The organism is Lysobacter sp. CA196 (assembly GCF_052078695.1).
Taxonomy (GTDB): Bacteria; Pseudomonadota; Gammaproteobacteria; order Xanthomonadales; family Xanthomonadaceae; genus Lysobacter.
The window spans coordinates 1-56460 of record NZ_JBQJIN010000014.1 but is presented as its reverse complement, the minus strand read 5'-3'; the positions used below and the strand labels follow the sequence as shown (position 1 = coordinate 56460).

Genomic DNA, 56460 nt, shown 5'->3' with positions numbered 1-56460 from the left:
CGAACTATTCGTTCACCGAAAAGAAGCGCATCCGCAAGGATTTCGGCAAGCGCAAATCCATCCTCGAAGTGCCGTTCCTGCTCGCGATCCAGGTCGACTCCTATCGCGAATTCCTGCAGGAACACACCGACCCGGCCAAGCGCGCCGATCGCGGCCTGCACGCCGCCCTCAAGTCGGTGTTCCCGATCTCCAGCTACAGCGGCAACGCTGCTCTCGAATACGTCGGCTACAAGCTCGGCGACCCGGTGTTCGATGAGCGCGAGTGCCGCAACCGCGGCCTGTCCTACGGCGCCCCGCTGCGCGTGACCGTGCGCCTGGTGATCTACGACCGCGAGTCGTCGACCAAGGCCATCAAGTACGTGAAGGAGCAGGAGGTCTACATGGGCGAAATCCCGCTCATGACCGACAACGGCACCTTCATCGTCAACGGCACCGAGCGCGTCATCGTCTCGCAGCTGCACCGTTCGCCCGGCGTGTTCTTCGACCACGACCGCGGCAAGACCCACAGCTCGGGCAAGCTGCTGTACAGCGCCCGCATCATTCCGTATCGCGGTTCCTGGCTCGACTTCGAGTTCGACCCGAAGGACGCCCTGTTCACCCGTATCGACCGTCGCCGCAAGCTGCCGGTCACCGTGCTGCTGCGCGCGCTCGGCTACAACAACGAAGAAATGCTCGCCGAGTTCTTCGAGATCAACACCTTCCACATCATGTCCGAGGGCGTGCAGTGGGAGCTGGTCTCCGAGCGCCTGCGCGGCGAAACCCTGGACTTCGATCTGGCCGACGGCGACAAGGTCATCGTCGAAGCCGGCAAGCGCATCACTGCGCGCCACGTCAAGCAGCTCGAGCAGTCCGGCATCGCCGCGCTGGCCGTGCCCGACAGCTACCTGGTCGGCCGCATCCTCTCGCACGACGTCGTCGACACCCGTTCCGGCGAACTGCTGGCCACGGCCAACGACGAAATCAGCGACGACCAGCTCGCCGCGTTCCGCAAGGCCGGCATCGAGTCGGTCGGCACGATCTGGGTCAACGACCTCGACCGCGGCCCGTACATCTCCAACACCCTGCGCATCGACCCGTCGAAGACGCAGCTGGAAGCCCTGGTCGAAATCTACCGGATGATGCGTCCGGGCGAGCCGCCGACCAAGGACGCCGCGCAGAACCTGTTCCACAACCTGTTTTTCACCTTCGAGCGCTACGACCTGTCGGGCGTCGGCCGGATGAAGTTCAACCGCCGCATCGGCCGCAAGGAAACCCTCGGCGCCTCGGTGCTGTACGACGCCAAGTACTTCGCCGAGCGCAAGGACGACGAGTCCGTGCGCCTGCGCAACGAGCTGGGCAAGACCTCGGACATCCTCGACGTCATTCGCGTGCTGACCGAGATCCGCAACGGCCGCGGCGTGGTCGACGACATCGATCACCTGGGCAACCGTCGCGTGCGTTCGGTCGGCGAAATGGCCGAGAACACCTTCCGCGTCGGCCTGGTACGCGTCGAGCGCGCGGTCAAGGAACGCCTGTCGATGGCGGAATCCGAAGGCCTCACGCCGCAGGAACTGATCAACGCCAAGCCGGTGGCCGCCGCGATCAAGGAGTTCTTCGGCTCCTCGCAGCTGTCGCAGTTCATGGACCAGAACAACCCGCTGTCGGAAGTCACGCACAAGCGTCGCGTGTCGGCCCTCGGCCCGGGCGGCCTGACCCGCGAGCGCGCCGGCTTCGAAGTGCGCGACGTGCATCCGACCCATTACGGCCGCGTCTGCACCATCGAAACGCCTGAAGGCCCGAACATCGGCCTGATCAACTCGCTGGCCGTGTTCGCCCGCACCAACAAGTACGGCTTCCTTGAGACGCCGTACCGCAAGGTCGTGGACGGCAAGGTCACCGATGACGTCGAGTTCTTGTCGGCGATCGAAGAGAACGAGTACGTCATCGCCCAGGCCAACGCGCCGCAGGACGACAAGGGCATGATCAGCTCGCAGTTCGTCGCCTGCCGTTACCAGGGCGAAACCCTGCTCAAGCCGCCGTCCGAGATCCACTTCATGGACGTCTCGCCGATGCAGACCGTGTCGGTCGCGGCCGCGCTGGTTCCGTTCCTCGAGCACGACGACGCCAACCGCGCGTTGATGGGCGCCAACATGCAGCGCCAGGCCGTCCCGACCCTGAAGGCGCAGAAGCCGCTGGTCGGTACCGGCATCGAGCGCGCCGTGGCGCGCGACTCGGGCGTGACCGTGAATGCGCTGCGCGGCGGCACGATCGAGCAGATCGACGCGGCCCGCATCGTGGTCAAGGTCAACGAGTCGGAAATCTCCGGCGTCACCGATGCCGGCGTCGACATCTACAACCTGATCAAGTACACGCGTTCGAACCAGAACACCTGTATCAACCAGAGCCCGTTGGTCAAGGTCGGCGACGTCATCGCCCGCGGCGACGTGCTGGCCGACGGCCCCTCGACCGACATCGGCGAGCTCGCGCTCGGCCAGAACATGCTGGTCGCGTTCATGCCGTGGAACGGCTACAACTTCGAAGACTCGATCCTGCTCTCCGAGCGCGTGGTCGAAGAGGATCGCTACACCACGATCCACATCGAAGAGCTGACCTGCGTCGCCCGCGACACCAAGCTGGGGCCGGAGGAAATCTCCGCCGACATCCCGAACGTCTCCGAGCAGGCGCTGAACCGCCTCGACGAGTCGGGCGTGGTGTACATCGGCGCCGAAGTCCGCGCCGGCGACATCCTGGTCGGCAAGGTCACGCCGAAGGGCGAAAGCCAGCTGACCCCGGAAGAGAAGCTGCTGCGCGCGATCTTCGGCGAGAAGGCTTCCGACGTTAAGGACAGCTCGCTGCGCGTGCCCCCGGGCATGGACGGCACCGTCATCGACGTGCAGGTCTTCACCCGCGACGGCATCGAGAAGGACAAGCGCGCCCGCCAGATCGAAGAGTCGGAAATCCGTCGCGTCAAGAAGGACTTCGACGACCAGTTCCGCATCCTCGAAGCGGCGATCTACGACCGTCTGCGTTCGCAGCTGATCGGCAAGACCGCCAACGGCGGCGCCGGCCTGAAGAAGGGCGACACGGTCACCAGCCTGGTGCTCGACGGCCTGAAGAAGTCCGATTGGTTCACCCTGCGCATGAAGGACGAGGAAGCGATCGAAGCGATCGAACGCGCCCAGAAGCAGATCGACGTCCATCAGAAGGAATTCGATCGCCGCTTCGCCGACAAGCGCGGCAAGATCACCCAGGGCGACGACCTCGCGCCGGGCGTGCTGAAGATGGTCAAGGTGTTCCTGGCGGTCAAGCGCCGCATCCAGCCGGGCGACAAGATGGCCGGCCGTCACGGCAACAAGGGCGTCGTGTCGACCATCGTGCCGGTCGAGGACATGCCGTACGCGGCCGACGGCCAGACCGTCGACATCGTGCTGAACCCGCTGGGCGTGCCGTCGCGTATGAACATCGGCCAGATCCTCGAAGTGCATCTGGGCTGGGCCGCCAAGGGCCTGGGCCAGAAGATCCAGCGCATGCTGGAGGCGCAGCAGAAGATCGCCGAACTGCGCAAGTTCCTCGACGACATCTACAACCACGACCAGAAGCTGCACGGCCAGCGCGTCGACCTGAAGCAATTCACCGACGAAGAGCTGCTGACCCTGGCGCACAACCTGGTCGACGGCGTGCCGATGGCGACCCCGGTGTTCGACGGCGCGGCCGAGTTCGAGATCAAGCGCATGCTCGAGCTGGCCGAACTGCCGAGCAGCGGTCAGACGATCCTGCACGACGGCCGCACCGGCGAAGCGTTCGAGCGTCCGGTCACGATCGGCTACATGCACATGCTGAAGCTGAACCACCTCGTCGACGACAAGATGCACGCGCGTTCGACCGGTCCGTACTCGCTCGTCACCCAGCAGCCGCTGGGCGGCAAGGCGCAGTTCGGCGGCCAGCGTTTCGGCGAAATGGAAGTCTGGGCGCTGGAAGCCTACGGCGCGGCCTACACCCTGCAGGAAATGCTGACGGTGAAGTCCGACGACGTGCAGGGCCGCAACCAGATGTACAAGAACATCGTCGACGGCGAGTACGAAATGGTCGCCGGCATGCCGGAGTCCTTCAACGTGCTCGTGAAGGAAATCCGCTCGCTCGCGATCAACATGGAGCTGGAAGAGAACTGAGGACGGCCGGGAATCGGGTGTGGGAGTCGGCAGCCGCGACAGCGACCCGAGTCCCTCCCGAAACCCGCTTGACGATTCCCCATTCTCTATTCCCGATTCCCGGAGAAACCCATGAAAGACTTGCTCAATCTCTTCAACCAGCAGCGTCCCGCGCTGGACTTCGACGCGATCAAGATCGCGCTGGCTTCGCCCGACCTGATCCGTTCGTGGTCGTTCGGCGAAGTGAAGAAGCCGGAAACCATCAACTACCGTACCTTCAAGCCCGAACGCGACGGCCTGTTCTGCGCCGCGATCTTCGGACCGATCAAGGACTACGAGTGCCTGTGCGGCAAGTACAAGCGCATGAAGCACCGTGGCGTGGTTTGCGAGAAGTGCGGCACCGAAGTCACCCTGGCCAAGGTGCGTCGCGAGCGCATGGGCCACATCGACCTGGCCTCGCCGGTCGCGCACATCTGGTTCCTCAAGTCGCTGCCCTCGCGCATCGGCCTGATGCTCGACATGACCCTGCGCGACATCGAGCGCATCCTGTACTTCGAAGCCTATGTCGTGACCGAGCCGGGCCTGACCCCGATGGAACGCGGCAACCTGCTGACCGAAGAGCAGTACCTGACCGCGCGTCAGGAGCATGGCGACGACTTCGAAGCCGCGATGGGCGCCGAGGCCGTGTACGACCTGCTGCGCACGATCGACCTGCAGGCCGAAATGCTGCAGCTGCGCGAAGAGATCGCCTCGACCAACAGCGAAACCAAGCTCAAGCGCCTCACCAAGCGCATCAAGCTGGTCGAAGCCTTCCTCGAATCCGGCAACCGTCCGGAGTGGATGGTCATGACCGTGCTGCCGGTGCTGCCGCCGGACCTGCGCCCGCTGGTGCCGCTGGACGGCGGCCGCTTCGCGACCTCCGACCTGAACGATCTGTACCGCCGCGTCATCAACCGCAACAACCGCCTGCGCCGCCTGCTCGAACTCAATGCGCCCGACATCATCGTGCGCAACGAAAAGCGCATGCTGCAGGAATCGGTCGACGCCCTGATGGACAACGGCCGCCGCGGCCGCGCCATCACCGGCACCAACAAGCGCCCGCTCAAGTCGCTCGCCGACATGATCAAGGGCAAGCAGGGCCGTTTCCGCCAGAACTTGCTCGGCAAGCGCGTCGACTACTCGGGCCGTTCGGTCATCGTGGTCGGCCCGACCCTGCGTCTGCACGAGTGCGGTCTGCCGAAGAAGATGGCGCTGGAGCTGTTCAAGCCCTTCATCTTCGCCAAGCTGCAGCGTCGCGGCCTGGCCACCACGATCAAGGCCGCCAAGAAGTTGGTCGAGCGTGAAGAGGCCGAGGTGTGGGACATCCTCGAAGAGGTGATCCGCGAGCACCCGGTGCTGTTGAACCGCGCACCGACCCTGCACCGTCTCGGCATCCAGGCGTTCGAGCCGGTGTTGATCGAAGGCAAGGCGATCCAGCTGCATCCGCTGGTCTGCACCGCGTTCAACGCCGACTTCGACGGCGACCAGATGGCCGTCCACGTGCCGCTCTCGCTGGAAGCCCAGCTGGAAGCGCGCGCGCTGATGATGGCGTCCAACAACATCCTGTCGCCGGCCAACGGCGAGCCGATCATCGTGCCGTCGCAGGACGTCGTGCTGGGTCTGTACTACATGACCCGCGCCCTGGAGAACAAGGCGGGCGAGGGCATGGTGTTCGCCAACGTCGCCGAAGTGAAGCGCGCCTACGACAACCGCGTCGTGCAGATCCACGCCAAGGTCAAGGTCCGCATCAGCGAGATCGTGATCAACGAGGACGGCACCCGCGAGCCCAAGACCTCGATCGTCGACACCACCGTCGGCCGCGCCCTGCTGCGCGAGATCCTGCCGGACGGTCTGCCGTACGCGCTGGCCAACACCGAGCTGACCAAGAAGAACATCAGCCGTCTGATCAACTCGTGCTACCGCATGCTCGGCCTGAAGGACACGGTCGTGTTCGCCGACCGCCTGATGTACACCGGCTTCGCTTACGCGACCCGCGCCGGCGTCTCGATCGGCATCGACGACATGATCATCCCGGGCGAGAAGAAGGGCATCCTGGCCGAAGCCGAGACCGAAGTGCTGGAAATCCAGCAGCAATACCAGTCGGGTCTGGTCACCGCCGGCGAGCGCTACAACAAGGTCGTCGACATCTGGTCGCGCACGAACGAGCGCGTGGCCAAGGCGATGATGGACGCGATCGGCACCGACACCGTCGAGAACGCCGAAGGCAAGCGCGTCCCGCAGAAGTCGATGAACTCGATTTACATCATGGCCGACTCCGGCGCCCGCGGTTCGCAGGCGCAGATCCGTCAGCTGGCCGGTATGCGCGGCCTGATGGCGCGTCCCGACGGCTCGATCATCGAGACGCCGATCACCGCGAACTTCCGCGAAGGCCTGAACGTTCTTCAGTACTTCATCTCGACCCACGGTGCGCGTAAGGGCCTGGCCGATACCGCGTTGAAGACGGCGAACTCGGGTTACCTGACCCGTCGCCTGGTCGACGTGGCGCAGGACGTGGTGATCACCGAAGACGATTGCGGCACGCTCGAAGGTCTGATGATGACCCCGATCGTCGAAGGCGGCGACGTGGTCGAACCGCTGCGCGATCGCGTGCTGGGCCGTGTCGTGGCCGAGGACGTGTTCCTGCCGGGCAACGACGAGGATCCGATCGTCACCCGCAACACCCTGCTCGACGAAGCCTGGGTGGCCAAGCTCGAAGAGGCCAGCGTCCAGTCGATCAAGGTCCGCTCGACGATCACCTGCACCAGCAGCTTCGGCGTGTGCGCCAACTGCTACGGTCGCGACCTGGGCCGCGGTCACCTGGTCAACCACGGCGAAGCGGTCGGCGTCGTCGCCGCTCAGTCGATCGGCGAGCCCGGCACCCAGCTGACCATGCGTACCTTCCACATCGGTGGTGCGGCATCGCGAGCTGCGGCGATCGACAACGTCACGGTCAAGACCACCGGTTCGATCAAGTTCAACAACCTCAAGCACGTCGCTCACGCCAACGGCCACCTGGTCGCGGTGTCGCGTTCGGGCGAACTGTCGGTCCTCGACCCGCACGGCCGCGAGCGCGAGCGCTACAAGCTGCCGTACGGTGCGACCGTCGCGGTCAAGGACGGCGCCGAGATCAAGGCCGGCCAGACCGTCGCCAACTGGGATCCGCATAACCACCCGATCGTTTCGGAAGTCGCCGGTTTCATCCGCTTCATCGACTTCGTCGACGGCGTGACCGTGATCGAGAAGACCGACGAACTGACCGGCCTGGCTTCGCGCGAGATCACCGATCCCAAGCGTCGCGGCTCGATGGGCAAGGATCTGCGCCCGATCGTGCGCATCGTCGACAAGAACGGCAAGGATCTGCAGATCCCGAACACCGACTTGCCGGCGCAGTACCTGCTGCCGCCGCGCTCGATCGTCAACCTGCAGGACGGCGCGCCGGTCGGCGTGGGCGACGTGGTCGCGAAGATTCCGCAGGAAGCGTCGAAGACCCGCGACATCACCGGTGGTCTGCCGCGCGTGGCCGACTTGTTCGAAGCGCGCAAGCCCAAGGACCCGGCGATCCTCGCCGAAGTCTCGGGCATCGTCAGCTTCGGCAAGGACACCAAGGGCAAGCAGCGCTTGATCATCAAGCAGGCCGACGGTGAAGAGCACGAAGAGCTGATCCCGAAGTACCGCCAGATCATCGTGTTCGAAGGCGAGCACGTGGAGAAGGGCGAGACCGTGGTGGACGGCGAGCCGAGCCCGCAGGACATCCTGCGTCTGCTGGGCGTCGAGCCGCTGGCCGTGTACCTGACCAAGGAAATCCAGGACGTCTACCGCCTGCAGGGCGTGAAGATCAACGACAAGCACATCGAGGTGATCGTTCGCCAGATGCTGCGCAAGGTCGAGATCACCGACCAGGGCGACAGCAAGTTCCTGCACGGCGAGCAGATCGAGCGTCAGCGCTTCGTCGAAGAGAACGCCCGCCTGCTGGCCCGCAACGAGATCCCGTCGAAGTACGACCCGGTCCTGCTCGGCATCACCAAGGCCTCGCTGGCGACCGAGTCGTTCATCTCGGCCGCGTCGTTCCAGGAGACCACCCGCGTGCTCACCGAGGCCGCCGTGCGCGGTACCCGCGACGGCCTGCGCGGTCTCAAGGAAAACGTGATCGTCGGACGCCTGATCCCGGCCGGTACCGGCCTGGCGTACCACACCCAGCGCCGCAAGAACGCCTCGGGTCTGACCGACTCGGAAATGGAAGCCCTGTCGGGTCCGGTCTCGGCCCCGGTGGTCGAAACTCCGGCTCCGGCGGCTGCCGTGGCCGAAACCGGCGAGGAGTCCAGCGCCTCCTGAGGCGCTGCGGCTCGTAATCGCACGGAAATACAGCTAAACTAGGTAATTCGGACGGCCTTCGGGCCGTCCCAGATCACGAAATGAGGCGCATGGAGCGCCTCGTGTTCGGCCCAGGGCAGGGCGGGATCAATCGGAATTGGGACGGATTGGCGCTGATTGGCGCCGATTCCGTTCGTCCGCGTCGCTCGCGTTGACGGCCACGTCAAACGCGAGCTATACTTTTTCGTCTCGGTGGGTCGGGTGTATTCGGCTTGCCGTTCGTTTCTCACGAAGCGGCCGCCCGGCCCCTCATCAATAGAGTTCTAGATGGCAACCATCAATCAGCTCGTCCGCAAGCCGCGGCAGGCGACCACCTACAAGAGCGCCTCGCCGGCGCTGGCGAATTGCCCGCAGCGTCGCGGCGTTTGCACCCGCGTTTACACCACGACCCCGAAGAAGCCGAACTCGGCTCTGCGCAAGGTCGCCAAGGTGCGCCTGACCAACGGCTACGAAATCATTTCGTACATCGGCGGCGAAGGCCACAACCTGCAGGAGCACTCGGTGGTCCTGATCCGCGGCGGTCGCGTCAAGGATCTGCCGGGCGTGCGCTACCACACCGTGCGCGGCTCGCTCGATGCCGCCGGTGTCGCCAAGCGTCGCCAGAGCCGTTCCAAGTACGGCGCCAAGCGTCCGAAGTCCTAAGCGCGTCGTTTCGACGGCCGGCGCTTCGCGTAAGCGCCCGCTTTTGGAAACACGTCTACCAAGAATCACGAGAATAGGTACGCACCATGTCGCGTAAAGGTTCCACCCCGCAGCGTTCGGTTCTGCCCGATCCCAAGCACGGCAGCGAGACGATCGCGCGCTTCATCAATATGGTCATGCAGAGCGGCAAGAAGTCCGTCGCCGAGAAGATCGTTTACGGCGCGATGGACGTCATCGGCGAAAAGAGCCCCAACGCTCTCGAGCTGGTCGAGAAGGCGTTGACCAACGTCTCTCCGTCGGTCGAAGTGAAGTCGCGTCGCGTCGGCGGCGCCACCTACCAGGTGCCGGTCGAAGTGCGTACGTCGCGCCGCATGGCGCTGGCGATGCGTTGGCTGATCGAGTCGGCGCGCAAGCGCGGCGAGAGCAGCATGCCGCGCAAGCTCGCCGCCGAACTGCTCGACGCCTCGGAAAACCGCGGCGCTGCGATCAAGAAGCGCGAAGAGACCCACCGCATGGCAGAAGCGAACCGCGCGTTCGCTCACTACCGCTGGTGATCGCGCGCCCTGGCGACAGGGCCTTCGCAACATCCGCATGAGATGTTGCCGCGGCGGCTAAAAGGCCGCCTAGCGAACCGGAGGCCGCCGATAAGGCGGCGTCCGGCCATTTGGAATTCGAAAACTTATTACGAGAGGGTCCCGTGGCTCGCACCACTCCCATCGAGCGTTACCGCAACTTCGGCATCATGGCGCACATCGACGCGGGTAAGACCACCACGTCCGAGCGCATCCTTTTCTACACCGGCGTCAGCCACAAGATCGGCGAAGTGCACGAAGGTGCCGCGACGATGGACTGGATGGAGCAGGAGCAGGAACGCGGCATCACCATCACGTCGGCAGCGACGACCGCGTTCTGGAAGGGCATGGACAAGTCCCTGCCCGAGCACCGTTTCAACATCATCGACACCCCCGGGCACGTCGACTTCACCATCGAAGTCGAGCGCTCCCTGCGCGTGCTCGACGGCGCGGTGTTCGTGCTGTGCGCCGTCGGTGGCGTGCAGCCGCAGTCGGAGACCGTGTGGCGCCAGGCCAACAAGTACTCCGTGCCGCGCATGGCCTTCGTCAACAAGATGGACCGTACCGGCGCCAACTTCGACAAGGTCGTCGAGCAGCTGAAGGCCCGCCTGGGCGCCTACGCCGTGCCGATGCAGGTGCCGATCGGCGCCGAAGAAGGCTTTGAAGGCGTGGTCGACCTGCTCAAGATGAAGGCCATCCATTGGGATGTCGCTTCGCAGGGCACCAAGTTCGAGTATCGCGAAGTGCCGGCCGATCTGCTGGCCACCGCCGAATCGGCTCGCGCATTCATGATCGAAGCCGCGGCGGAAGCCTCGGAAGAGCTCATGGACAAGTACCTCAACGAGGGCGAGCTGACCGAAGAAGAGATCGTCGCCGGTCTGCGCGCGCGCACCCTGCGCGTCGAGATCGTGCCGGTGTTCTGCGGCTCGGCGTTCAAGAACAAGGGCGTGCAGGCCATGCTCGACGGCGTGATCAACCTGTTGCCGTCGCCGTCCGACCGTCCGCCGGTCGCCGGCATCGACGAAGACGACAAGGAAGACACCCGCAAGGCGTCCGACGCCGAGCCGTTCTCGGCGCTGGCGTTCAAGATCATGACCGACCCGTTCGTGGGTTCGCTGACCTTCTTCCGCGTCTACTCGGGCGTGCTGAATTCGGGCGACCAGGTGTACAACCCGGTCAAGTCGAAGAAAGAACGCGTCGGCCGCATCCTGCAGATGCACGCCAACCAGCGCGACGAGATCAAGGAAGTCCGCGCCGGCGACATCGCCGCTGCCGTCGGCCTGAAGGACGTGACCACCGGCGACACGCTGTGCGCGCAGGATCACATCATTACCCTCGAGCGCATGATCTTCCCGGAGCCCGTCATCTCGATGGCGGTCGAACCGAAGACCAAGTCGGACCAGGAAAAGATGGGTATCGCCCTGGGCCGCCTGGCGCAGGAAGATCCCTCGTTCCGCGTGCGCACCGACGAAGAATCGGGCCAGACCATCATCGCCGGCATGGGCGAGCTGCACCTGGACATCCTCGTCGACCGCATGAAGCGCGAGTTCAACGTCGAAGCCAACGTCGGCAAGCCGCAGGTCGCTTACCGCGAGACCATCCGCAAGTCGGACGTCAAGTCGGATTACAAGCACGCCAAGCAGTCCGGCGGTAAGGGTCAGTACGGTCACGTCGTGATCGAGCTGTCGCCGATGAACGAGAAGGACCGCGCGCACGAAGACGTCGAGAACGATTTCCTGTTCGTCAACGACATCACCGGCGGCGTGATTCCGAAGGAATTCATCCCGGCGATCGAAAAGGGCCTGCGCGAAACCATCACCAGCGGCCCGCTGGCCGGCTTCCCGGTCGTGGGCGTCAAGGTCAAGCTGGTGTTCGGCTCGTACCACGACGTCGACTCCTCGGAAATGGCGTTCAAGCTCGCTTCGTCGATGGCGTTCAAGGAAGGTTTCCGCAAGGCCGATCCGGTCCTGCTGGAGCCGATGATGAAGGTCGAAGTCGTGACGCCGGAAGAGTACGTCGGCGACGTGATGGGCGACTTGAGCCGTCGTCGCGGCCTGTTGCAGGGCCAGGACGACACGCCGTCGGGCAAGACCATCAACGCGATGGTTCCGCTGGGCGAGATGTTCGGTTACGCCACGACCATCCGCTCGCTGACCCAGGGTCGCGCGACCTTCACGATGGAATTCGATCACTACGCCGAGGCGCCGAACAACATCGCCGAGACCGTGATCAAGAAGGGCGGCTGATAGCCGGGCTTCGGGGGTAGGGTTCGGGGTCCCCACGGCGGATTCCACCTGCTCCCGAACTCCGCATCGGTTCCCGGTCGAGAAACAACTTCAGTAAGGGATGGGCGGCTTCGTTCGCCGGTCCCACTCCCGAATCACGAATCATAGAACTCAAGAGAGACAATCATGGCTAAGGGTAAATTCGAGCGCACCAAGCCGCACGTGAACGTCGGCACGATCGGCCACGTTGACCACGGCAAGACGACGCTGACGGCGGCGCTGACGAAGGTGGGCGCCGAGCGTTTCGGTGGCGAGTTCAAGGCATACGACGCGATCGACGCGGCGCCGGAAGAAAAGGCGCGCGGCATCACGATCTCGACGGCACACGTGGAATACGAATCGGCGAACCGCCATTACGCGCACGTCGACTGCCCGGGCCACGCCGACTACGTGAAGAACATGATCACCGGTGCGGCGCAGATGGACGGCGCGATCCTGGTGTGCTCGGCCGCTGACGGCCCGATGCCGCAGACCCGCGAGCACATCCTGTTGTCGCGTCAGGTCGGCGTGCCGTACATCGTCGTGTTCCTGAACAAGGCCGACATGGTGGACGACGCCGAGCTGCTCGAACTGGTCGAGATGGAAGTGCGCGAGCTGCTGACCAAGTACGACTTCCCGGGCGACGACACCCCGATCATCCACGGTTCGGCGCGTCTGGCGCTGGAAGGCGACCAGAGCGAAATCGGCGTGCCGTCGATCCTGCGTCTGGTGGAAGCGCTGGACAGCTTCATCCCGCAGCCGGAGCGCGACGTCGACAAGCCGTTCCTGATGCCGGTGGAAGACGTGTTCTCGATCTCGGGCCGCGGCACCGTGGTGACCGGCCGTATCGAGCGCGGCATCGTGAAGGTCGGTGACGAAATCGAAATCGTCGGTATCCGTCCGACCCAGAAGACGACGGTCACGGGCGTGGAAATGTTCCGCAAGCTGCTCGACCAGGGTCAGGCGGGCGACAACGCCGGTCTGCTGCTGCGCGGCACCAAGCGCGACGACGTCGAGCGCGGCCAGGTGCTGTGCAAGCCGGGTTCGATCAAGCCGCACACCGACTTCGAAGCCGAAGTCTATGTGCTGTCGAAGGACGAAGGCGGCCGTCACACCCCGTTCTTCAAGGGCTACCGTCCGCAGTTCTACTTCCGCACCACCGACATCACCGGCGCTTGCGAGCTGCCGGAGGGCGTCGAGATGGTGATGCCCGGCGACAACGTGAAGATGGTGGTCACGCTGATCAACCCGGTGGCGATGGACGAAGGCCTGCGTTTCGCGATCCGCGAAGGCGGCCGTACCGTCGGCGCCGGCGTCGTGGCCAAGATCATCAAGTAAGGAACCGATTCGGGCGCGCCAAAAAGCGCGCCCGGGTCTGTCGGTTCGTTATTCCGCGAAAGCGGGGATCCATGGCCGGCAGTCGAGTTCCGCTCTAGGTCGAGGGCTGGGCCCTGAACGGGGTTCCAGCCCGTGCAATCCGCCATCAGGACAGGGTGCTTGCACTCTCCTCCCGGATGCATGTAGAATGCGCGACCACCGTGCCACCCCTGTTTACGCCGGGGCGGCACGACCAGCGAAATGAGGTGCAGGACGCGCCTCGTATTCGCCAGACAAGGACATGTCGCACGGCTGCGCTCCGTACGTTCCGGGCCCTCGGGCTTCCAAGGAACAGTAAACGGGGCCTTTTGTGCGTTCCAATCCTTTCTGGGCGGGTCGGGCAACCGGCCTGCCTTAGTTTTTACCAGGCAAGGAGGCTCCGGGGCGTGGGTGTAGTCCTGGAGTGTTTGCGTTTTCGTGGGGCTCGGCACACCCAGAGGCCGGCCCGTCGCTCTTTTAACCAAGGAATTCCGTCATGGCGGACCAAAAGATCCGGATTCGGCTGAAGGCGTACGATCATCGTTTGATCGACCGCTCGGCCAGCGAGATCGTCGAGACAGCTAAGCGGACCGGCGCGCAAGTGCGCGGCCCGATCCCGCTGCCGACCAAGATCGAGCGTTACACCATCCTGGTGTCCCCGCACGTCGACAAAGACGCGCGTGACCAGTATGAAACCCGCACGCACAAGCGCGTGCTCGACATCATCGACCCGAACGACAAGACCGTAGACGCGCTGATGAAGCTCGAGCTGGCGGCTGGCGTCGATGTGCAGATCAAGCTGACCTGAGGCCACCACCATGACCGCGAAGAAATATTCGTTGGGCATCGTCGGTCGCAAGGCCGGCATGAGCCGCTTCTTCACTGAAGACGGCAAGTCGGTTCCGGTGACCCTGATCGAGGCGACCCCGAACCGTATTACCCAGATCAAGACCACGGACACCGACGGCTACAGCGCCGTGCAGGTTACCGTCGGCGTGCGCCGCGCTGCGCTCGTCAACAAGCCCGAAGCCGGACACCTCGCCAAGGCGAAGGTCGAAGCCGGCCGCGGCTTGTGGGAGCTGCGCGTGGAAGACGACAAGATCGGCGCGTTCGAAGTCGGCGGCGAAATCAAGGCCGACATCTTCGAAGTGGGCCAGATCGTCGACGTCCAGGGCATCACCAAGGGCAAGGGCTTCCAGGGCACGATCAAGCGCTGGAACTTCAGCATGGGCGACGCGACGCACGGTAACTCGTTGTCGCACCGTTCGCCGGGTTCGATCGGCCAGCGCCAGACGCCGGGCCGCGTTTTCCCGGGTAAGAAGATGTCCGGTCACATGGGCGCCGTTCAGCAGAGCACGCAGGGCCTGGAAGTGGTCAAGGTCGACGCCGAGCGCGGCCTGATCGCGATCAAGGGCGCCGTGCCGGGCGCTCCGGGCGGCGACGTGATCGTCCGTCCGTCGAGCAAGGGAGTATGACGATGGAACTTGCCATCAACGGTAGCGACAAGAAGCTGTCGGTTTCCGACGCCATCTTCGATCGCGAATTCAGCGAAGACCTGGTCCACCAGGTCGTTGTGGCCTACCGCAACGCGGGCCGCGCCGGCACCAAGGCGCAGAAGACGCGTTCTGAAGTCAACGGCACCACCAAGAAGTCGAAGAAGCAGAAGGGCGGCGGTGCGCGTCACGGCGCGCTGACGGCTCCGATCTTCGTCGGCGGCGGCGTGACCTTCGCGGCCAAGCCGCGCAGCTTCGCCCAGAAGGTGAACCGCAAGATGTACCGCGCAGCGATGGCTGCGATCCTGTCGGAATTGAACCGCCAGGGCCGCATCACCGTCGTCGAGAAGCTGGACATCGAGACGCCGAAGACCTCGGGCATGGTCGCCATGCTGAAGTCGCTCGAAATGGGCCGTCGTCCGCTGCTCGTCACCGAGGAAGCTTCCGAGAATCTGTACCTCTCGGCTCGCAACCTGCCCTATGTGGAAGTCCGCGACGTGCAGGGACTCGATCCGGTGGCCCTCGTCGGCGCCGATTCGATCGTGTTCACCGCCGATGCGGTCAAGAAGATCGAGGAGTGGCTGGCATGAACGAGGCCAAGCTCTACAGCATCATCCGTGCGCCGCGCGTGTCCGAAAAGACCGCACGTCTGCAGGAAGTATCCAACCAATACGTCTTCGAAGTCGCGACGGACGCTACCAAGGCCGACATCAAGGTCGCCGTGGAAAAGCTGTTCGACGTTAAGGTCGAGGCGGTGAATGTGGTCAACGTGAAAGGCAAGAACAAGGCCTTCAAGTTCCGCATGGGCCGTCGCGCCGACTGGCGCAAGGCGTACGTGAAGCTGGCCGAAGGCCAGTCGATCGACGTAATGGCCAAGGCCTGAGGAAAGACCCATGGCATTGATGACTTTCAAGCCCACTTCCGCCGGCCGCCGCAACGCGGTCCGCGTCGTGACGCCGGGCCTGCACAAGGGCGCGCCGCACGCGGCGTTGGTCGAAAAGCAGAGCAAGAGCGGCGGTCGTAACCACCACGGCCGCATCACCACCCGTCACATCGGTGGTGGTCACAAGCAGCACTACCGCATCATCGACTTCAAGCGCGACAAGGAAGGCATTCCGGCGCGCGTGGAGCGGATCGAATACGATCCCAACCGCACCGCGCACATCGCGCTGCTGTGCTACGTCGATGGCGAGCGCCGTTACATCATCGCCCCGAAGGGCCTGAAGGACGGCGATCAGGTGATCGCTGGCCGCGATGCTCCGATCCGCGTCGGCAACACGCTGCCGCTGACCAACATCCCGGTCGGTTCGACGGTGCATTGCATCGAAATGAAGCCGGGCAAGGGCGCTCAGATCGCTCGCGCCGCAGGCGCCGGCGTGCAGCTGGTCGCTCGCGAGCAGGGCTACGCCACGCTGCGTCTTCGCTCCGGCGAAATGCGCAAGGTGCCGGTCGAGTGCCGCGCAACCATCGGCGAAGTCGGCAACGACGAGCACAGCCTCGAAAAGCTGGGCAAGGCCGGTGCCAAGCGCTGGCGCGGCATCAAGCCGACCGTCCGCGGCGCCGCCATGAACCCCGTCGACCATCCGCACGGTGGTGGTGAGGCGAAGGCTGGCCAGGGCAACCCGCATCCGGTCACCCCCTGGGGTGTTCCGACCAAGGGTTACAAGACGCGCAAGAACAAGCGCACTTCGCAATTCATCGTGCGCGATCGCAGGGGTTAATCGGCCATGGCACGTTCACTCAAAAAGGGTCCGTTCGTCGACCACCATCTCATCAAGAAGGTGGAGACCGCGGGCAACAACAAGAAGCCGATCAAGACCTGGTCGCGCCGCTCGATGGTGCTGCCGGAAATGGTGGGCTTCACCATCGCCGTGCATAACGGCAAAAACCACATCCCGGTGCTGGTCAACGAGAACATGGTTGGCCACAAGCTTGGCGAATTCGCTTTGACCCGTACGTTCAAGGGTCACGGCGGCGACAAGAAGTCGGGTAAGTAAGGAGATGACCATGGAAGCGAAAGCCATCCTGCGCACCGCGCGCATCTCCCCGCAGAAGGCCCGCCTGGTCGCCGACCAGGTGCGCGGTCTGTCCGCCGAGCGCGCCGTCAACCTGCTGAAGTTCTCGGACAAGAAGGCAGCTGCACTGATCCGCAAGGTCGTGGAGTCCGCCATCGCGAACGCCGAGAACAACCAGGGCGCCGACGTTGACGAACTCAAGGTCACGACCATCATGGTGGACGAGGGTCCCGCACTGAAGCGCTTCATGGCTCGTGCGAAAGGCCGCGGCACCCGCATCCTCAAGCGCACCAGCCACATCACTGTGGTTGTGGGCGCGGGCAAGTAAGGCGGAGTCAGACAATGGGTCATAAAGTACATCCGACCGGAATCCGCCTGGGCATTGCCAAGGACTGGAATTCGAAGTGGTTTGCCGGCAAGAAGCAGTATGCCGAGTACCTCGCCGCCGACCTCAAGGTCCGCGAGATGCTCCGCAAGAAGCTCGCTCAGGCTGGTATTTCCAAGATCTTCATCGAGCGTCCGGCGAACAATGCCCGCGTGACGATCCACACCGCCCGTCCGGGCGTGGTGATCGGCAAGCGCGGCGAGGACATCGAGAAGCTGCGTAAGGAAGTCAGCGCATTGATGGGCGTCCCGGCGCACATCAACGTGACCGAGGTCCGCAAGCCGGAACTCGACGCGCAGCTGGTCGCCGAATCGATCGCACAGCAGCTCGAGCGTCGCATCATGTTCCGCCGCGCGATGAAGCGTGCCGTCGGCAACGCGATGCGCCTGGGTGCCCTCGGCATCAAGGTCAACGTCGCCGGCCGTCTCAACGGCGCCGAAATCGCGCGTTCGGAGTGGTACCGCGAAGGTCGCGTGCCGCTGCATACGCTGCGTGCCGACATCGACTACGGCTTCGCAGAAGCCAAGACGACCTACGGCATCATCGGCATCAAGACCTGGATCTATAAGGGCGAAGTGTTCGACTTCTCCCAGGTGGGCCAGGAGAAGCAGGACGATTCCCCGCGCAGCGATCGTGGTGACCGCGGCGACCGCGGTGATCGTAACGACCGTCCGGGCCGTCCGGCCCGCGAACAGAGGTAATCCGTCATGTTGCAACCCAAGAGAACCAAGTACCGCAAGGTACACAAGGGCCGCAATGATGGCCTGAGCTGGAGCGGCAACGCCGTCAGCTTCGGCGAGTACGGCCTCAAGGCCACCGCTCACGGCCAGCTCACTGCGCGTCAGATCGAAGCGGCCCGCCGCTCGATCAGCCGTTACGTCAAGCGTGGCGGCAAGATGTGGATCCGCGTGTTCCCGGACAAGCCGATCACCAAAAAGCCGATCGAAGTCCGAATGGGCTCCGGTAAGGGCAACGTCGAGTACTGGGTCGCTCAGATCCAGCCCGGTCGCATGATTTACGAGATCGAAGGCGTGGGCGAGGACGTGGCGCGCGAAGCGTTCCGTCTGGCCGCCGCCAAGCTCTCGGTGACCACCACTTTCGTTACCCGGACGGTGCGCTAATGGAACTCAAGCAACTGCGCGAGAAGTCGGCCGACCAACTGAAGGCCCACCTGGTGGACCTGCATAAGGAGAGCTTCGCTCTGCGCATGCAGAAGGCCACCGGCCAGCTCGCCAAGACTCATGAAGCCCGCCGTGTGAAGCGCGAAATTGCTCGCGTCAACATGCTGCTGGGTGAGAAGAAGTAAGGACCCGCCATGACCGACAACAATACAGACAAGGCGCTGCGCACGGTTGAAGGCCGGGTCGTCAGCAACAAGATGGACAAGACCGTCACCGTGCTCGTCGAACGCCAGGTCAAGCACGCGCTGTACGGCAAGTACATCCGTCGCTCGTCCAAGCTCCACGCTCACGACGCCGAGAACGCCTGCAAAGAAGGCGATATCGTCCGCGTGAAGGAGATTGCTCCGATGTCCAAGACCAAGAACTGGAGCGTGGTTGAAATCGTCAGCCGCGCGGCCGAATAAGAGGAGGCTGAACCATGATCCAGATGCAAAGCTACCTCGGCGTGGCCGACAACTCCGGTGCTAAGGAAGTGATGTGCATCAAGGTGCTCGGCGGCTCCAAGCGCCGTTACGCGCACATTGGCGACATCATCAAGGTCACCGTGAAGGACGCGATCCCGCGCGGCAAGGTCAAGAAGGGCGACGTTTACGACGCCGTCGTGGTCCGCACCCGCAAGGGCGTGCGTCGCCCGGACGGCTCGCTGATCCGCTTCGATGGCAACGCTGCGGTGTTGCTCAACAATAAGCATGAGCCGATCGGCACCCGTATCTTCGGGCCCGTGACTCGCGAGCTTCGCTCCGAGAAGTTCATGAAGATCGTCTCGCTCGCGCCTGAAGTGCTCTGAGCGGAGGAACTAGACATGAACCGTATCAAGAAGGGCGATCAAGTCATCGTCACCGCCGGCAAGGACAAGGGCAAGAAGGGTGATGTGGTGCGCGTGCTCGGCGACAAAGTCGTCGTCGCGAACATCAACATCATCAAGCGCCACACCAAGCCGAATCCGCAGGCCAACCAGCCGGGCGGCGTGATCGAGCGCGAAGCGCCGATTCACATTTCCAACGTCATGCTGTTCAACCCGGCCACCGGCAAGGGCGAACGCATCGGTTTCAAGATGCTGGAGGATGGACGCAAACTGCGTGTGTTCCGCTCCAGTGGTGAGGCGGTTGACGCCTGAGGAATGCTGAAATGACCACCCGGCTCGAAGAGTTTTACAAGAAAGAAGTGGTTCCGGCGCTGACCGAAAAGTTCGGCTACAAGAACCCGATGGAAGTGCCGCGCCTCGTCAAGATCACGCTGAACATGGGCGTGGGCGAAGCCGCCACCAACAAGAAGATCCTGGAAAATGCCGTCGCCGACATGACCAAGATCGCCGGCCAGAAGCCGATCGTGACCAAGTCCCGCGTGTCGGTGGCTTCGTTCAAGATCCGCGACGGCTGGCCGATCGGCGCCAAGGTCACCCTGCGCCGCGCGAAGATGTACGAGTTCCTCGATCGCCTGGTCAACATCTCGTTGCCGCGCGTGCGCGACTTCCGTGGCGTGTCCGGCCGTTCGTTCGACGGCCGCGGCAACTACAACATGGGCGTCAAGGAACAGATCATCTTCCCGGAAATCGATTTCGACCAGGTCGACGCGCTGCGCGGCATGGACATCGCGATCACCACGACCGCGAAGACCGATGCCGAGGCCAAGGCCCTGCTCGAAGCCTTCCGCTTCCCGTTCCGCAACTGATACTTAAGGATTGAACAATGGCTAAGACTTCCATGGTCAACCGCGAGGTCAAGCGGGCCAAGCTGGCGAAGAAGTTCGCCGGCAAGCGCGAAGCACTGAAGAAGATCATCTCCAGCGACGCGTCCTCCTACGAGGACAAGGCCGAGGCGGTGATCAAGCTGTCCAAGCTGCCCCGCGACTCCTCGCCGAGCCGTCAGCGCAACCGTTGCGCCCTGACCGGCCGCTCGCGCGGCGTCTACAGCAAGTTCGGCCTCGGCCGCAACAAGCTGCGCGAAGCCACCATGCGCGGCGACGTGCCTGGTCTTCGCAAGGCAAGCTGGTAAGATAGTCGGCTTTCCCGGATCCACCGCCGCGGCCTTCGGGTCGCGGCGGCGCTTCTGGGGGCTGCTGCAACAAAGCGTTACTACTACTGAAATTCGCAATTCCGCGGATATCGGTGCTACTCATAAGGTGAATCTCAATGAGCATGACTGATCCCATCGCCGACATGCTGGTCCGCATCAAGAATGCGGCCGCTGTGCGCAAGCCGACGGTGAAGATGCCGTCGTCCAAGGTCAAGGTGGCCATCGCGGCCGTGTTGAAGGACGAGGGTTACATCCTGGATTCCCGCGTGACGGAAGTCGCTCCGGGCAAGTCCGAACTCGAAATTTCGCTGAAGTACTACGAAGGCAAGCCGGTGATCGAGCGCCTCCAGCGCTACTCCCGCTCGGGCCTGCGTCAGTACCGCGGCAAGGAAGCGCTGCCCAAGGTCCTCGGCGGCCTGGGTATCGCCATCATCTCCACCTCGAAAGGCATCATGACCGATGCGCAGGCGCGCCAGCAGGGCGTCGGCGGTGAAGTCCTGTGCTTCGTGGCCTAAGGGAGTAAACGACCATGTCCCGAGTTGCCAAGAAGCCGATCGCCCTGCCGAAGGGTGTTGAGCTGAACGTCCAGTCCGATTCGATCGTCGCCAAGGGCCCGAAGGGCTCGCTGTCGATCGCCAAGCCGGCCGCCATCAATCTGAAGGTCGAGAACGGCGAAGCGCTGTTCGCGACCGAAGACGCGGCGCTGATCCCGCTGACCGGCACCCTGCGCGCCATCCTCGCCAACATGGTGAAGGGCGTGTCGGAAGGCTTCGAGCGCAAGCTCGAGCTGGTCGGCGTCGGCTACCGCGCCTCGATGGCCGGTGCCGATCTGAACCTGTCGCTGGGTTTCTCGCATCCGGTCCTGTTCAAGGCCCCGGAAGGCATCACCATCGCCACGCCGACCCAGACCGAGATCCTGGTCTCGGGCGCGGACAAGCAGCGCGTCGGTGAAGTCGCCGCCAAGATTCGCGGTTTCCGTCCGCCGGAGCCCTATAAGGGCAAGGGTGTGAAGTACGCCGGCGAAGTCATCATCCGTAAGGAAGCCAAGAAGGCCTAACGGGTAGGGCGCCGGTTCCGTACCGGCCCCAAAACACCAAGCTTTCAGCTTTCGGAGATCAGAACATGAACAAGAACATCGCTCGTCTGCGTCGCGCCAAGTCGACCCGTTCGCACATCCGCAACCTCGGCGTCGCCCGCCTGACCGTGCTCCGCACCGGCCAGCACCTGTACGCGCAGGTCTTCACCGCCGACGGCTCCAAGGTCCTGGCCACGGCTTCGACCGTCCAGGCCGACGTCAAGGAAGGCCTGAAGAACGGCAAGAACGCCGAAGCCGCCGTCAAGGTCGGCAAGCTGATCGCCGAGCGCGCCAAGGCTGCCGGTATCGAGAAGGTCGCCTTCGACCGCTCGGGCTACCGCTACCACGGCCGCATCAAGGCGCTGGCCGATGCCGCGCGTGAAGGCGGTCTGCAGTTCTAAGCATCCAGGCCCTTCACGGGCTTGAAAGCGTGGAGATTCGTCTCCACGCCTGATGCAGCGAATCGTTTCACCCGCCGACGCGGGCTGCGTCGGGCGCGATGACGGATTCCCGCCATCGCTGCAACACCCGAGTCACATCACAATCATAAGCGGCGACGCCGCAAATCCCTTCAATAAACGAGACATCGAAATGGCAGACGATAGAGCACCGCGGGGCCGCGACCGTGATCGCAACCGCGAAGAAATCGACGACGGCATGATCGAGAAGCTGATCGCGGTCAACCGCGTCAGCAAGACGGTCAAGGGCGGTCGCCAGTTCACCTTCACCGCTTTGACGGTGGTGGGCGACGGCAACGGCAAGGTCGGCTTCGGCTACGGCAAGGCGCGCGAAGTGCCGGTCGCGATCCAGAAGTCGATGGAATACGCCCGCAAGGCGATGAACAACGTGGACCTCAACGGCGGCACTTTGTGGCACGCCGTGAAGTCGGGCCACGGCGCGGCGCATGTGTTCATGCAGCCGGCGTCGGAAGGTACCGGCGTGATCGCCGGTGGCGCGATGCGCGCCGTGCTGGAAGCGGTCGGCGTCAAGAACGTGTTGGCCAAGGCCACCGGTTCGCGTAACCCGATCAACCTGGTTCGCGCCACGCTGAAGGGTCTGACCGGCATGCACTCGCCGGCCAAGATCGCTGCCAAGCGCGGCAAGAAGGTGGAGGATCTGAACCATGGCTAAGGCAGAGAACAAGGCCGTCGAAGGCGGCACCGTCACCGTGCGCCTGGTCAAGGGCCTGCGCGGTTGCCAGGGCCGTCACCGCCTGTCGGTGAAGGCGCTTGGCCTGAACAAGCTGAACGACGTGCGCGTGCTGAAAGACAGCCCGCAGGTTCGTGGTCTGATCAACACGGTCCACTACCTGGTTCAGGTCGAGGGCTAAGGAGAACATCATGCGTCTCAATACACTCAAGCCGGCTGACGGCGCCCGCGAAGACCGCAAGCGCGTCGGTCGCGGTATCGGTTCCGGCCTCGGCAAGACCGCCGGCCGCGGCCACAAGGGTTCGTTCGCCCGTTCGGGCAAGGGCAAGATCAAGGCCGGTTTCGAAGGCGGCCAGATGCCCATGCAGCGTCGTCTGCCGAAGATCGGCTTCCGCTCCAAGCTGAAGAACGACACGGCCGAAGTGCTGCTGTACCAGCTGGACAAGCTGGACGCCGGCGACGTCGATTTTGCCGCCCTCAAGGCCGCCAAGCTCGTTCCGAGCTCGGCCAAGCAGGCCAAGATCGTCAAGAAGGGCGAGCTCACCAAGAAGTTCGTACTCAAGGGCGTGCTGGCCACGGCCGGCGCCAAGGCCGCCGTCGAAGCGGCCGGCGGCAAGGTCGAGGAGTAAACGACGCATGGCGCGGAGCGGCAACGCGATGGCTGGCCTCGGTGGCGGGCTCGGTAAGTTCACCGAGCTTCGTCAGCGTTTGCTGTTCGTGATCGGCGCTTTGATCGTCTACCGCATCGGTAGCTACATCCCGGTGCCCGGCGTCAACCCGCAGGCGATGGTCGAGTTCATGTCGACCAAGCAGGGCACGATCGTGGACATGTTCAACATGTTCTCGGGCGGCGCCCTGCATCGCTTCAGTCTGTTCGCACTGAACGTGATGCCGTACATCTCGGCCTCGATCATCGTGCAGCTGCTGGTGCAGATCGTGCCCAGCCTGAAAGCCATCCAGAAGGAAGGCGAATCGGGCCGGCGCAAGATCAACCAGTGGTCGCGCATGGGCGCGATTCCGCTGGCGGTGTTCCAGGCCTGGGGCATCGCCGCCGGCCTGCAGTCGAGCATGGCGCCGAACGGCGTGCCGGTGGTGTACGCACCGGGCATGGGCTTCATCCTGACCGCCGTGATCGCGTTGACCGCGGGCACGATGTTCCTGATGTGGCTCGGCGAGCAGATCACCGAACGCGGTATCGGCAACGGCGTCTCGCTGATCATCTTCGCCGGCATCGTCGCGGGCCTGCCCGCCGCGGTCCTGCAGATGTTCGAGCAGATCCGCAACGGCGACATGAGCGCCATTGCGGCGATCGCGATCATCGCCCTGGTCGTCGGCTTCACCTATCTGGTGGTGTTCGTCGAGCGCGGCCAGCGTCGCATCACGGTCAATTACGCCCGTCGCCAAGGCGGCCGTAACGCCTACATGAACCAGGCCTCGTTCCTGCCGCTGAAGCTCAACATGTCGGGCGTGATCCCCGCGATCTTCGCCTCGAGCATCGTGATGTTCCCGGCGACGGCAGCGACCTGGTTCGCCCAGAACAACAGCGGCAGCGGTTTCTCCGGCTTCCTGCAACGCCTCAGCCAGTGGTTGAACCCGGGTGAACCGGTTCACATGATCCTGTATGCTGGCCTGATCATCGGCTTCGCGTTCTTCTACACGGCGCTGGTGTTCAATTCGCAGGAAACCGCCGACAACCTCAAGAAGTCGGGTGCGCTGATCCCGGGCATCCGTCCCGGCAAGGCCACCGCGGACTATGTTGACGGCGTGCTGACTCGTCTTACGGCGGCTGGCGCAATTTACCTGGTGATCGTCTGTCTCCTTCCGGAGGTCATGCGGACCCAACTGGGAACCTCGTTCTACTTCGGCGGCACCTCGTTGCTGATCGTCGTGGTCGTGGTGATGGATTTCATCGCTCAAATCCAGGCTCATCTGATGTCGCATCAGTACGAAAGCCTGTTGAAGAAAGCGAACTTGAAGGGCGGCTCGCGCGGCGGTCTCGCGCGCGGGTGAGACGGGACCGTTCCGCGCGCCAGAGTAGCGCGCGGGGCTGGGAGGGCAGGTCACCGCCTTGTTCAGCCAGTTCAGATTCGTCGCCGGAGCATGGGCACACTCCCCATGCCGTGGTTCCGTGGCACCTATGGTGCCGCGGGGCTTCCTATTAACCCGAGACCTAGATATAATTTCCAGTTCACTCCGCCGGGATTAATCCGTCCTGGCCGCCAAATCAGTTGGAGATCGCCTTATGGCGCGTATTGCGGGCGTTAATTTGCCTGCCCAGAAGCATGTCTGGGTTGGCCTGCAAAGCATTTTCGGCATCGGCCGTACCCGTTCGAAGCAAGTCTGCGAGTCCGCAGGCGTCACTTCGACGACCAAAATCCGTGACCTGTCCGAGCCGGAAGTCGAGCGCTTGCGCGCCGAAGTCGGCAAGTTCGTGGTCGAAGGCGACCTGCGTCGCGAGGTCGGTATTGCGATCAAGCGTTTGATGGACCTGGGCTGCTACCGCGGCCTGCGTCACCGCCGCGGCTTGCCGCTGCGTGGTCAGCGCACGCGTACCAATGCACGTACCCGCAAGGGTCCGCGCAAGGCCATCAAGAAGTAAGGGACCCATACCATGGCCAAGCCGGCAGCTGCCAAAACCAAGAAGAAGATCAAGCGAGTCGTCACCGACGGCATCGCCCACGTCCACGCTTCTTTCAACAACACCATCATCACGATCACCGACCGCCAGGGCAACGCGCTCTCGTGGGCGACCTCGGGCGGCGCGGGTTTCCGCGGTTCCCGCAAGTCGACCCCGTTCGCCGCCCAGGTGGCAGCCGAAAAGGCTGGCCGTGCTGCGCTCGACTACGGCGTCAAGTCGTTGGAAGTGCGCATCAAGGGCCCGGGTCCGGGTCGCGAGTCCGCCGTTCGTTCGCTGAACAACGTCGGATACAAGATCATCAACATCATCGACGTGACGCCCATCCCGCACAACGGGTGCCGTCCGCCGAAAAAGCGTCGCGTCTGAGGAGCTGAAGAAAAATGGCTCGTTATATTGGCCCCACCTGTAAGCTCGCTCGTCGCGAAGGCGCCGACCTTGGTCTGAAGTCGTCCGCTCGCGCGCTCGACTCGAAGTGCAAGCTCGAGCAAAAGCCCGGCCAGCATGGCCCCACCGCCCGCAAGGGCAAGCTGTCCGATTACGCCACCCAGCTTCGCGAGAAGCAGAAGGTCAAGCGTATTTACGGTCTGCTGGAGCGTCAGTTCCGCAACTACTACAAGAAAGCCTCGACCAAGAAGGGCAACACCGGCGAGAACCTGCTGCAGTTGCTGGAGACCCGTCTCGACAACGTCGTCTACCGCATGGGCTTCGCCGTGACCCGTCCGGCCGCTCGCCAGCTGGTTTCGCACCGTGGCGTCACGGTCAACGGCAAGTCGGTCAACCTCCCGTCGTACCAGGTCAAGGCCGGCGACGCGATCGCGTTGTCCGAGCGCGCCCAGAAGCAGCTTCGCGTGCAGGAATCCCTGACCGTGTCGTCGCAGATGGACCTGTCGCCGTCGTGGGTCGAGGTCGACAACAAGAAGTTCAGCGGCGTGTTCAAGGCGGTTCCGGATCGTGCGGACCTGCCGGCCGACATCAACGAAGCGCTGATCGTCGAGTTGTACAGCAAGTAATAGTGCAGGGCGCTGCCGGTCCCTCAGGGCCGGCAGTACCCGCAACCCAGGTCGATGCGCCAGGCGCATCGGCCGCTCCCTCGAACAGAGGGGGCTCCAAGAGCTAAAGCCTTCCGTCGCCCCCCGACGAAGGTCATTGGAGACACCGAAACATGACGGTTACCGCCAACCAGGTACTGCGCCCGCGCGGTCCGCAGATCGAACGCCTCACCGGCAATCGCGCGAAAGTCGTGATCGAGCCGTTGGAGCGCGGTTACGGCCACACGCTGGGCAACGCGCTGCGTCGCGTGCTGCTGTCGTCGATCCCGGGTTTCGCCATCACCGAGGTCGAAATCGACGGCGTGTTGCATGAGTACACCACGGTCGAAGGTCTGGAAGAAGACGTGCTGGAGGTTCTGCTGAACCTCAAGGACGTCGCGATCCGCATGCACACCGGCGACGCTTCGACGCTGTCGCTGGCCAAGCAGGGTCCCGGCATCGTCACCGCCGGCGACATCAAGACCGACCACAACGTTGAAATCCTCAACACCGACCATGTGATCTGCCACCTGACCAAGGACACGGCACTCAACATGCGTCTGAAGATCGAGCGCGGCTTCGGCTACCAGCCGGCGGCTTCGCGCCGTCGTCCGGACGAAGAAACCCGTGCGATCGGCCGCCTGATGCTCGACGCCAGCTTCTCGCCGGTCCGTCGCGTCGCCTACGCGGTGGAAGCCGCGCGCGTCGAACAGCGCACCGACCTCGACAAGCTCGTGCTCGACATCGAAACCAACGGCACGATCGACGCCGAGGAAGCCGTGCGCACCGCCGCCGACATCCTCACCGATCAGCTGTCGGTGTTCGGCGACTTCACCCACCGCGACCGCGGTGCGCAGAAGCCGGCCACCAGCGGCATCGATCCGATCCTGCTGCGTCCGATCGACGACCTCGAGCTGACCGTTCGTTCGGCCAACTGCCTCAAGGCCGAGAGCATCTACTACGTCGGCGATCTGATCCAGAAGACCGAAGTCGAGCTGCTCAAGACCCCGAACCTCGGCAAGAAGTCGCTCACCGAGATCAAGGAAGTGCTGGCTCAGCGCGGCCTGTCCCTCGGCATGAAGCTGGAAAACTGGCCGCCGGCCGGCATCGCCTCGCACGGGATGATGGGGTAAGGCCCAGCCGAGCTCGCGCGGCACTGCCGCGCGGCTGGGCCGAACGCCCTGCGCGCTGCGCAGGGCCGGGGAACGAAAAGGGATCCACGCCGAGGCTAGCCGGAGCGTGGATTCTTGATTTGAATCCAGAGCCACCCGCAACACCGCAACACACGCCGACGGACCCAGAAGTCCGCGGCTCGCCGGTCAGGGAAGGCCGGTTCGGACCAACCGCAGTCCAATGCTCCAACGCCTGGATGGCGACAGCGATCTCCAACAGTTTCGACATTCATCAGGAATCCCAACCATGCGCCACCAGAAATCCGGCCGTAAGTTCAGCCGCACCAGTGCTCACCGCGACGCCATGTTCACCAACATGGCCGCTTCGCTGATCAAGCACGGTCTCATCCGCACCACCCTGCCGAAGGCGAAGGAGCTGCGTCGCGTTGCCGAGCCGCTCATCACCCTCGCCAAGAAGGACGGCGTCGCCAACCGCCGCCTGGCCTTCTCGCGCCTGCGCGACAAGGAAGCCGTCGGCACCCTGTTCGTCGAACTCGGCCCGCGTTACGCCTCGCGTCCGGGCGGTTACCTGCGCATCCTCAAGTGCGGTTTCCGCGCTGGCGACAATGCGCCGATGGCCTACGTCGAACTGGTCGATCGTCCGCAAGCCGCGGCCGAGTGATCGCCGGCGCCGGGCGACCGGCGCTGCGATACGACATGCAAGCCAACAGGCAGGCGACCGGCGACGGTCGTTCGCCCAGCTAGCGAGACCCCGGCCCCGGCCGGGGTTTTTGCTTTTCGGCGACGGTTACTTCGGCAACGGTTGCGGCGGTAATGATTATCGGAGGCGCAAGTACGGAACACGGATTTCGGGGTTTATCGGCGGGGCGACGCAACTTTCCCGGCCCGGCGCAGTCGATGTTGCTGCGACGAAACGCCACGTTGCGCAGCGACATGCCTATCCGACATTGGCACGACCCGACCCAGACCCGTATGGTGTAAACATGAACCCCTTCAAAGCCTCTTTCCGGACCCAGTACCTGCTCGGCTTCCTGGCCTGCACGGGCCTGCTTGCGTACGCGTTCTACCTGCAGTTGTATCAACACCTCGAACCTTGCCCGCTGTGCATCTTCCAGCGCGTGGCCTTCTTCGCGCTCGGCCTGGTGTTCCTGGCCGGCGCCCTGCACGGCCCGAAGAAGGCCGGCGGACGTGGCGCTTACGGCGTGCTGGCCCTGCTGGCCTCGCTCGGCGGCATCGCCGTGGCCGGCAACCACGTGCGCCTGCAGCACCTGCCGCCGAGCGAAGTCCCGGCTTGCGGCCCGGGCCTGGACTACATGCTCGATGCCATGCCGATCGCCGGGGTGATCCGCAAGGTCATGACCGGTTCCGGCGAATGCGCCGCGGTCGACTGGACCTTCCTTGGCCTGGCCATGCCGGCCTGGAGCCTGGTCTGCTTCGTCGTGCTGGCGGTCTGGGCGGCCTATGCCGCGTTCCGCCGTCGTTGATTCAATAGAGCCCCGATTCAATAAAATCCGATTCAATAAAGTCCGATTCGATACAGCCATCCCCGCGTCACTCGATCCCCACCGCAGTCCCCAACTGGAAACCAAGGAAATGAGCGCCTCCGATCGCAACCTGCGTGCCGTCAACCTTCCCGCCGACTGGACGCCCACGTCCTGGCGCGAGCGCACCGCACTGCAGTTGCCGAATTATCCGGACGCGGCCGAGTTGGAATCCGCGTTGCAGGAACTGCGTCATCTGCCGCCGCTGGTGACTTCGTGGGAGATCCTCTCGCTCAAGCAGCAGCTCGCCGAGGCGCAGGAAGGCAAGCGCTTCCTGCTCCAGGGCGGCGACTGCGCCGAGAGCTTCGACCAGTGCTCCTCGGACGTGATCTCCAACCGCCTCAAGGTGCTGCTGCAGATGAGCCTGGTGCTCGTCCACGGCATGCGCAAGCCGGTCGTGCGCGTCGGCCGTTTCGCCGGCCAGTACGCCAAGCCGCGGTCGGCCGACACCGAGACCATCGACGGTGTGACCCTGCCGAGCTACCGCGGCGACATGGTCAACGCGCCGGCCTTCAACGAGGTCGCGCGCAAGCCCGACCCGCGCCGCATGATCAAGGCGCATGCGCGCTCGGCGATGACGATGAATTTCGTCCGCGCCCTGATCGACGGCGGTTTCGCCGACCTGCACCACCCCGAGTACTGGAACCTGAGCTGGGTCGGCCACTCGCCGCTGGCCGACGAGTACCGGCGCATGGTCAACGCCATCGGCGATGCGGTGCGCTTCATGGAGACCTTGTCGGGTACCGAGGTGCACAACCTCAATCGCGTCGACTTCTACACCTCGCACGAAGCCCTGCTGCTGCCGTACGAAGAGTCGCTGACCCGGCAGGTGCCGCGTCACTGGGGCTTCTTCAACCTCAGCACGCATTACCCGTGGATCGGCATGCGCACCGCGGCGGTCGACGGCGCGCACGCCGAGTACTTCCGCGGCATTCGCAACCCGATCGCGCTCAAGGTCGGTCCCTCGGTGACGGCGGACCAACTGCTGCGCACGATCGACCTGCTGAACCCCGAGGACGAGCCGGGTCGCCTGACCTTCATCCACCGCATGGGCGCCAGCCAGATCGCCGAAAAGCTGCCGCCGCTGCTGGATGCGATGCGTCGCGACGGTCGCCGCGTGCTGTGGGTCTGCGACCCGATGCACGGCAACACCGAAAGCACCAGCAACGGCTACAAGACCCGTCGCTTCCGCAACATCCGCGCCGAGATCGAGACCTCGTTCGAGCTGCACGCAGCGGCCGGTACGCGCATGGGCGGCGTGCACCTGGAGCTGACCGGCGAAGACGTGACCGAATGCCTGGGCGGCGCGCGCGAACTGACCGAGAGCGATCTCGATCGCGCCTACCGTTCCACGGTCGACCCGCGTCTGAACTACGAGCAGGCGCTGGAAGTGGCGATGCTGATCGTGCGCAAGCAGGCGCAGATCGCCGCGCCGGCCTGAGGTTTCGGTCGAGGCACTCGCAAGACGAAAGCCCGCCGCAAGGCGGGCTTTTTGCTGGGTGGTTGTATGTGGTGCGTCGGTTGTTGGAGAGATGCCGGCGAGGGGGAATGGACGGTCACGGTCTGTGACGAACGAAATCCAGTTGAGCGCTGCTCCTGCTTCCGAGTACGAAGACCGGATGATTGCCGTTGCCGTTGCCGTTGCCGTGAAAGCTTGGCGCAGTTTCGAACTTGCGATGCGATCGTAGACCCGGAGGGCGGCGCACAGGACGTGCGCCGTTTTTCGATAAGACAGGGACGTCTTATCGAAAAATCCCGGCGCAGGCTGCGTGCTCGCAGGGGAGCTTCGTCAAGGAAGGCCTTTTCTTTGGTTAGCTTTCTTTTGGGCCAGCAAAAGAAAGTAACCCGGCCGCGTCAGCGGACGGAAGCTCTGCTCTTGCTTGAAGCTTTTGCATAAGAAGGATCAAATGCTAAAAGCTTCCGCCACTAAAGCGGCGGGTTACTTTCTTTTGTCATAAGCAACAAAAGAAAGGTAACCAAAGAAAAATGCTTTGTTTTGAATCACAGGCCCGCACGAGCGGTGCATACGCAGGGATTTTTCATACGGGACATCCCTGTCCCGATGAAAAACGGCGCGCATCCTTGCGCGCCGCCCTCCGGGTCTTCCGTCGCCTTCGCGAGTGCCGAGCGACGCACAGCAAGAGCAAGAGCAACGAAGCCATCAGGGTAGGAGCGGCGTCCGTCTGGATTTCCTTCGATCACAAGCCGCAACGGCGAATTCGTCGATATGACGCAACCTCATACGGTCGCCTCGCCGAAGCTACGCCAGGGCCTCGTGCGATGGCGCATCGCTGACCGCGAAGCCGACCGATGCATCTGCGACGCTCACGCTTCGCTGCCGGCCGAATCGTTGCGACGATGCAATGCGCACAATCGCTCCACCTCCTCTGCGACGACTGCGATGAACCGACGCGATCTGATGACCTGGCCGCTGTCTGCGATGGCGTTGTCGATGTTGCCGTTGCCGGCGATGGCGAATGGCTATGCGGGCGGACGCGAACGGCATTCGGTCACATGTACGCTGGATGGACAGACGTTGCGCCTGTCGCTCGTGCGGCAGCCGGCCGCGGGGGCGGTGGTGTTGTACGTGCACGGCGCGACTTTTCCGTGCGATCTGTCGGTCGGCTGGCGCATGCACGGTGTGTCGTGGCTGGACCATCTGCAGGCACAGGGTTTCGATGCCTGGGGTTGGATTTCGCCGGCTATGGCTATTCCGAACGGCCGGCGCTGTTCCGGGCCGATCCGGGCTCGGCGCCGCCGTGGGGCGACTATCGCATGGGCGCGGCGCAGATCGCCGCGGCAATCGCCGCGATTCGGCGCGAACGCCCGCGGGTGCCGATCCATTTGCTGGCGCATTCCTGGGGCACGCTGCCGGCGCGGCAGGTGGCCATCGAGCATCCCGATACGGTCGCCAAGTTGGTGTTGTTCGGGCCGGTTTCGACTCGCGAGGGCTCGCGTAACGATGAGCCTGCGCCGGCCTGGACCGTGATCGGCGCGGCCGATCAACGGCCGCGTCAGCGCTCGGGCTTGCCGGCCGACATCGCGACGCCGGTCGGTGCCGAGGAACTGGAACGCTGGTGCCGGGCGTATCTCGCCAGCGACGATGCGTCGGCCACGCGCAGCCCGCCGTCGGTGCAGGTTCCGAATGGGCCGATGGCCGATATCGACCGGCTCTGGGCCGGACAAGCCTTGGTCGACAACACGCGCGTGCGCCAGCCGACTTTGATCGTGCGCGGCGAGTGGGACCACGTCACCACCGATGCCGATGCCGCGCGACTGTACGCCGAACTCAGCGGGGCGGCGGAGCGGCGCGAGGTCAAGATTTCGGGCGGAAACCATTGGCTGCATCTGCAACCGCGGCGCTCCGCGCTGTGGTCGACGACCACCGCTTTTCTGCGCGACTGATCGCTGGCGCATCGCGATGGGCGCAGGTCGCGCCGGCATGGTTCAGGGGTTCAGCGTCGCCCGATAGCGCGGCGCGGTGCGCGCCTGGGTCAGTTGCTCGAAGGCATAGCCCAGCGATAGCAGCTTGGCATCGCTCCAGCGCCGGCCCATGAAGACCATGCCGACCGGCAGGCCGGAGGCTTCGCCGAGCGGCACGGTCAGGCTCGGGTAGCCGGCCACCGCAGCCGCGCCCCAGCTCGCGCCGCCGAAGGGGTCGCCGTTGACCGCGTCGACCATGAAGGCCGGGGTCGTCGCCACCGCGATCAGGGCGTCGAGTTTGTGCCGCTTCATCACCGCATCGATGCCTTGCGCGCCGGCGAGCTGGCGGGCGCGGGCCGCGGCCTTGCGGTAGGCCGGGTCCTTGAGGCTGCCTTTCTGGTTGGCTTGTTCGAGCAGTTCCTGTTCGAAGTAGGGCATCTCGGTCACGGCGTTGGTGCGGTTGAAGGCGATCAGCTCGGTCAAGGTTTTGACCGGTGCATCGTGTTCGCGCAGGTAGCGTTCGACCCCGTCCTTGAATTCGTACAGCAGCACTTCGAACTCGGCTGCGTCCCACTGTCCCGAGGTCGGCATGCGCACCTCGACGATGCTGGCGCCGGCATCGCGCATGCCTTTGAACGTGCGTTCGAGCACCGCGTCTATCGCTGGAGGCGTCTTGACCCCGGACTCGCGGATGAAACCGAAACGGGCGCCGCGCAGCGACTCGACATCGAGCGCGGCGACGTAGTCGTCGATGCGTTTGCCGGCGGCGGCCTGCGCGGCCGCGTCGCTGCCGGCCTCGGCTGCGGCGAGCACGCTCAGCAGTCGCGCGGCGTCGGTGACGTTGCGCGCCATCGGGCCGGCGCTGTCCTGGCTGTGCGAAATCGGAATGATGCCGGCGCGGCTGATCAGGCCGACGCTGGGCTTGAAACCGACCAGGCCGTTCATCGCCGCCGGGCACAGGATGCTGCCGTCGGTTTCGGTGCCGACGCCGATGGTGGCCAGGCTGGCGGCGATGGCGGCGCCGGTGCCGCTGCTGGAGCCGCAGGCGCTGCGGTCCAGCGCATAAGGATTGCGGGTCAGGCCGCCGCGGCCGCTCCAGCCGGAGATCGAGCGGGTCGAGCGGAAATTGGCCCACTCGCTGAGATTGGTCTTGCCGAGGATCACCGCGCCGGCCTGGCGCAACGCGACGACCAGCGGCGCGTCCCGTGACGGGCGGTGCGTGGCCAGCGCCAGCGAGCCGGCCGAATTGACCATCGGGGTGGCGTCGATGTTGTCCTTGATCAACACCGCGATGCCGTGCAGCGGGCCGCGCAGCTTGCCGGCCTTGCGTTCTTCGTCGAGCGTGCGCGCCTCGGCCAGGGCGTTCGGGTTGAGTTCGATCACCGCGTTGAGCCTCGGCCCGTTGTCGTCGAGGGCGGCGATGCGGTCGAGGTAGGCCTGGGTCAGACGGGCGCTGCTGAAATCGCCGGCGGCCATGCGCGCGGCCAGGGTCGCGCTGTCGGCTTCGGCGAGGTGCAGGGGGTCGGAAGGCAGGTAGCCGCGTGGGGCGTCGGCCGGCAGGGCCGGACGGGTCGGGCGCGGCGTCCCGTCGCCCGCGCAGCCGGCGATGGCCAGGACGAACGCGACGGCACTCAGGCGCAACGCGGGCGTGGCGGACATGGCGGATTCCTGCAGGGACTCGGGCGAGTATGCCCGCGCGAACCTGGGTGGGCGAGGCACACTCTTGTGTTCGTGAGGCGCAGGCCGCGGTCGGTCGGGGCGGTCGTCCTGCGGATCGTGTGCGAGTGTCGTGCGCTGGCGCGGCTCAGGGCGCGCGGCGGCCCGCGGGCCGGATCTTGCGGTAGACGAACTCCGGCGCCGGCGCTTGCGATTCGCGTTCGGCCAGTTCGCGCACACCGGCATGGTCCGGCGAGCGATCGCAGACCGGGTCCAGGGTGTCGGCGCGACCGCTCAGGGCCAGCGCCTGGCAACGGCAGCCGCCCCAATCGATCTCGCGACGGTCGCAGCCGCGGCAGGGTTCGGGCATCCAATCGGTGCCGCGATAACGCTGGAAGGCTTCCGAGTCGCGCCAGATCTCGCCCAGGCCGCGCTCGCGCACCGAATCGAAATGCAGCTCGGCGATGGTTTCGGCGGCATGGCAGGGCAGGACCTTGCCTTCCGGAGTGATGTTGACGAAACGCTGCGCCCAGCCGCCCATGCAGGCCTTGGGACGGCGCGCGTAGTAATCGGGGGTGACGTAATCGATGGTCAGGATGCCGCGCAGGCGTTGGCGCGCGTCCTCGACCACGGCGGTGACCGCGTCGAGCTGTGCGCGCGTCGGCATCAACGCGGCGCGGTTCTGCAGGCCCCAGCCGTAGTACTGGGTGTGCGCGACTTCCAGCCGGCCGGCGCCCAGCTCGAGCGCGAGTTCGATCATCGCCGCGACCCGTTCGGCGTTATGGCGATGGACCACCGCGTTGAGCGTCAGCGGCAGGCCGAGTTCGCCGCACCAGCGCGCCAGGGCGAGCTTGCGCCGATGGCTGCCGGCATACCCGGCGATGCGGTCGGCGCCGCGTTCCTCGCTGTCCTGGATGCTCAGTTGCAGATGGTCGAGGCCGGCCTGTTGCAGGGCGAGCAGACGTTCGCGGTCGACACCGATGCCGGAGGTGATCAGGTTGCAGTACAGGCCCAGCGAACGCGCATGCCGCAGCAGTTCCGGCAGGTCCTTGCGCAAGGTCGGCTCGCCGCCGGAGAAGTGCACCTGCAGCACGCCGAGTTCGGAGGCTTCGCTCAGCACGCGCAGCCAGTCGGCGGTCGCCAGCTCATCGCGCAGGCCGACCAGTTGCAGCGGATTGGAGCAATACGGGCAGGACAGCGGGCAACGATGGGTGAGTTCGAGCAGCACCGCGAGCGGCGGTGCCGGCGCGCGCTCGGCGTGCGGCGACACGGACGTGGCGGCGACGGCGCTCATGAGGCCGGCGCTGCGACCGCGAGCATGCGCTTGTCGAGCAGGCTGGCGAACAGTTCCAGCACGTCGCCGCGGACCTGTTCGGCATCGGCGTCGTATTCGGCCGCGAGCGCGGCGACGATCGCGGCGACATCGGCGGCGCCGTCGACGCGCGCGAGCACGGCATGGGCGATCTCGTCGAGTTCGACCACGCGTTCGGGCGCCAGCAGTACCCATTGTTCGCGGGCGCGGTCGTGCTGCAGGCGCACGCCGACCGGGAAGCGCGGCACCGTACGGGCGTCGATCGCCGTGCTCATGCGTCGGGCTCCGGGGCGGGCTGCGGGTCGGGGCGGAACGCGCCCGGCGGGATCAGGTCGATGCGGCCCTCGCCGGGCGCGCTGCCGACATAGGCCAGGTAGAGCGCGTCGAGCATCGACCACAGCACCTCGCATTTGAAGCGCAGCGCCGCGCAGACCGCGTCCTGCTGCTCGCGGCTGCGGGCATGGCGCTGGACGTAGTCGAGGGCGAACAGGGCGTCCTGCGGCGCCTGGTGCAGGCGCGAATCGAAATAGGCCAGCGCCGGCTTCGAGACGAAGTCGTAGTGGGCCAGCATGCCGGCGACGCGCTGGCCGATGATGTTCGGCGCGAACAATTCGGTCAGCGACGAGGCGATGGCTTCGAGCAGGCTGCGTTCGCGCACGAAATGGATATAGGCCTGGACCGCGAAACGCGTCGCCGGTAGCAAGCCGCGACCGGACTCGACCAGCTCGCGATCGAGGCCGAGCGCATCGGTGAGATGCAGCCAGCGCGCGATGCCGCCGTCGCCGGGGCGTTCGCCGTCGTGATCGACGATGCGCTGGCGCCAGATCCGGCGCAGATCGGGGTCTTCGATGCGGGCGAGCAGGGCGGCGTCCTTGAGCGGGATGCAGCGCTGATACTCGAAGCGATTGAGCGCCCAGGCCTGGACTTGGCCGCGATTCAGACGGCCGCTGTGCAGCAGCACATGGAAGGGATGCTTGTCGTGGTAACGCTCGGCGCCGATCGCGCGCAGACGCGCTTCGAGCTGCGCCGGGCTCAGCAGCGCATCGTCGGCGAGGCGCGGTTCGGACGAACCGGTTTCGACGGCGTGCGCGTTCACGGCCCGATCTCCATCACAGCCCGATCTCCATGCCGTCCTCGGCGACTTCCCAGCCGTGCGCGGCGACGTGCGCGCGTTCGGGCGAGGCCTCGTCGAGCACCGGGTTGGTGGTGTTGAGATGGATGAACAGCTTGCGCCGCACGTCGAGGTCGGCGAACGCGGCGAGGGTGCCGCCGGCGGTGTCGTCGTCGCCCTGGCCGAGGATGTTCATATGGCCCATGCGCGCGCCGGTCTTGCGGCCGACTTCGGCGCGGATCAGCTCGTCGTCGCGCCACAGGGTGCCGTCGAAGAACAGCAGGGCCGCGCCGCGCAGGCGTTCGCGCAAAGCCGGCGTCATCGCCGCGCAGCCGGGGATATAGAAGCAGCGTTGCGCGCCGTCGGAAATCTCCAGGCCGACGGTTTCCTCGGCCGAGCCGGCGAGGTCGCCGCCGCTGCGCGATTCCATGAACAACGGCACCTTGCCGGGCACGCTGAACGCGGTCACGCGCAGGCCGAGCGGAGCGTCGAGGCCGGCGACATCGAGCGGCGCATCGAGGGGCAGCGGCTTGCGCGTCACGTATTCGGGATCGAGCGCGTCGAAGATCGGATTGTCGCGCAGCAACTGCAACACACGTGCGCTGGCCCACAGGTCGAAGCGCTGGCGTTCGCGCATCGACAGCAGGCCGGCGATATGGTCGATCTCGCCGCTGGTCAGCAACACCGCCTCGATCGGCGAATGGCGCAGGCCGCGTTGCGGCCACAGCCGCTCAATGGCCAGCACCTGCTGGCGGAAATCGGGCGAGGCGTTGATCAGCAGCCAGCGTTCGCCATCGGCGCTGACCGCGATGCTGGCCTGGCTGCGGCGCTTATGGCCGGGCTCCTGACGCCAGGCGCGCTGGCTGCCGGGGGTGTTGCAATTCCACTGCGGGTAACCGCCTCCGGCCGCCGCACCGAGCACGACGATATGCATCATCGTGTCGCCATCGGGCCAGCGTTACGATTCGCGCGCGTTGCGACGGCGGAAGCGGGCATGATTCAGAACAGGTCGCCGGAGGAGTACGAATTGATTTCGCAGCCGACCGAGATTTCGCGGATCTGAGGCTTGGACCAGGTCTTCATGTACGTTCCTCGCGTTGGGGAGTGGGGCCTTGCCGGGACGGTGGAACCGCGGGCGATGGCTTGCGCGCGTCCGCACGGCCTTGCGTCGCGCAAGCCGGGATGCGGAAGCCGCGGCCTGCGGTTGCGGCCGGGGCCGCGACCTCAAAACGATACACCCGCTCGATGAGCGCCGCCTGTGATTTCGAGCCCGATCGCGAAGCGGGCGTAACCGTCCGACGCGCCGCCGGCGTTGCCGCCGAACCGTGACGGCGGACGTCAGTGGCGACGTTTGAACAGGTCGCGGCCGAGAACCCAAACCACGATCACGTTGATTATGAGAACTGCAATGGCCAGCCAGCCGGGATGGCGATACAAGGCGTAGAGATCGAACGGCAGATACGCCGCCGCGCCGAGACAGCCGAGCCACGAGGCCCAGGCCTTGGCCTTCCACAGGCCCCAGGCTTCGATCAGATGCAGCAGGCCGTAGGCCAGCACCACGCCGGCGGCGAGGTGCACCGCATGCGGGTCGATCGCGTGCGCGAGCCAGGCCAGCGAGCCGTGCTCGGGGTCGAGATGGAAGCGCTTGATGAGTTCTTCGATCCAGCGCTGCAACGGGGCCGGGCCGAGCAGTTCCAGGCCGCTGGCGGCCGACAGCGCGAGCACGCCCTTGGTCGCCTCGACCGCGGCGATCAGGTGCAGGCCCGGATGGGCCTTGGGGTCGCTGTCGTAATCGCTGTCGTAATCGGGGTCGGTCGGCGTCATTGCGCTGCGCCGGGTGCGGACCGCAGGCGAGACTTCGCGTGTCGGTTCGAAACGAACCGGCAGGAATCGAACGGGCTCGGATCGAATCGGCTCGGATCGAACCGGCTGGAATCGGACCTGTTGGAATCGGACCTGTTGGAATCGGACCTGTTGGAATCGGACATGATCAGATCGTGCATGGACATGCGGCGTTCGATCCCGGTTGCGCGTCAGGGTTCCCGGCGCCTGCCATCGATCGTGCGTTCGACGATCGTGCCGGTGTCGGCCGGCCGAGGGGAGCGGCCGTAGAAACCGGAACGCGCGCCATCGGCGCGCGTTCCCTGGCCCCAGGCCTCTCCCGCGAACGGGACAGGAGCGTTGGGGCGATGCCGCCTTACAGCAAGGCGGCGGTGCTAACGATCAGGCCGCGCGGGAGGCGCGCTTGCGATCGCTCTCGGTGAGGAACTTCTTGCGCAGGCGGATTTCCTTCGGGGTGACTTCGACCAGCTCGTCGTCCTCGATGAAGTCCAGCGCCTGTTCCAGCGTGTACTTGATCGCCGGGCTCAGCTGGATCGCATCGTCCTTGCCCGAAGCGCGCATGTTGGTCAGCGGCTTGGTCTTGATGGCGTTGACGGTGAGATCGTTGTCCTTGGAGTGGATGCCGATCAGCTGGCCCTCGTACACGTTGTCGCCCTCGGCGGCGAACAGGCGACCGCGATCCTGCAGCGGGCCCAGCGAGTAGGCCGGGGTGGCGCCCGGCGCATTCGCGATCATCACGCCGTTGATGCGCTTGGCGATCGCGCCCTGTTCCTTCGGGCCGTAATGGTCGAACACGTGGAACAATAGGCCCGAACCCTGGGTCAGGGTGCGGAACTCGTTCTGGAAGCCGATCAGGCCACGCGCCGGGATCATGTAGTCCAGGCGCACGCGACCCTTGCCGTCGGGCTCCATGTTCTTCAGCTGCGCCTTGCGGGTGCCCAGCTTTTCCATGACGCCGCCCTGGTGCTGCTCTTCGATGTCGACCACCAACTGCTCGATCGGCTCCATCAGCTTGCCGTCGATTTCCTTGATGATGACTTCCGGACGCGACACGGCCAGCTCGAAGCCTTCGCGGCGCATGTTCTCGATCAGCACCGACAGGTGCAGTTCGCCGCGGCCCGAGACCAGGAACTTGTCCGGGTCGGAACCTTCTTCGACTTTCAGCGCCACGTTGTGCAGGGTTTCGCGCTCCAGGCGCTCGCGCAGCTGGCGGCTGGTGAGGAACTTGCCGCCGCTGAGCTCTTTGTTGCCGGCGAACGGCGAGTTGTTCACCTGGAAGGTCATGCTGATGGTCGGCTCGTCCACCGTCAGGGCGGGCAGCGCTTCCGGGGTGTCCAGCGCGCACACGGTGTCGGAGATCGACAGCTCGGCGACGCCGGAGATGGCGACGATGTCGCCGGCCTCGGCTTCCTCGGTTTCCAGGCGCTCAAGGCCCATGAAGCCGAGCACCTGCAGGACCTTGCCCTGGCGCTTCTTGCCTTCGCGGTCGATCACGCTGACCGGCATGTTGCGGCGGACCTTGCCGCGCTGGATGCGGCCGATGCCGATCAGGCCGACGAAGTTGCTGTAGTCCAGCTGGCTGATGCGCATCTGGAACGGGCCGTCGAGGTCGACCTCCGGCGGCGGGACGTGCTTCATGATCGCTTCGTACAGCGGGGTCATGTCGCCGTCGCGCGCGGCGTCGTCGAGGCTGGCGTAGCCGTGCAGCGCCGAGGCGTACACGATCGGGAAGTCGAGCTGCTCGTTGGTGGCGCCGAGCTTGTCGAACAGGTCGAACACCTGGTCGATGACCCAGTCCGGACGGGCGCCCGGGCGGTCGATCTTGTTGACCACCACGATCGGCTTGAAGCCCATCGCGAAGGCCTTCTGGGTGACGAAGCGCGTCTGCGGCATCGGGCCGTCCATCGCGTCGACCAGGATCAGCACCGAGTCGACCATCGACAGCACGCGCTCGACCTCACCGCCGAAGTCGGCGTGGCCTGGGGTGTCGACGATGTTGATGCGGTTGCCCTGCCAGGTGATGGCGGTGTTCTTGGCCAGGATCGTGATGCCACGTTCCTTTTCCTGGTCGTTGCTGTCCATCGCGCGCTCGGCCAGCACCGTGCGTTCGGACAGGGTGCCCGACTGCTTGAGCAGGCAGTCGACGAGAGTGGTCTTGCCATGGTCGACGTGGGCGACGATGGCGATATTGCGCAGGCGTTCGATGGACATGCGATTGGACGCCGGAAGGCGCTATAGCTGAGGAAGTAAGCCGATCATTATAGCGGGCAAAGATGGCAAGTGCCGGCGGGAGCGAGGATTTATTCGCCTGGGGGCCAGTTTTATGAATGGGGCAGGCGATCCGGGCCGGCAGGCCGCCGCGCCGAGGCCCGTTGAAGCGGGGTTTTCCTGCGCTCGCGCTGAATCGGGGCGCCGGCGGGCTGCCGCGGGCGCGGCCGCGCACGGTTCATGGCGGGCCGGCCGAATCGCCCATCGGGTACCCTTGTGGATGGTCCCGGGCGCCGCCATGTCGGCTGCCGAACGTCCGTTATCCCATCCCCTCGCACCATCTGGAGTCCGCTGTATGAGCCTGATCGCCACTTTCGACACCGACCGCGGCCCGATCCGCGTCGAACTCGCCGCCGACAAGGCGCCGCTGACCGTCGCCAACTTCGTCAATCTGGCCCAGCGCGGCTTCTACGACGGCCTGAACTTCCACCGCGTCATCCCGAACTTCATGGTCCAGGGCGGTTGCCCGCAGGGCACCGGCACCGGCGGCCCGGGCTACCGTTTCGAAGACGAGACCCGTAACGGCCTGGGCCACCAGCGCGGCGTGCTGTCGATGGCGAACGCCGGCCCGGGCACCAACGGCAGCCAGTTCTTCATCACCCATATCGTCTGCGATTGGCTCGACGGCAAGCACACTGTATTCGGCAAGGTCCTCGAAGGCCTGGACGTGGTCGACGCGGTCAAGCAGGGCGACAAGATCAAGTCGGTCAAGATCGAAGGCGATGTCGCCGGCGCCCTGGCCGCCAAGGCCGAGCGCGTCGCCGACTGGAACAAGGTCCTCGACGAGAACGCTCGCGCCTGAGGCGTGGCGGGGCTGCGGCGCTCGCCGTCCTGGCCGAAGGCAGTACACGAAAGACGGCCGCAAGGCCGTCTTTTCGTTTTCGGGGCGCTGCCGCCGACATCCGCCGCGGCGGTGGCCCCGCGACCGCGCCGAAGCGGCCGTCCGGGCAAAGCGGCGCGCCGATCGGGCACCGCGAACGGCGGCGAAGACGCCGATCCGGGCGCGTAAACAGGCGTGATCGAAGCCGGCGTGGCGGCGACGCTGTGCTACCATTTTGCGGCTCGAACCAGTGGTTCCGGCAGGCGTTTCCGGAGCATTGTTCTTCAGCTGCCGGGCACGCCGACGCGCCGCCACTGCCGTCTCGCGCACGCTCCTCATCCCGCACCAGCTCCGTCGTACACCACCCCACGAGGTTCAAGACGATGCCCCAGCTCGCCCGGCGCATCGGTCGCGCCAAGCCCAGCGCGATCATGCAGGTTGCCGAAAAGGCCAAGCGGCTCAAAGCCGAAGGCCGCGACATCATCAGCTTTTCGATCGGCGTTCCCAACTTTCTGCCCGGCGACCATGTCTACGCCGCCGTGCGCGATGCGCTGGCCAAAGACAGCGGCCAGTACGGCAGCAACCGCGGTGCCGACGCATTGCTGGATGCCTTCATCGAGCACATGGGCAAGATCGGCCTGACCGGCTACGGCCGCGTCAACGTCGCCACCGGCATCGGCGCCAAGCACGTGATCTACAACATCGCCGAGGCGCTGCTCGACGAAGGCGACACGATCGCGTTCCCGACCCCGTACTGGACCAGCTATCTCGACATCGCCGAGATCGTCAACGCCCAGATCGACCTGCTGCCGTGCCCGGCCTCGCAGGACTACAAGCTCACCCCCGCCCAGCTCGACGCCGCACTGGCGAAGAAGCCGAAGGTGTTCTTGTTCAACAACCCGTCCAACCCGACCGGCATGGTCTACGGGAAGGAAGAAATCGACGCGCTGGCCGACGTCGTGGCGAAGTATCCGGACACCTGGATCATCACCGACGACATCTACAACCGCATGGTGTTCGACGGCCTGGGCTACCACAACTTCGTCCACGCCCGTCCGGAACTGCGCGACCGCGTGATCTTCATCGACTCGCTGTCCAAGACCTACGGCATGCCGGGTTGGCGCGTGGGCTTCATGGCGGGGCCGGAATCGGTCGCCCAGGCCGTGACCACGATGAACTCCAACCACATCACCAACGTGCCCGAGATGGTCACCGCCGCCGCGGTCGCCGCGCTGTCGGGCCCGCAGGACGTGCCGACCCAGAAATGCGCCGAGTTCCAGGCCAAGCGCGACCAGGTCATGGCGGTGATGAACGCGATTCCGGGCTTGGTCTGCCCGCGTCCGCAGGGCGCGTTCTACGTGTTCCCGGACATCAGCGTCGCCTTCGGCAAGACCCATGCGCCGAGCGGCCTGAAGATCGGCAACGACATGGATTTCTGCAGCGCGCTGCTGGAAACCAAGGGCGTCGCCTGCGTGCCGGGTTCGGCGTTCGGCGAGTCGCGCGCGCTGCGCATCAGCTACACCTGCCCGACGCCGCAGCTCGCACCGGGCCTGCAGCGGTTCCAGGAGTTCTTCGCCGAGCTCGTCTGAGCCCGGCGCAGTCCCATCACTGACGTAGCCAAGGAAAGCCCCGCATGCGCGTACTCACCGTCCTGCTGATCCTCGGTCTGGCCGGTGGCGCGTATGCGCTGGCCTACAAGGGCGATACCGCCTGGTTCGCCACCCGCCAGGCGGAACTGAAACCCGACGACCCGCGGCACCAGACCGGCGACAAGCGCATCGTGATGCTGGCCGCGGATTGGTGCGGCTACTGCGAAAAGCTGCGCAAGGATTTCGAGCTCGCCGACGTGCGCTACAGCATCATCGACATCGACACGCCCGCCGGCCAACGCGCCATGAGCGCGGTCGGCGCGCGCGGCGTGCCGGTGACGATCGTCGGCCAGGAGATCGTCTACGGCTACGACATGGACGAGATCAAGGACCGGCTGAAACCGCTGGGCTATCGGCTCTAAGGCCCCTGACGCCGTTATCGACTCCGAATGCGCCTGGCGCGGCTATCGATTCTGAAAGCGCTTGGCGCGGCAATCCACTCTGAAAGCGCGTAGCGCTTTCGCACCCTCATTCACGATCACCTTGGCGGGCTCCGCGCCCGCACCATCGATCAACTAGCGAAGGAAACACCCCGATGAAGACCCCCGTCCGCGTTGCCGTCACCGGTGCTGCCGGCCAGATCGGCTACTCGCTGCTGTTCCGCATCGCCTCCGGCGAAATGCTCGGCAAGGACCAGCCCGTCATCCTGCAGTTGCTCGAACTGCCGCTCGAAAAGGCCCAGGCCGCGCTGAAGGGCGTGATCATGGAGCTTGAGGACTGTGCGTTCCCGCTGCTGGCCGGCGTGATCGGGACCGACGACGCCGAAGTCGCGTTCAAGGACGCCGACGTGGCCCTGCTGGTCGGCGCGCGTCCGCGCGGCCCGGGCATGGAGCGTAAGGACCTGCTGCTGGAGAACGCCAAGATCTTCACCGCCCAGGGCGCCGCGCTGAACAAGGTCGCCTCGCGCGACGTCAAGGTGCTGGTGGTCGGCAACCCGGCCAACACCAACGCCTACATCGCGATGAAGTCGGCGCCGGATCTGCCGGCGAAGAACTTCACCGCCATGCTGCGCCTGGACCACAACCGCGCGCTGAGCCAGCTCGCCGCCAAGGCCGGCGTCGCCGTGGGCGACATCGACAGCCTGATCGTGTGGGGCAACCACAGCCCGACCATGTACCCGGACTACCGCTTCGCCAAGGCCGGCGGCGTGTCGCTGAAGGACAAGATCAACGACGCCGCCTGGAACGCCGACAGCTTCATCCCGACCGTCGGCAAGCGCGGCGCGGCGATCATCGAAGCGCGCGGCCTGTCTTCGGCGGCTTCGGCGGCCAACGCTGCGATCGACCACATCCGCGACTGGGTGCTCGGCAGCGACGGCAAGTGGGTGACCATGGGCGTGCCGTCCGACGGCAGCTACGGCATTCCGGAAGGCGTGATGTACGGCGTGCCGGTGATCACCGCGAACGGCGAGTACACCCGCGTCGAAGGCCTCGAAATCGACGCCTTCAGCCGCGAGCGCATGGACAAGACCCTGGCCGAGCTCGAAGAAGAGCGCGCCGGCGTGGCCCACCTGCTGGGCTGATCGCGCTGCGATCGCGATGCATGAACGGGGCGGCCTTGGCCGCCCCGTTTTTGTTTGGGGTCGCAGGAGCGATTCGTCGTCGTTGTCGCGAGCGCCTCACCCAGCAAGTGGGAGAGGGAGACGGGAGCCGAGATCGCCGGCGGCCTTGAACCCTTCTCCCGCCTGCGGGAGAAGGTGGCCCGCAGGGCCGGATGAGGGCAGCAGGATGGCGATCCGCCTCGTCGGCACATTACGGCGCCGCGGCAACCTTTCCTCAAGCGGGAGAAGGGCCGGCTCCTCTGCCGCCGAACCGGCCTCGAGCGTGTAGCATCGATCCCGCTCCGAAGTCCGAGGGGGACCCAGTCCGATGAGCGAGACCCTGCGCCTGCTGATTGCCGACGACCACCCGATGTTCCGGGCGGCGTTGCGCTATGCGCTCGGCGAGATCGCGCCGGGCGCGAGCATCGTCGAGGTGTCGAGCCAGAGCGCGCTCGAGGCGGCCATCGGCAGCGGCGAGGAATTCGACTTGGCCATGCTCGATCTGATGATGCCCGGCGCGATGGGCTTCTCCTCGCTGGTGTACGCACGCGGCGAGCGGCCCGAGTTGCCGGTGGTGATCATTTCCTCCAACGAACACCCGCGCACGATCCGCCGCGCCCAGCAGTTCGGCGCGGCCGCTTTCGTGCCGAAGTCGGCGCCGACCACGGTGCTCGGCGAAGCGGTAAAGGCGGTACTGGCCGGCGACATTTGGTTTCCGGCGCAGAAGGCCGAGCGCGACGAACACGATGCCCAGCTCGCGGACAAACTCGCGTTGCTGACGCCGCAGCAATTGCGCGTGTTGATGCGCCTGGCCGACGGCCTGCTCAACAAACAGATCGCCTATGAGTTGTCGCTGGCCGAGAACACGGTGAAGATCCACGTCACCGCGATCCTGCGCAAACTCGGCTGCCATTCGCGCACCCAGGCGGCGGTGTTGGTGAAGGGCTTGTCGCTGGAAGACGAAGTCGCGGACTTGCACGGCTCGACAGCGTAGTAGCAGAAGAGGACGCCGGAACCCGCGCGCCGTTCCTCCCTTTGAAAAAGGGGCTGGGGCTTTTGGCTTCGCAGTGAGAGCTAAAGCAAATCCCCCGCGCCATTGAATCGAACTCAGGCCTCGTAGCCGTGCAGGGCGCAGCCCCCTTTGTCAAAGGGGGCGACTCAACGGTTGGCTTTCTGATGCGACATGGAATCTTGCAGGGCCGATAACGCGACAAGGCAGCCGTGCAGTTCCCCCCTTTGCAAAAGGGGGGGCAGGGGGGATTTGCTTCGGCTTTGCAGTAAGCGCTAAAGCCCCCCCGCGCCACTGAGTCGAATTCAGGCCTCATAGCCGCGCAGGGCGCAGCCCCCTTTGTCAAAGGGGGCGACTTTCACGGTCGGCATCTTCGATGCAGCGAGGGATTCTGCATGACGCGACAACGCGCCAGATCAGCCGTGCAGCTTCCCCCCTTTGCAAAGGGGGGCAGGGGGATTTGCTTTGGCTCTGCAACGAGCGCTAAAGCAAATCCCCCGCGCCACTGAGTCGAATTCAGGCCTCATAGCCGCGCAGGGCGCAGCCCCCTTTGTCAAAGGGGGCGACTTTCACGATCGGTATCTTCGATATGGCGAGGGATCTTGTATGACGCGACAACACGCTAGATCTGCCGTGCCGTTCCCCCCTTTGTTGAGGGGGGCAGGGGGGATTTGCTTTGGCTCTGCAACGAGGGTTAAAGCAAATCTCCCGTGCCACTATGCCGAGTTCATGCCTCGTGGCTGAGCAGGGCGCAGCCTCCTTTGTCAAAGGGGGCGACTTTCACCCACACCTCGCCCCAGCAAGCGCATCGACAGCGCGCGCAACGCGGCCGGTTTGAGCGGTTTGGGCAGGAAGCTCCAGCCGCGTTCGGCGGCTCGCGGACGCAAGGTGGCGTCGGCGTCGGCCGACATCAGCACCACCGGCGGCATGCGCTCCCACTCGGCTTCGAGTTGCGCAGCCAGTTCGAAGCCGGTGCTTTCGCCGAGGCGGTAATCGAGCAGCAACAGTTCGGGCATGGCCAGCGATGCGGCCATATGCAGGGCGCCGGCGGCGTCGGTGGCAGTGTCGACGCGGCAGCCCCAGTCGCTGAGCAGCCGTTGCGCGGCTTGTCGCGAATGCAGGTCGTCGTCGATCACCCACACCCGACGGCCGCGCAATAACGGGTCGAGGTCGGACCCTGCTTCGCTGTCGTGGGTCTGGCCCGAAGATGCGGCCGCGACCGGTTCGGCTTGCACGGCCGCATACGGCACTTCCACCGAAAACACGCTGCCGCGGCCCGGCCACGAGCGCACCGCGACGCGGTGGTCGAGCAACTGGGCGACGCGACGCACGATCGCCAGGCCGAGCCCGGCGCCGCGCGGCGGTGCTTCGACGCCGAGGTCGAGGCGCTGGAATTCTTCGAAAATCAGTTCGAGTTTGTTGGCCGCAATGCCCGGGCCGGTGTCCCAGACTTCGATCCGCAGACCGTCGCGCAGACGCCGTGCGCCGAGCACGATGCGGCCGTCGCGCGGGGTGAATTGCAAGGCGTTGGAGAGGAAGTTCTGCACGATCCGGCGCAGCAGCACCTCGTCGCTGTCGACCACGGCGCTGGAGGCGATGCAATGCAGGCGCAGCCCGCGCGATTCGGCCAGGATGCGGAACTGGCTGTCGATGGTGGCGAACACACGCGCCAACGGCAGGGCGGCGCGGCGCACTTCGAGCGCGCCCGATTCCAGGCGCGAAATGTCGAGCAGGCTCGACAGGATGTCGTCCTGCGCCGCCAGCGCGGCCTCGATGTGGTCGGTGAGTTCGCGGCCTTCGGCATCGACGCGCCGGCGCAGCGACGACAAATACATGCGCGCCGCGTTCAAGGGCTGCAACAAGTCGTGCACCGCGGCGGCGACGAAACGGGTCTTGGAGCGGTTGGCGCGTTCGGCCTCGCCCTTGGCGGTCTGCAGGTCGCTGGTGCGTTGCTCGATACCGCGTTCGAGGCTGTCGGCGAGCGTGCGCAGATCGCGCGCGGCTTGCTTGTAGGCGGTGATGTCGGCATAGCTGGTGACGAAGCCACCGTCGGGCATCGGGTTGCCGCGGATCTCGATCACCGTGCCGTCGGGTCGCTCGCGTTCGTGCAGATACGGCTGGCCGCGCTGCAGATGATCGAGGCGACGGCGGATCGCCTCTTCGGGATCGCTGCCGAGCAGGCCGCGGCGGGCGTTGTAGCGGATCAGGTCTTCGATCGGCCGCCCGACCTGCAGCAGTTCGAGCGGATAGCGGAACAACTCGGCGTAGCGCTGATTCCAGGCGACCAGGCGCAATTGTGCGTCGACCACGCTGACGCCTTGCGGTAAGTGCTCCAGGCTGTGGCCCTCGCCGAGGCTGGCCTGGCGCGCGGCCTGGACCACGCCGTCCTGCGCGGTGCGCAAGGCCTCGGCGTGGTGCTCGACCATCTTTTCCAGTTCCTGCCGGCTGCGCAGGCGCAGGGTCGCGATGCGATGACGCTGCAGGATCAGCAGGGCCAGCGAGACCAGCAACAACCAGCCGCCTGCGGCGACCGCGCGTGCGATCCAGGCGGTGCGCAGGCTTGGCGTGGTGTCGCGCAGCAGGTGCAAGGTCCAGTTTTCGCGCGGCAGGTGCAGCGATTGCCACAGCATCGGTTCGCGCATGGCCGGGTCGCGCAAGCGCACCACGCGCGCGCCGCCGCCGATGTCGCGTTCGAGCCGGATCGAGGCCAGGCGCAAGGACTGCCCCTGGTATTGGCGGGTCAGCTGCAGTTCGCGGCGTTGCGCCGGGGTCGGCGTTTCCAGCATGCGATAGCGCCATTGCGGCTTCGCGCTCAGGAACACCACGCCGTTGGCGTCGCTGAGCAGGACCAGGTCGCCGCGTTCGCTCCAGTCCGAGCGGATGTCTTCGAGTTCCACCTTGACCGCGACCGCGCCGACTGCGCCGCCGCGTTCGTCGTGGATGGCGCGAGCGATGAAATGGCCGGGCACGTGGGTGGTGACGCCGATCGCATAGAACTCGCCGGTGCCTTCGGTCATCGCCTGCTGGAAATAAGGACGGAAGGCGTAAGAGTGGCCGACGTTGCTGTTCGCCCCGGCCCAGTTGCTCGCCGCGATGCCGATGCCGTTGCCGTCGATCAGGGTCAGGGTGCTGGTGCGGTTGGCGAAGTTGAGCTGGACCAGGCGTTCGTTGGCGCGCTGGCGCTGCAGGGTGTCGTCGGGGTTGGCGAGGGTGGCGCGCAGTTGCGGATCCAGCGACAGCACCGCCGGCATGATCCGGTAGCGGTCGATGTGCTGTTCGATGACCTGGGCACGTTGATCGAGCAGGGCGCGCGCCTCGGTGGCCTGGCGCTGCAGCGCCTGCGAATAGGCGATGCGTCCGGCGATCAGCATCGCCAGCAACAGCACGGCCAGGATCGCGGCGATCCATAGCGCGGTCTTGAGCTGGCGGGGGCGGGGAATCACGGTGGCGGGGCTCGCTGGGGCCTCGGTGCAAGACTAACCGGTTTGGGGCGGTGGTCGGACGGGCGCCGGGTGTCGAGGGTTCGCGCCGCTCCTACCCCAGAGCAACGCATCCAAAGGGTAGGAGCGGCGCAAGCCGGGACCGTGGCAAGACAACATCGACGCAATCTGCCGACAACTCTGCGTACTCTCAGAAATGCATCTGCGCCCGCAGCTCCAGCATTTGCGGATCCGCCGACAGCACGCCCTTGTCGGCCGACACGCGCACGTAGTTGGCCTGGAGCTTGAAGTGCGTGGTCAGGTACCAGTTCACGCCGAGGGTCAGGTCGCGTTGGCGGCCGCCGGCGATGCCGCCGTCGTCGAGGTCGAGTTCCCCGTAACGCGCGAGCAGTTCCACCGCGCCATAACCGTGCGCCGGTTTGACGTTGGCGACGTTGTTGTTGCTGTAGGGCCGCGTTTCGCCGGTCACCACCCAACTGCCGGTGACGTAGTAGCCCTGGGCGGTGAAATCGCGTGCGCCATGGTCGCGTTCGGCGCTTGCGCGCAGGCATTCCGCCTGCAGCGACCAGGGGCCGTCGATCCACAAGGCTTCCAGGCCGTTGCGCACGATGCGGTCGGTGTTGCGCAGGCTGCCCGAGTCGACCAGGCGCACCGACGTCAGCCCGTTTTCGGGGCGCGCGCGAAACCGCGCCGACGGGCCGGAGTAAGTGCCGCGCCCGTCGCGGAACCCGTGCGGGTTCTCGACCGAGCCGGTCAGGCCCAGGTGCACGACGCGGTTCTTGTCCTTGACGGGCGTCCACACCGCGCGCGCCGCGGCGGTGGTGCCGGGGTTGTCGCCCTGCAGGTCGTGGCCGAAGAAATACGCGGTGCTGAAGGCGTAGCGCGGCCGCTCCAGCGACCATTCCACGCCGGTGCGGCGTCCCTGGAATATCGCCTGAGAGGCCTCCGACAGTTCCATCATGCTACCGGTGCGCGAGGCCGCCACGCTTTCCATGCTGACCGGGGTCTTGAAATAGCCGACCCGCAATTTGCCGTAGTCGGCGCCGAACAAGGCCTTGGTTTCCACGCGCAGGGCGACGTCGAGCCAGAGTTTGGACTCGAAGTCCATCACCGCGGTGAAATCGTAGACGTCCTTCTTCTTCAGGCCGATGCCGAATTCGCGGCGCCGGTAGTGGCCGTCGTCGCTGAGCGTGGTCGCGGCGGTGCCGTAGCCGCTATCGCCGGAGAAGTCGACCACGTCGTAGGCGAAATTGCCGGTGGCCGACAACTCGGTGCCGTTGTCGAAGCTGTACTTGGTCGGCCAGTCGTCGAAGCCCGCGGCCTGGGCGAAGAGCGGGGCGCCGGACAACACGGCGGCGGACAAGGCGAGGGCGAGACGATCGGGACGCGGCATCGGGACGGGCTCCAGGGTCGTGCGGCAGCCGTCCTGGCAGCAGCGTGCCGTGCCGGACGCGGTGCGTCCGGCTGCGGCGATGGCTAGGGAGGAGGTACTACTGAAAAATCGGGAGTCAGGCGGTCTTGTCGGCCAGCGGCGGATGCGTGTCCGAGGGCAGGGCGGCGTCGAGTTCGGTCGCGCTCGGCGGGTTGAGCAGCTCGTGATTGAGCTTGTCGCGGTCGAGTTCGTTCTCCCAGCGCGCGACCACGATGGTGGCTACGCCGTTGCCGATGAAGTTGGTCAGCGCGCGCGCCTCGCTCATGAAGCGGTCGATGCCGAGAATCAGCGCCAGGCCCGCGACCGGCACCGCCGGTACCACGGTCAGGGTCGCGGCGAGGGTGATGAAACCGGCGCCGGTGACGCCCGACGCGCCCTTCGAGGTCAGCATCGCCACCGCCAGCAGGGTCAGTTCCTGGGTCAGGGTCAGGTCGACGTTCAGCGCCTGGGCGATGAAGATCGTCGCCATCGTCAGGTAGATGTTGGTGCCGTCGAGGTTGAAGGAATAACCGCTCGGCACCACCAGGCCGACCACCGGCTTGGAACAGCCCAGGCGTTCGAGCTTGCGCATCAGCGGCACCAGCGCCGACTCCGACGAGGAGGTGCCGAGCACCAGCAGCAGTTCGTCGCGGATGTAGCGGATGAAACGCAGGATGCTGAAGCCGGTGAAATGGGCGATGGTGCCGAGCACGACCAGGATGAACACCGCGCAGGTCAGGTAGAAGCTGCCCATCAGGCGCGCCAGCGGGCCGAGCGAGTCGACGCCGTACTTGCCGATGGTGAAGGCCATCGCCGCGCCGGCGCCGATCGGGGCCAGCTTCATGATCATGCTCATCATGCCGAAGAACACCTTCGACACCGATTCGAACAGGTCGACGATCTTCTCGCCGGTCTTGCCGATGTGCAGCAGGGCGAAACCGAACAGCACCGCGAGCAACAACACCTGCAACAGGTCGCCGTTGCCGGTGAAGGCGTCGGTGAAGGTCTTGGGAATGATATGCAGGAGGAAATCGACCGTACTCTGGTCCTTGGCCGCCGCGGCGTACTTCTCGACCGCGCTCGCATCCAGGGTGGCCGGATCGGCGTTGAAGCCGGCGCCGGGCTTGAGCGTGTTGACCACGATCAGGCCGATCACCAGGGCGAAGGTCGAGACGACCTCGAAATACAGGATGGCTTTCACGCCGACCCTGCCGACCTTCTTGACGTCGGAAACGCCGGCGATGCCGAGCACCACGGTCAGGAAGATGATCGGCGCGATCAGCATCTTGATCAGCGAGATGAAGCCGTCGCCGAGCGGTTTGAGCTTGACCGCGAAGTCCGGGAAGAAATGGCCGACCACGCCGCCCAGGAGGATGGCGCCGAGCACCCAGAGGTAGAAACGCGAGCCGGACTTTTTCATGGCGGGTACTCAGGCGAGGAACGAGTGGAGAGGAACGAGCAACGAGTGGAGCGGTGGCGCTCAGTCGCGGTCGATGTGCGAATGCTTGCGGGTGTCGGGCATCAGGGTGTAGACCAGCAGCGAGCAGGCGATGCAGGCGCTGACGTACCAGAAGAAGCCGGTCTCCATGCCGATCTTCTTGAACCACAGTGCGACCGGTTCGGCGGTGCCGCCGAACAGCGCGACGGTGAGCGCATAGGGCAGGCCGACGCCGAGCGCGCGGATCTCGACCGGGAACAGTTCGGCCTTCACCACCGCATTGATCGCGGTGTAGCCGCTGACCGCGCTCAGCAAAATCATGATCAGCCAGAACGCCTGCACCGGCGTCTGCGCGCCCTGGATCAGGTGCATCACCGGCACCGTCAGCACCGTGCCGAGCACGCCGAAGGCGATCAGCAGCGGGCGCCGGCCGATGCGGTCGGACAGCGCGCCGACCAGCGGCTGCATCAGCATGTAGACGAACAGGGTCGCGGCATTGATCAGCGACGCGGTCTCCTTGTCGAAGCCGGTGCTGATGGTGAGGAACTTCAACATGTAGTTGGTGTAGGTGTAGAACGCCAAGGTGCCGCCCATGGTCAGGCCGATCACGGTCAATACCGCACGCGGGTGCTGCATCAGCGTGCGCAGCGAGCCTTCCTTGCGCAGCGGCGTGTCGCTGGCCTTGAGCTTGGTGAAGGATTCGGTTTCCTGCATGTTGCGGCGCAGGTACAGGGCGATCACCGCGGCGAGGGCGCCGATCGCGAACGGGATGCGCCAGCCCCAGGATTTGAGCTGCTCATCGTCGAGCACGAACTGCTGCAGCACGATCAGCACCATCAGGGCGAGCAGCTGGCCCATGATCAGGGTGACGTAGAGGAAGCTCGACCAGAAGCCGCGGTTCTCGCGCGAGGACATCTCGCTGAGGTAGGTCGCCGAGCTGCCGTATTCGCCGCCGACGCTGAGCCCCTGCAACAGGCGTGCGAACACCAGCAGGATCGGCGCGAAGATGCCGAGGGTCTCGTAGCCCGGGGTGAAGGTGATGATCAGCGAACCGGTGCACATCATCAGCACCGACAGCATCAGCGCCGCCTTGCGGCCGCGCCGGTCGGCGTAGCGGCCGAACACCCAGCCGCCGAGCGGGCGCATCAGGAAGCCGACGGCGAAGATCGCCGCGGCATTGAGCGCCTGCGAGATGCTGTCGCCCTTGGGGAAGAACACGTGGGCGAAGTACAGCGAGAACGCGCTGTAGACGTACCAATCGTAGTACTCGACCAGATTGCCGATCGATCCGGAGAAGATCGACTTCAGGCGCTGGCTGGGACTCATGGCCGGTGCGCTGGCGAGGAGAGTGTCGGCGGTGGTGGCGCTCACGGCGGCTCCTGGTAACGGAAGGGACGGCGCCGGATCGTTCGATGAGAGATACATCGCGGAACGGCCATGGCACGACGGCGGCACGTCCCTGCGCCCGTTGCCGATGGTGGGCGCGCGGCCGGCAGCGACCAATAGCACCTTAGGGTTAGGGCGGCCGGAGCGGCGCCGAAGGCTGGAAATGCAAGCCTGCAGCGCATTCGATCGGCTGCGGATGGGGCGCGGCGAGGCGTTCGGCGCCGTGACCGCGGTCGATGACTCCGCGGCTCGCGCGGTGGGGGACAAAGGTTGCGCTCGCCCCGGCAACGTCCTGCGCCCATCGTCGCGTGTGCAGTCTCGCCATCTCCGCGTCATCTGCGACCGCCATCCTTGTCGGCTGTGATCGATGCCCTTTGGAGATGTGCGAATGAAACGAGCCCACGCAACGCCGACCCTGGTGCTGGCGATCTGGTCGGTGCTGGCGATGCTGCCGGCCCAGGCCGCCGAGCTCGAAACCGGCGCTCTCGAAACGGATGCCCTCGAAACAGGTGCTCTCGAAACGGGTGCCCTCGAAACAAGTGCCCTCGACGCCGCGGCCGATGCCGCCGCCGACAGCGACGCGACCACGCTCGATGCGGTGTCGGTGATCGGCATGGGCGAGACCCGCCAGGTCCAGCGCATCAAGCGCGCCGACCTGGAACTGCCGGCCCCGGGCACCAGCGCACAGAAGATCCTCAACAAGCTGCCCGGCATCTCGGTGCAGTCCAACGACGTCTACGGCGCCAACGAGGAATCCCAGACCATCAGCCTGCGCGGCTTCAACCAGCGCCTGTTGGGTTACACGCTCGACGGCATCCCGCTCGGCGACAACAGCTACGGCAACTACAACGGCCTGGGCATCAGCCGCGCCCTGATCGGCGAGAACCTCGCCGGCGCCGAACTCGCCGCCGGCGTGGGTTCGCTCGGCACCGCCTCGACCAGCAACCTCGGCGGCACCCTGCAGTACTTCTCGTCCGACCCGGAGGCCGAGTTCGGCCTGCGCCTGGCCCAGACCTTCGGCAGCGACAGCACCCGTCGCACCTATGCGCGCCTGGACACCGGCGAGCACGGCGGCTTCTCGATGTATTTTTCCGGTTCGATCCTCAGCGCCGACATGTGGTCGGCGCCGGGCGACAATCAGGACCAGAACCAGGTCAACCTCAAGGCGGTCTACAACTTCGCCGGCGGCCATCGCATCAGCGCCTACCTCGCCAGCGCCGAGACCAGCCAGGCCAATTTCGCTTATCTGTCCAAGGGCCTGCTCGCGCGCGGCGCCGGTTGGGACTGGAACCTGTACAAGCCCGACTGGCAGCGCGCCTTGGCCGCCGCCTATTGCGCGCCGCGCCCGTGGCCGGCGCGCCAGCACCTGGCCGGCGACCCGCGCTGCGCCTTCAGCGGCCCGGCCAACAGCATCGACGATGCCTACTACGCCAGCCGCGCGCTGCGCACCGATCATCTGGCCGCGATCGCCGGCGAGTTCAATCTCGGCGAAGGCGTGCAGCTGAAGTCGCAGGCCTACTACCACGACAACCGCGGCCAGGGCCACTGGTGGTCGCCGGGCAATTACTCCTACCCGAACACCGCCAAGGCGATCCCGATCTCGATCCGCAGCACCAACTACGGCATCAACCGCTACGGCGCGATGGCCTCGTTGAACTGGGAGCTCGGCAACCACCGCATCGAAGGCGGCTTCTGGTACGAGAGCAACCACCACGACGTGCAGCGCAATTTCTATTTCATCGAAGGCCCGGTCAACGACGACCGTTACCTGCGCGACCCGGACCGCCGCCTGTTCTTGCAGAAGTACCGCATCAACACGCGCCAGGCCTATCTGCAGGACACCATCAGCCTGCTCGACGGGCGCATGACCCTCGACATCGGCGCCAAGAGCACCCAGGTCGACATGCGCGCGCGCCAGGTGGCGCCGTCGACCATGGAAGTGCCCAACGCGACCGGCCGCCTCAAGACCGACAAGAGCTTCCTGCCGCAGCTCGGCATCGGCTACAAGCTCGGCGAAGGCCAGGAGCTGTTTGCGGCTTATACGCGCAACGTCGCCGCCTTCGTCGGCGGTGGCGCCGGCGGCCCGCTGGCGATCAACCAGGCCGCGTTCGATGCGCAAAAGGCCAGCCTCGACCCGGAAGAGTCGCGCACCATCGAAGCCGGCTACCGCCGCGTCGGCGAGACCTACCAGGCCTCGTTGAGCCTGTACGCGGTGCGTTTCGACAACCGCCTGCTGTCGCTCAACCCCTGTTCGAGCATCGAGGCCGGTACTCGCCCCGAGTGCATTACCAAGTTCTTCAACGTCGGCTCGGTCGACAGCGTCGGCAGCGAGCTGGTCTTCATCTGGAAGCCGAGCGAGCGGTTCCAGTGGTACAACGCCTTGTCGTGGAACAAGTCGACCTACCAGGACAACTACATCGATGCCGGCCGCGAGATCCAGACCCGCGACAAGCGCGTGGTCGACGTGCCCGACAAGATGCTGTCGAGCGAACTCAGCTACCGCAGCGGCCCCTGGCTGCTGAGCCTGAGCGGCAAATACACCGGCAAGCGCTACTACACCTACACCAACGACAACGGCTTCGGCGGCTCGACCACCTTCGACGCCTCGGCCCGCTACACCTTCGGCGCGATGGGCCCGTTCCGCCAATGGTCGGTCGCGATCAACGGCAGCAACCTCACCGACAAACGCACCGCGAGCAACCTGACCGCTTTCAGCGCCTCCGATCCGCAGGGCAAGACCTTCGCCTTCCACGCCAACGCACCGCGGCAGGTGTTTCTGACCATCGATGCGAGGTTCTGATTCGCTCGGCTTTGCTTCTGTACTGTTTCGGCTTAGTTTCCGCTTGGCTCTAGCTCCTGGCTGTGCGCGGTCTAAGACTCGCCAAGGCAAAGGACACCCGGAGGGCGGCGCGCATGGATGCGCGCCGTGCAACACCGGGACATGGATGTCCCGTGTGTTGCATGCCCGCGTATGCGCCGAACGTGCGGGCTTGTGATTAAAAGAAAAGCAACTTCTTTGGTTAGGCGGTCTCTAAGCTTAAGTGCATCACCCACCGAAGGGTTCTGCACATGGGCCACCACTACACCCACCTGAGTCCCGAAGAGCGCGGCGCCATCATGGCCTGGGTCCG

At 65.3% G+C, this 56460-nt stretch carries 54 protein-coding genes (1 of these 54 only partly in view); 42 read left to right on the top strand and 12 right to left on the bottom strand.

All coding sequences use genetic code 11. The annotated features are described in order from the left end of the window. The 36 genes from rpoB to ACTOWK_RS13755 all read left to right on the top strand — a co-directional run. Positions 1-4148 carry the 3' portion of a DNA-directed RNA polymerase subunit beta gene (gene rpoB / locus ACTOWK_RS13930; RefSeq protein ID WP_441330735.1) on the top strand. Its footprint begins 16 nt before the window's first position, so only the last 4148 of its 4164 coding nucleotides appear in the window; the start codon falls outside the window, past its left edge; the stop codon is at positions 4146-4148. Positions 4149-4259: 111 nt separating this feature from the next. Next, complete coding sequence (rpoC, locus tag ACTOWK_RS13925) at positions 4260-8498, top strand: DNA-directed RNA polymerase subunit beta' (RefSeq protein WP_441330734.1); 4239 nt, start codon at positions 4260-4262, stop codon at positions 8496-8498. Between the two features lie 306 nt (positions 8499-8804). Beyond that, complete coding sequence (gene rpsL / locus ACTOWK_RS13920) at positions 8805-9179, top strand: 30S ribosomal protein S12 (RefSeq protein WP_031373762.1); 375 nt, start codon at positions 8805-8807, stop codon at positions 9177-9179. Between the two features lie 86 nt (positions 9180-9265). Continuing rightward, positions 9266-9733: a 30S ribosomal protein S7 gene (gene rpsG / locus ACTOWK_RS13915; protein ID WP_036115439.1), complete on the top strand. Its 468-nt coding sequence runs from the start codon at positions 9266-9268 to the stop codon at positions 9731-9733. A gap of 143 nt (positions 9734-9876) precedes the next feature. After that, positions 9877-11997, top strand: a complete 2121-nt coding sequence (fusA, locus tag ACTOWK_RS13910; RefSeq protein ID WP_441330733.1) for an elongation factor G — start codon at positions 9877-9879, stop codon at positions 11995-11997. Between the two features lie 165 nt (positions 11998-12162). Continuing rightward, positions 12163-13353, top strand: coding sequence for an elongation factor Tu (gene tuf, locus ACTOWK_RS13905; RefSeq protein WP_441330732.1), 1191 nt, complete (start codon positions 12163-12165; stop codon positions 13351-13353). 514 nt (positions 13354-13867) lie between these two features. After that, positions 13868-14179, top strand: coding sequence for a 30S ribosomal protein S10 (gene rpsJ / locus ACTOWK_RS13900; protein WP_031373837.1), 312 nt, complete (start codon positions 13868-13870; stop codon positions 14177-14179). A 10-nt stretch (positions 14180-14189) separates the two neighbouring features. Further along, positions 14190-14846 (top strand): 50S ribosomal protein L3, encoded by a 657-nt coding sequence (gene rplC / locus ACTOWK_RS13895; RefSeq protein ID WP_031373836.1) that lies wholly within the window; start codon positions 14190-14192, stop codon positions 14844-14846. Between the two features lie 2 nt (positions 14847-14848). Next, positions 14849-15454, top strand: a complete 606-nt coding sequence (gene rplD / locus ACTOWK_RS13890) for a 50S ribosomal protein L4 (protein ID WP_435395121.1) — start codon at positions 14849-14851, stop codon at positions 15452-15454. Further along, positions 15451-15747: a 50S ribosomal protein L23 gene (gene rplW / locus ACTOWK_RS13885; protein ID WP_031373834.1), complete on the top strand. Its 297-nt coding sequence runs from the start codon at positions 15451-15453 to the stop codon at positions 15745-15747. The genes rplD and rplW overlap by 4 nt, the downstream gene beginning before the upstream one ends. Positions 15748-15757: 10 nt before the next feature. Next, complete coding sequence (gene rplB, locus ACTOWK_RS13880; protein WP_031373833.1) at positions 15758-16585, top strand: 50S ribosomal protein L2; 828 nt, start codon at positions 15758-15760, stop codon at positions 16583-16585. A gap of 6 nt (positions 16586-16591) precedes the next feature. Next, entirely contained in the window at positions 16592-16861 is a 270-nt protein-coding gene (rpsS, locus tag ACTOWK_RS13875; RefSeq protein ID WP_031373832.1) for a 30S ribosomal protein S19, read from the top strand. 10 nt (positions 16862-16871) lie between these two features. After that, positions 16872-17207: a 50S ribosomal protein L22 gene (gene rplV, locus ACTOWK_RS13870; protein WP_036149638.1), complete on the top strand. Its 336-nt coding sequence runs from the start codon at positions 16872-16874 to the stop codon at positions 17205-17207. A 14-nt stretch (positions 17208-17221) separates the two neighbouring features. Continuing rightward, a complete protein-coding gene (gene rpsC / locus ACTOWK_RS13865; RefSeq protein WP_031373830.1) occupies positions 17222-17965 on the top strand; it encodes a 30S ribosomal protein S3 in 744 nt (247 codons plus the stop codon). 6 nt (positions 17966-17971) lie between these two features. After that, on the top strand, positions 17972-18385 hold the full coding sequence (rplP, locus tag ACTOWK_RS13860; RefSeq protein ID WP_031373829.1) for a 50S ribosomal protein L16: 414 nt from the start codon (positions 17972-17974) through the stop codon (positions 18383-18385). Then, complete coding sequence (gene rpmC, locus ACTOWK_RS13855) at positions 18385-18570, top strand: 50S ribosomal protein L29 (protein WP_441330731.1); 186 nt, start codon at positions 18385-18387, stop codon at positions 18568-18570. The genes rplP and rpmC overlap by 1 nt, the downstream gene beginning before the upstream one ends. Positions 18571-18579: 9 nt before the next feature. Further along, positions 18580-18849 (top strand): 30S ribosomal protein S17, encoded by a 270-nt coding sequence (gene rpsQ / locus ACTOWK_RS13850; protein ID WP_031373827.1) that lies wholly within the window; start codon positions 18580-18582, stop codon positions 18847-18849. Between the two features lie 14 nt (positions 18850-18863). Continuing rightward, complete coding sequence (gene rplN, locus ACTOWK_RS13845; protein WP_031373826.1) at positions 18864-19232, top strand: 50S ribosomal protein L14; 369 nt, start codon at positions 18864-18866, stop codon at positions 19230-19232. A 15-nt stretch (positions 19233-19247) separates the two neighbouring features. Then, the gene (gene rplX, locus ACTOWK_RS13840) at positions 19248-19562 is read left to right on the top strand and encodes a 50S ribosomal protein L24 (protein WP_031373825.1); all 315 of its coding nucleotides are present in this window, start codon (positions 19248-19250) and stop codon (positions 19560-19562) included. 11 nt (positions 19563-19573) lie between these two features. After that, positions 19574-20116: a 50S ribosomal protein L5 gene (gene rplE / locus ACTOWK_RS13835; protein ID WP_031373824.1), complete on the top strand. Its 543-nt coding sequence runs from the start codon at positions 19574-19576 to the stop codon at positions 20114-20116. A 17-nt stretch (positions 20117-20133) separates the two neighbouring features. Further along, positions 20134-20439: a 30S ribosomal protein S14 gene (gene rpsN / locus ACTOWK_RS13830; RefSeq protein ID WP_441330730.1), complete on the top strand. Its 306-nt coding sequence runs from the start codon at positions 20134-20136 to the stop codon at positions 20437-20439. Between the two features lie 137 nt (positions 20440-20576). After that, on the top strand, positions 20577-20975 hold the full coding sequence (rpsH, locus tag ACTOWK_RS13825) for a 30S ribosomal protein S8 (RefSeq protein WP_031373822.1): 399 nt from the start codon (positions 20577-20579) through the stop codon (positions 20973-20975). A 14-nt stretch (positions 20976-20989) separates the two neighbouring features. Beyond that, positions 20990-21517, top strand: coding sequence for a 50S ribosomal protein L6 (gene rplF / locus ACTOWK_RS13820; RefSeq protein WP_441330729.1), 528 nt, complete (start codon positions 20990-20992; stop codon positions 21515-21517). Positions 21518-21582: 65 nt separating this feature from the next. After that, positions 21583-21936: a 50S ribosomal protein L18 gene (gene rplR, locus ACTOWK_RS13815; RefSeq protein ID WP_057918898.1), complete on the top strand. Its 354-nt coding sequence runs from the start codon at positions 21583-21585 to the stop codon at positions 21934-21936. 190 nt (positions 21937-22126) lie between these two features. Beyond that, the gene (gene rpsE / locus ACTOWK_RS13810) at positions 22127-22666 is read left to right on the top strand and encodes a 30S ribosomal protein S5 (RefSeq protein ID WP_441330792.1); all 540 of its coding nucleotides are present in this window, start codon (positions 22127-22129) and stop codon (positions 22664-22666) included. Beyond that, positions 22659-22865 (top strand): 50S ribosomal protein L30, encoded by a 207-nt coding sequence (gene rpmD, locus ACTOWK_RS13805; RefSeq protein WP_441330728.1) that lies wholly within the window; start codon positions 22659-22661, stop codon positions 22863-22865. The genes rpsE and rpmD overlap by 8 nt, the downstream gene beginning before the upstream one ends. 10 nt (positions 22866-22875) lie before the next feature. Then, the gene (gene rplO / locus ACTOWK_RS13800; RefSeq protein WP_031373817.1) at positions 22876-23313 is read left to right on the top strand and encodes a 50S ribosomal protein L15; all 438 of its coding nucleotides are present in this window, start codon (positions 22876-22878) and stop codon (positions 23311-23313) included. Positions 23314-23320: 7 nt separating this feature from the next. Next, on the top strand, positions 23321-24694 hold the full coding sequence (gene secY, locus ACTOWK_RS13795; RefSeq protein WP_031373816.1) for a preprotein translocase subunit SecY: 1374 nt from the start codon (positions 23321-23323) through the stop codon (positions 24692-24694). Positions 24695-24926: 232 nt separating this feature from the next. Further along, positions 24927-25283: a 30S ribosomal protein S13 gene (gene rpsM, locus ACTOWK_RS13790; protein ID WP_031373815.1), complete on the top strand. Its 357-nt coding sequence runs from the start codon at positions 24927-24929 to the stop codon at positions 25281-25283. A gap of 12 nt (positions 25284-25295) precedes the next feature. Next, entirely contained in the window at positions 25296-25688 is a 393-nt protein-coding gene (rpsK, locus tag ACTOWK_RS13785; RefSeq protein ID WP_031373814.1) for a 30S ribosomal protein S11, read from the top strand. A gap of 14 nt (positions 25689-25702) precedes the next feature. Continuing rightward, positions 25703-26332 carry a 30S ribosomal protein S4 gene (gene rpsD / locus ACTOWK_RS13780; RefSeq protein WP_031373813.1) on the top strand — a complete coding sequence of 210 codons (630 nt, stop codon included), beginning with the start codon at positions 25703-25705 and terminating at the stop codon, positions 26330-26332. Positions 26333-26484: 152 nt separating this feature from the next. After that, positions 26485-27483 carry a DNA-directed RNA polymerase subunit alpha gene (locus ACTOWK_RS13775; protein WP_031373812.1) on the top strand — a complete coding sequence of 333 codons (999 nt, stop codon included), beginning with the start codon at positions 26485-26487 and terminating at the stop codon, positions 27481-27483. Between the two features lie 286 nt (positions 27484-27769). Further along, complete coding sequence (rplQ, locus tag ACTOWK_RS13770; RefSeq protein ID WP_031373811.1) at positions 27770-28144, top strand: 50S ribosomal protein L17; 375 nt, start codon at positions 27770-27772, stop codon at positions 28142-28144. Between the two features lie 322 nt (positions 28145-28466). Continuing rightward, positions 28467-28967 carry a disulfide bond formation protein B gene (locus ACTOWK_RS13765; protein WP_441330727.1) on the top strand — a complete coding sequence of 167 codons (501 nt, stop codon included), beginning with the start codon at positions 28467-28469 and terminating at the stop codon, positions 28965-28967. A 109-nt stretch (positions 28968-29076) separates the two neighbouring features. Beyond that, positions 29077-30465 (top strand): class II 3-deoxy-7-phosphoheptulonate synthase, encoded by a 1389-nt coding sequence (locus ACTOWK_RS13760; protein ID WP_441330726.1) that lies wholly within the window; start codon positions 29077-29079, stop codon positions 30463-30465. Between the two features lie 869 nt (positions 30466-31334). Next, positions 31335-32429, top strand: a complete 1095-nt coding sequence (locus ACTOWK_RS13755; RefSeq protein WP_441330725.1) for an alpha/beta fold hydrolase — start codon at positions 31335-31337, stop codon at positions 32427-32429. A 42-nt stretch (positions 32430-32471) separates the two neighbouring features. Here ACTOWK_RS13755 and ACTOWK_RS13750 read toward each other — a convergent pair whose 3' ends face one another. The 8 genes from ACTOWK_RS13750 to typA all read right to left on the bottom strand — a co-directional run bounded on the left by ACTOWK_RS13750 (position 32472) and on the right by typA (position 40579). Next, complete coding sequence (locus tag ACTOWK_RS13750; protein WP_441330724.1) at positions 32472-34106, bottom strand: amidase; 1635 nt, start codon at positions 34104-34106, stop codon at positions 32472-32474. Between the two features lie 145 nt (positions 34107-34251). Continuing rightward, positions 34252-35397 (bottom strand): pyrroloquinoline quinone biosynthesis protein PqqE, encoded by a 1146-nt coding sequence (gene pqqE / locus ACTOWK_RS13745; protein ID WP_441330723.1) that lies wholly within the window; start codon positions 35395-35397, stop codon positions 34252-34254. Further along, entirely contained in the window at positions 35394-35690 is a 297-nt protein-coding gene (gene pqqD / locus ACTOWK_RS13740; protein ID WP_441330722.1) for a pyrroloquinoline quinone biosynthesis peptide chaperone PqqD, read from the bottom strand. The genes pqqE and pqqD overlap by 4 nt, the downstream gene beginning before the upstream one ends. Continuing rightward, entirely contained in the window at positions 35687-36511 is an 825-nt protein-coding gene (pqqC, locus tag ACTOWK_RS13735; RefSeq protein WP_441330721.1) for a pyrroloquinoline-quinone synthase PqqC, read from the bottom strand. The genes pqqD and pqqC overlap by 4 nt, the downstream gene beginning before the upstream one ends. Positions 36512-36524: 13 nt before the next feature. Next, complete coding sequence (gene pqqB / locus ACTOWK_RS13730) at positions 36525-37460, bottom strand: pyrroloquinoline quinone biosynthesis protein PqqB (RefSeq protein WP_441330791.1); 936 nt, start codon at positions 37458-37460, stop codon at positions 36525-36527. A 65-nt stretch (positions 37461-37525) separates the two neighbouring features. Then, the gene (gene pqqA / locus ACTOWK_RS13725; RefSeq protein ID WP_036111709.1) at positions 37526-37609 is read right to left on the bottom strand and encodes a pyrroloquinoline quinone precursor peptide PqqA; all 84 of its coding nucleotides are present in this window, start codon (positions 37607-37609) and stop codon (positions 37526-37528) included. Positions 37610-37864: 255 nt separating this feature from the next. Then, on the bottom strand, positions 37865-38350 hold the full coding sequence (locus ACTOWK_RS13720) for a DUF2127 domain-containing protein (protein WP_441330720.1): 486 nt from the start codon (positions 38348-38350) through the stop codon (positions 37865-37867). A gap of 399 nt (positions 38351-38749) precedes the next feature. Continuing rightward, positions 38750-40579 (bottom strand): translational GTPase TypA, encoded by a 1830-nt coding sequence (gene typA, locus ACTOWK_RS13715; protein ID WP_441330719.1) that lies wholly within the window; start codon positions 40577-40579, stop codon positions 38750-38752. A gap of 352 nt (positions 40580-40931) precedes the next feature. Here typA and ACTOWK_RS13710 point away from each other — a divergent pair, with 352 nt between their 5' ends. The 5 genes from ACTOWK_RS13710 to ACTOWK_RS13690 all read left to right on the top strand — a co-directional run bounded on the left by ACTOWK_RS13710 (position 40932) and on the right by ACTOWK_RS13690 (position 45639). Further along, a complete protein-coding gene (locus ACTOWK_RS13710) occupies positions 40932-41438 on the top strand; it encodes a peptidylprolyl isomerase (RefSeq protein WP_441330718.1) in 507 nt (168 codons plus the stop codon). 401 nt (positions 41439-41839) lie between these two features. After that, positions 41840-43045 (top strand): pyridoxal phosphate-dependent aminotransferase, encoded by a 1206-nt coding sequence (locus ACTOWK_RS13705; protein WP_441330717.1) that lies wholly within the window; start codon positions 41840-41842, stop codon positions 43043-43045. 44 nt (positions 43046-43089) lie between these two features. Continuing rightward, complete coding sequence (locus tag ACTOWK_RS13700) at positions 43090-43467, top strand: glutaredoxin family protein (RefSeq protein WP_441330716.1); 378 nt, start codon at positions 43090-43092, stop codon at positions 43465-43467. A 173-nt stretch (positions 43468-43640) separates the two neighbouring features. Beyond that, positions 43641-44627, top strand: a complete 987-nt coding sequence (locus ACTOWK_RS13695) for a malate dehydrogenase (protein ID WP_441330715.1) — start codon at positions 43641-43643, stop codon at positions 44625-44627. A 346-nt stretch (positions 44628-44973) separates the two neighbouring features. Then, complete coding sequence (locus tag ACTOWK_RS13690; RefSeq protein WP_441330714.1) at positions 44974-45639, top strand: LuxR C-terminal-related transcriptional regulator; 666 nt, start codon at positions 44974-44976, stop codon at positions 45637-45639. 779 nt (positions 45640-46418) lie between these two features. Here ACTOWK_RS13690 and ACTOWK_RS13685 read toward each other — a convergent pair. From ACTOWK_RS13685 to ACTOWK_RS13670, 4 genes are all read right to left on the bottom strand, one after another. After that, positions 46419-49094, bottom strand: a complete 2676-nt coding sequence (locus tag ACTOWK_RS13685; RefSeq protein WP_441330790.1) for a hybrid sensor histidine kinase/response regulator — start codon at positions 49092-49094, stop codon at positions 46419-46421. Positions 49095-49284: 190 nt separating this feature from the next. Next, positions 49285-50487: an OprO/OprP family phosphate-selective porin gene (locus ACTOWK_RS13680; RefSeq protein WP_441330713.1), complete on the bottom strand. Its 1203-nt coding sequence runs from the start codon at positions 50485-50487 to the stop codon at positions 49285-49287. Positions 50488-50602: 115 nt separating this feature from the next. Further along, complete coding sequence (locus ACTOWK_RS13675) at positions 50603-51925, bottom strand: dicarboxylate/amino acid:cation symporter (protein ID WP_441330712.1); 1323 nt, start codon at positions 51923-51925, stop codon at positions 50603-50605. Positions 51926-51985: 60 nt separating this feature from the next. After that, entirely contained in the window at positions 51986-53314 is a 1329-nt protein-coding gene (locus tag ACTOWK_RS13670) for an MFS transporter (protein WP_441330711.1), read from the bottom strand. Between the two features lie 460 nt (positions 53315-53774). On the opposite strand from ACTOWK_RS13670, the gene ACTOWK_RS13665 reads away from it, so the two are divergent. Next, positions 53775-56129, top strand: coding sequence for a TonB-dependent receptor (locus tag ACTOWK_RS13665; protein WP_441330789.1), 2355 nt, complete (start codon positions 53775-53777; stop codon positions 56127-56129). The last annotated feature ends 331 nt before the right edge of the window (positions 56130-56460 follow it).

What these genes read in the sequence shown, in the direction of transcription:
- rpoC (WP_441330734.1), top strand. Translation starts at nt 4,260, where the DNA reads ATGAAAGACTTGCTCAATCTCTTCAACCAGCAGCGTCCCGCGCTGGAC.
- rpsL (WP_031373762.1), top strand. Translation starts at nt 8,805, where the DNA reads ATGGCAACCATCAATCAGCTCGTCCGCAAGCCGCGGCAGGCGACCACC.
- rpsG (WP_036115439.1), top strand. Translation starts at nt 9,266, where the DNA reads ATGTCGCGTAAAGGTTCCACCCCGCAGCGTTCGGTTCTGCCCGATCCC.
- tuf (WP_441330732.1), top strand. Translation starts at nt 12,163, where the DNA reads ATGGCTAAGGGTAAATTCGAGCGCACCAAGCCGCACGTGAACGTCGGC.
- rpsJ (WP_031373837.1), top strand. Translation starts at nt 13,868, where the DNA reads ATGGCGGACCAAAAGATCCGGATTCGGCTGAAGGCGTACGATCATCGT.
- rplC (WP_031373836.1), top strand. Translation starts at nt 14,190, where the DNA reads ATGACCGCGAAGAAATATTCGTTGGGCATCGTCGGTCGCAAGGCCGGC.
- rplD (WP_435395121.1), top strand. Translation starts at nt 14,849, where the DNA reads ATGGAACTTGCCATCAACGGTAGCGACAAGAAGCTGTCGGTTTCCGAC.
- rplW (WP_031373834.1), top strand. Translation starts at nt 15,451, where the DNA reads ATGAACGAGGCCAAGCTCTACAGCATCATCCGTGCGCCGCGCGTGTCC.
- rplB (WP_031373833.1), top strand. Translation starts at nt 15,758, where the DNA reads ATGGCATTGATGACTTTCAAGCCCACTTCCGCCGGCCGCCGCAACGCG.
- rpsS (WP_031373832.1), top strand. Translation starts at nt 16,592, where the DNA reads ATGGCACGTTCACTCAAAAAGGGTCCGTTCGTCGACCACCATCTCATC.
- rplV (WP_036149638.1), top strand. Translation starts at nt 16,872, where the DNA reads ATGGAAGCGAAAGCCATCCTGCGCACCGCGCGCATCTCCCCGCAGAAG.
- rpsC (WP_031373830.1), top strand. Translation starts at nt 17,222, where the DNA reads ATGGGTCATAAAGTACATCCGACCGGAATCCGCCTGGGCATTGCCAAG.
- rplP (WP_031373829.1), top strand. Translation starts at nt 17,972, where the DNA reads ATGTTGCAACCCAAGAGAACCAAGTACCGCAAGGTACACAAGGGCCGC.
- rpmC (WP_441330731.1), top strand. Translation starts at nt 18,385, where the DNA reads ATGGAACTCAAGCAACTGCGCGAGAAGTCGGCCGACCAACTGAAGGCC.
- rpsQ (WP_031373827.1), top strand. Translation starts at nt 18,580, where the DNA reads ATGACCGACAACAATACAGACAAGGCGCTGCGCACGGTTGAAGGCCGG.
- rplN (WP_031373826.1), top strand. Translation starts at nt 18,864, where the DNA reads ATGATCCAGATGCAAAGCTACCTCGGCGTGGCCGACAACTCCGGTGCT.
- rplX (WP_031373825.1), top strand. Translation starts at nt 19,248, where the DNA reads ATGAACCGTATCAAGAAGGGCGATCAAGTCATCGTCACCGCCGGCAAG.
- rplE (WP_031373824.1), top strand. Translation starts at nt 19,574, where the DNA reads ATGACCACCCGGCTCGAAGAGTTTTACAAGAAAGAAGTGGTTCCGGCG.
- rpsN (WP_441330730.1), top strand. Translation starts at nt 20,134, where the DNA reads ATGGCTAAGACTTCCATGGTCAACCGCGAGGTCAAGCGGGCCAAGCTG.
- rpsH (WP_031373822.1), top strand. Translation starts at nt 20,577, where the DNA reads ATGAGCATGACTGATCCCATCGCCGACATGCTGGTCCGCATCAAGAAT.
- rplF (WP_441330729.1), top strand. Translation starts at nt 20,990, where the DNA reads ATGTCCCGAGTTGCCAAGAAGCCGATCGCCCTGCCGAAGGGTGTTGAG.
- rplR (WP_057918898.1), top strand. Translation starts at nt 21,583, where the DNA reads ATGAACAAGAACATCGCTCGTCTGCGTCGCGCCAAGTCGACCCGTTCG.
- rpsE (WP_441330792.1), top strand. Translation starts at nt 22,127, where the DNA reads ATGGCAGACGATAGAGCACCGCGGGGCCGCGACCGTGATCGCAACCGC.
- rpmD (WP_441330728.1), top strand. Translation starts at nt 22,659, where the DNA reads ATGGCTAAGGCAGAGAACAAGGCCGTCGAAGGCGGCACCGTCACCGTG.
- rplO (WP_031373817.1), top strand. Translation starts at nt 22,876, where the DNA reads ATGCGTCTCAATACACTCAAGCCGGCTGACGGCGCCCGCGAAGACCGC.
- secY (WP_031373816.1), top strand. Translation starts at nt 23,321, where the DNA reads ATGGCGCGGAGCGGCAACGCGATGGCTGGCCTCGGTGGCGGGCTCGGT.
- rpsM (WP_031373815.1), top strand. Translation starts at nt 24,927, where the DNA reads ATGGCGCGTATTGCGGGCGTTAATTTGCCTGCCCAGAAGCATGTCTGG.
- rpsK (WP_031373814.1), top strand. Translation starts at nt 25,296, where the DNA reads ATGGCCAAGCCGGCAGCTGCCAAAACCAAGAAGAAGATCAAGCGAGTC.
- rpsD (WP_031373813.1), top strand. Translation starts at nt 25,703, where the DNA reads ATGGCTCGTTATATTGGCCCCACCTGTAAGCTCGCTCGTCGCGAAGGC.
- ACTOWK_RS13775 (WP_031373812.1), top strand. Translation starts at nt 26,485, where the DNA reads ATGACGGTTACCGCCAACCAGGTACTGCGCCCGCGCGGTCCGCAGATC.
- rplQ (WP_031373811.1), top strand. Translation starts at nt 27,770, where the DNA reads ATGCGCCACCAGAAATCCGGCCGTAAGTTCAGCCGCACCAGTGCTCAC.
- ACTOWK_RS13765 (WP_441330727.1), top strand. Translation starts at nt 28,467, where the DNA reads ATGAACCCCTTCAAAGCCTCTTTCCGGACCCAGTACCTGCTCGGCTTC.
- ACTOWK_RS13760 (WP_441330726.1), top strand. Translation starts at nt 29,077, where the DNA reads ATGAGCGCCTCCGATCGCAACCTGCGTGCCGTCAACCTTCCCGCCGAC.
- ACTOWK_RS13755 (WP_441330725.1), top strand. Translation starts at nt 31,335, where the DNA reads ATGCATCTGCGACGCTCACGCTTCGCTGCCGGCCGAATCGTTGCGACG.
- ACTOWK_RS13750 (WP_441330724.1), bottom strand. Translation starts at nt 34,106, where the DNA reads ATGTCCGCCACGCCCGCGTTGCGCCTGAGTGCCGTCGCGTTCGTCCTG.
- pqqE (WP_441330723.1), bottom strand. Translation starts at nt 35,397, where the DNA reads ATGAGCGCCGTCGCCGCCACGTCCGTGTCGCCGCACGCCGAGCGCGCG.
- pqqD (WP_441330722.1), bottom strand. Translation starts at nt 35,690, where the DNA reads ATGAGCACGGCGATCGACGCCCGTACGGTGCCGCGCTTCCCGGTCGGC.
- pqqB (WP_441330791.1), bottom strand. Translation starts at nt 37,460, where the DNA reads ATGCATATCGTCGTGCTCGGTGCGGCGGCCGGAGGCGGTTACCCGCAG.
- pqqA (WP_036111709.1), bottom strand. Translation starts at nt 37,609, where the DNA reads ATGAAGACCTGGTCCAAGCCTCAGATCCGCGAAATCTCGGTCGGCTGC.
- ACTOWK_RS13720 (WP_441330720.1), bottom strand. Translation starts at nt 38,350, where the DNA reads ATGACGCCGACCGACCCCGATTACGACAGCGATTACGACAGCGACCCC.
- typA (WP_441330719.1), bottom strand. Translation starts at nt 40,579, where the DNA reads ATGTCCATCGAACGCCTGCGCAATATCGCCATCGTCGCCCACGTCGAC.
- ACTOWK_RS13710 (WP_441330718.1), top strand. Translation starts at nt 40,932, where the DNA reads ATGAGCCTGATCGCCACTTTCGACACCGACCGCGGCCCGATCCGCGTC.
- ACTOWK_RS13705 (WP_441330717.1), top strand. Translation starts at nt 41,840, where the DNA reads ATGCCCCAGCTCGCCCGGCGCATCGGTCGCGCCAAGCCCAGCGCGATC.
- ACTOWK_RS13700 (WP_441330716.1), top strand. Translation starts at nt 43,090, where the DNA reads ATGCGCGTACTCACCGTCCTGCTGATCCTCGGTCTGGCCGGTGGCGCG.
- ACTOWK_RS13695 (WP_441330715.1), top strand. Translation starts at nt 43,641, where the DNA reads ATGAAGACCCCCGTCCGCGTTGCCGTCACCGGTGCTGCCGGCCAGATC.
- ACTOWK_RS13690 (WP_441330714.1), top strand. Translation starts at nt 44,974, where the DNA reads ATGAGCGAGACCCTGCGCCTGCTGATTGCCGACGACCACCCGATGTTC.
- ACTOWK_RS13680 (WP_441330713.1), bottom strand. Translation starts at nt 50,487, where the DNA reads ATGCCGCGTCCCGATCGTCTCGCCCTCGCCTTGTCCGCCGCCGTGTTG.
- ACTOWK_RS13675 (WP_441330712.1), bottom strand. Translation starts at nt 51,925, where the DNA reads ATGAAAAAGTCCGGCTCGCGTTTCTACCTCTGGGTGCTCGGCGCCATC.
- ACTOWK_RS13665 (WP_441330789.1), top strand. Translation starts at nt 53,775, where the DNA reads ATGCTGCCGGCCCAGGCCGCCGAGCTCGAAACCGGCGCTCTCGAAACG.